Origin of the sequence: Mycolicibacterium sp. lyk4-40-TYG-92 (assembly GCF_030209435.1) — a bacterium.
Taxonomy (GTDB): domain Bacteria; phylum Actinomycetota; class Actinomycetes; order Mycobacteriales; family Mycobacteriaceae; genus Mycobacterium.
The window spans coordinates 1-57,671 of record NZ_JARVRX010000008.1; the positions used below are offsets into that span (position 1 = coordinate 1).

The following is a 57,671-nucleotide window of genomic DNA, read 5'->3' on the forward strand; positions in this document are numbered from 1 at the left end:
TGAGGAACGTGTCCCACTGCTGCACCGTCAGCGTCCGATCCTGGCCGTCGACCAGGCTCAGCTCGTTGTCGAGACCCGCATGGGACGTACCCGCCCCGAAAAACAGCGACGCCAGCGCCGCTACCAGTGCTACCAGCACCCGACTGAATGCCTTCATATTCTCCCTAGCTCAGTAGGCGGTGCCAGCAAGCTGACCGCGCGACCGTCGCAAGAACTCCATGTACGCCCTCAGGCGAACTTCACATGTCGCTCTTACCTTTTGCTCATCGTTGACACGAGGAAGATATCGGCGTACGCACCTTCCGGCAATGCGAACGGCGTAAAGACCGCGCAGATATTCCCGATCCGGAAAAGTTTGCTGGGAACTACCTGCTCATCGAGATCGACCACACCGGCCGGTTGGGCCGAAACACGCCGGAAACATGCGCTCAACGGGGCCGCTGACCGGCGCAATCAGGAGTTAACCTCATTCGCGACCAGCCGTTGTGAGAACAGCGTGCTCAGCGATGGTGCGGCGGAACGTTTTCCCGTAGCCAGCGATCTCGGTCACCATCCCCGGACCCAGTGGGCTCGTTACATTCATCCCGGGTAACGTCCGGCAAAACGTCGCCGAACACCTTGTTAACTAGGTCGCGCGACGGCTGTGTACCGCTCATCACAAGACTCCTTCAGTGTGATCAAGATCACACCTTTGCCAGGATGAGGGGTTCACGTGGGACGAACTCATGACGCCTCCGTTCGGCCGACGAGCCCCGTGGAGCTCAGCTATCAGATGTCGAGGCTCGACAGCTGCGCGATGATGTACGCCGCCAACGGCCCCAGCGTCGCCATACCGTCGCGCACCGACGCACGTGAGCCGGCGATGTTGACCACCAGCGTGCTTCCCGAGACCCCGGCCAGGCCGCGCGAGAGCCCCGCGTCCGAAATACCGGCCGCCAGGCCCGACGAACGCAGCGCCTCGGCGATGCCGAGCAATTCCCGGTCGAGCATGGTCCGGGTGGCTTCCGGCGTGACATCGCGCGGGCTGACGCCGGTGCCACCGACGGAGATGACCAGATCGACACCACCGATCACCGCGGTGTTGAGGGCGTTGCGAATCTCGATCTCATCGGCCGGGACCACGACGACGCCGTCGACGAGGAAGCCGGCCTCACCGAGCAGTTCGGTGACCAACGGACCGCTGTGGTCCTCTTCGCCGTGCGCCGTGCGGTCATCCACGACCACGACGAGTGCGCGCCCGGCCAATTCCCCTGCCTGTTCCATGCCTGTCACCGTATATCCCGCCTCTGACATCGAACTCGGCCCCGCTCCCATCACTGCTGCGCCTTTCCGAGAGTCACCTGAACGGTCTGCGGTTTGCCCGCGGTGTCCAGATAGGTCAACGTGACCTTGTCGCCAGGGGCCTTCGACCGCACCGCCGCGACCAGCGCGTCGGCGCTACTGATCACCCGGTCGTCCACCTTGGTCACCACCACACCGCTGGGCAGGCCGGCCGTCTGGGCCGCGCCACCGTTGGTGACGTCGACGATCTTGGCGCCGTCGACGGCCTTGTCGTTGCCGACCTGCACGCCGAGCGACGCATGGCTCGCGATGCCGTTCTTGATCAGCTCGTCGGCGATGCGCTTGGCCTGGTCCACCGGAATGGCGAAGCCCAGGCCGATCGAACCGCTCTGCGACTGACCGGAATCCCCGCCGAGCGTCGCGATCGCCGAGTTGATGCCGACGAGTTCACCGCTCATGTTGACCAGCGCGCCACCGGAGTTGCCGGGGTTGATCGCGGCGTCGGTCTGGATGGCGTCGAGCACGGTGTTCTGGTTCTTGGCGTCACCACCGGCGGCGACGGGGCGATTCAGCGAGCTGATGATGCCCTCGGTCACGGTGCCCTGCAGACCCAGCGGCGAACCCACCGCCACCACCTGCTGGCCCACCACCAGGTTGGACGACGAGCCCAGCGAGATGGGCGTCAGACCCGAGACGCCCTTGGCCCGCACGACTGCGATGTCACTGCTCGGATCGGTCCCGACGATCTGGAACGTCGTGGTGTTACCGGTGTTGAACGTGACCTTGGTCTGCACCGGCGGCGCCCCCGGCGGCGGGGCATCCTTGGCGCCCGCCACCACGTGGTTGTTGGTGAGGATGAGCCCGTCCGCGGACAGGATGATGCCCGAGCCTTCTTCAGAGGCCCGGCCCATGTCGGTCTCGAGCTTCACGACGCTGGGCACCACCTTGGCGGCGACCTGCTCCACCGAACCGATCGGCGCATTACCCGCGTGCTGTCCGCGCGCCGAACCGCCCAACGAGGTCGTGGTGTTCGAGTAGTCGGGCTGGGCCAGCATCACGATGCCGCCGCCGATACCCGCCGACACCAGTGCCACCGCTGCCATTCCGGCGATCAAAGGCCCTGTGCGGGAACGGTTTTGCGGGCGCGGCGAGATGGATGGCCGACCGTTCTGCGACCCGTTGCGGTAGGGGTCGTGCGGCTGCGAACCGTACGGCTGGGTCGAGTACTGGCCCGTGACGTACGAGCCGGTCGGGTGTTGACCGGGCTGATGCTGGCCCGTCGGGTACTGACCGGTGGGGTAACTGCCCGTGGGGTACTGGCCGGTGGTCTGCTGCTGATGCGTGGCGTACCGCCAGTCGTATGACGACCCCGGCTGCGGCGACGCGCCGTAGCCGGGCGCGGACTGATAGGAATCAGGACGCCGACCGGACTCGGGCTGCTGCGAGTACCTCGGGTGATTCGTCATTACTGGTCGACACTCTTCCTGTATTTCCGATCCGTTGCCGGGACAACGAACGACATGACCTGACGGTGCCCACTCGGGCTGAGAATCCACTGAGACACCGCAGGCCGCACCCTAGACTTCCTCCCCCGTCCGGGCAGGTTCATTTTCCGTGGTCACGCCCGTTACGTCCAGCCCAGCGGGTCGGTGTGTTGCGGTCACACCGGAGGGTCGTCCCGGCAAAACGAGATGGATCGACGTGCCCGGCGGCGTCCCGCCCGGCACGGTGTCCTCAATCCGCAGTGCGCCACCATGTTTGAGCACCACCTGCTTGACGATGGCCAGTCCCAGACCGGAACCGGGCATCGCCCGCGCCGTCGTCGACCGGTAGAAACGCTCGAACACCAGCGCCCGTTCCTGCGGCGGGATGCCCGGCCCCCAGTCGGAGACCACCAGCTCCGCGTGCGTCGGATTGATGCGCCCGAGCCGGACCCGCACCACCGAACCGGCCGGACTCCACTTGGCGGCGTTGTCGAGCAGGTTCAGCACCGCCCGGGACAACCCCGCCCCGTCGCCGTACACCTGCCATCCGGCGATGTCGACGTCGAAGTCAATGTCGTTGCGGCGGCGGCGAACTCGTTCCAGGCTGCGGTCGACGACCTCGGCCATCTCGACGGGCTCGTGGACCGTCACCGCGGCGTCGTCGCGGGTCAGGTCGACCAGGTCGCCGACGAGGGTGGAGAGCTCCTCGATCTGGGCGATGACATCGGACTGCAGACCCGCCATCTCCTCCTCCGGGAACGGCGGCGCGCCGGGTGCCATGGCCGCCATCAGCAGTTCGACGTTGGTCCGCAGCGAGGTCAGCGGCGTGCGCAACTCATGACCGGCGTCCGACACCAGCCGGGCCTGCCGGTCTCTCGACTCGGCGAGCGCCCGCAACATCATGTTGAAAGCCTCTGTGAGCCTGGCCAATTCGTCATTGCCGTAGACCGGGATGGGCCGCAGGTCGTCGGTGCGGGCCACCCGTTCGGTGGCCTCGGTCAACCGGGCCACGGGTCTCAGCCCGGTCCGCGCGACGGTGCCACCGGCGATGGCGGCGACGGCCATCCCGATTCCACCCACGATGAGCAAAATGGTGCCGAGCCGTTTGAGCACCTGGCTGGTGGGCCAGAGATTCTTCGAGATCAGCAGCGAGTTACCCGACTGCAGGTGCACCGCCAGCACGCGCTGATAGTTGGTGGTACGCAACGACATCAGCAGCTTGCCGGCGATGACGTCCTTCTCGGGCGTGCCGAGCGGCAGCGTCTGCCCCTGCTGGTTGGCGGTGTAGATGGACTGGCCCGGGATCACGTACATCGCATTGACGTCCGAGTAGGCGGTGCCCTCGATCGCCTTGCCGGGGTCGACGGCCAGGGAACCGCTCTCGATGAGCAATTGCGCGCGGCTGTGCAACTGGTTGTCGATGTCGCCGTACAGCGCCTTCGACACCACCACGTACACCGCAACCGACATGAGGACGACGACCATCGCCACCATCGACATCGCGAGCAGCATGACGCGCCATTTCAGCGACACCGAGCTGGCGTCGTGTTGCACTGTGCCGTCCGGCGTCACCGGCATCTGCGGCACTTCCCGCATCTTCCGGTCCACGGTTGCGCGAAGCTTGTCGAGCATCAGGGTGGGGTCTCACGCAGCACGTAACCCACGCCGCGCACGGTGTGGATCAGGCGCGGTTCTCCCTCCGCCTCGGTCTTGCGGCGCAGGTACCCGACGTAGACCTCAAGGGCATTGCCCGACGTCGGAAAATCGAAGCCCCACACCTCTTCGAGGATCCGACTGCGGCTCAGCACCCGGCGCGGGTTGTGGATGAGCATCTCGAGCAGCGAGAACTCGGTGCGGGTGAGGCTGATCGACCGCGAGCCGCGGGTGACCTCGCGGGTCACCGGGTCGAGGCTCAGGTCGGAGAAGGTCAGTGCCGCCGACTCGGCGCCGTCGGCGGGACCGGTACGGCGGAGCAGGGCCCGCATCCGGGCCAGAAGTTCCTCGAGCGCGAACGGCTTCGGGAGATAGTCGTCGGCACCCGCGTCGAGGCCGGCGACCCGCTCATCGATCGAGTCGCGGGCCGTCAGCATCAGCACCGGCAGGTCGTCCCCGCTGCTGCGCAGCTGCCGGCAGACCCCACGGCCGTCCAACCGCGGCATCATGTCGTCGAGCACGACAGCGTCGGGCCGGTCGCTGGAGATGCGCTCCAGCGCCTCGACACCGTCTTGCGCCAGTTCGACCGAGTACCCGTTGAAAGTCAGTGACCGACGCAGTGATTCACGTACAGCGCGGTCATCGTCGACTACAAGGATTCGCACAGGCACAGTCTCACCCCACCATCTGAGAGCGGACTGAGAAGACGCGCCACGCGGGCGCGAGAAAAACCGTCAGTCGGTTCAGGCGCGGCGGTCGAGGTCGATCAGACCCAGACGCGCGGCCTTGAGCAGGCGACGCGGCACCTTGTGCGCCTGACCTGCGACGTTCACGCTGACCAGGCCGGTGGCCTCGGCCTTCCACTGCGCGCGACGGCTACGGGTGTTCGAGCGCGACATCCTGCGCTTGGGCACAGCCATGATGTGCACCTCTCTGACTAAACGGAATTGCTTGCGGTCGGCCGCGTCGCGAAACAAATAGGGCCAACGGCCTCTCCATTGCTTCTCGCGTGCGCAGCGATTGCACCTCAGGATAGCCGTCGACCTGCGTAGGCTCCAAAACGTCGCCCCCACCGGGCAACACGCAACCCCCAGCCCCCTTGACTCGGTACCGCTAGTACCGACTAACCTCCCTACCGGTTGGTTGAATGACGGGAGTGTGTGTGACATCACCAGCAGTCCGGATCGGTAACTGCTCGGGGTTCTACGGAGACCGGCTGGCGGCGATGCACGAGATGCTCGCCGGGGGTGAGCTGGACTACCTCACCGGCGACTACCTCGCCGAGCTGACCATGCTGATCCTCGCGCGGGACCGAGCAAAGAACCCTGACCTCGGGTACGCCAAGACGTTCCTGCGCCAACTGGAGCAATCCCTCGGCCTGGCCCTGGACAAGGGCGTGAAGATCGTCGCCAACGCCGGCGGCCTCAATCCGGCCGGCCTGGCAGCAGCGGTACGCGCCCTGGCCGAAAAGCTCGGGCTGACGGTGAACGTGGCGCACGTCGAGGGTGACGACCTCGTGGCGCGCGCCGGCGAGCTCGGCTTCGGCACCCCACTGTCGGCCAATGCCTACCTCGGCGCCTGGGGCATCGTGGACTGCCTGAAGTCCGGGGCAGACGTCGTCGTCACCGGCCGGGTCACCGACGCCTCGGTGATCGTCGGGCCGGCCGCCGCACACTTCGGCTGGGCGCGCACCGACTACGACGCGCTGGCAGGCGCCATTGCGGCGGGCCACGTCATCGAGTGCGGCACTCAGGCCACGGGCGGCAATTTCAGCTTCTTCACCGAGATTCCCGACCTGATCCGCCCTGGGTTCCCGCTGGCGGAGATCTCCGCGGACGGCTCGTCGGTGATCACCAAGCACGCCGGCACCGGGGGACGGGTCAGCGTCGACACCGTCACCGCACAGCTGTTGTACGAGATCACCGGGGCGCGCTACGCCAATCCCGACGCCACCCTGCGGGTCGACTCGCTGGAGCTGACCGCCGACGGCGAGGACCGCGTCCGCATCTCCGGCGTGTGCGGCGAGGCGCCGCCGCCCACGTTGAAGGTGTCGCTCAACAGCATCGGCGGCTTCCGCAATGCGGCGTCGTTCATCCTCACCGGCCTCGACATCGAGGCGAAGGCGGATCTGTTGCAGCGCCAGCTGGAGGCGAGCATCACGCAGCGCCCCGCCGAATTGCAGTGGACGCTGGCCCGGACCGATCATCCCGACGCCGACACCGAGGAGCGGGCCAGCGCGCTGCTGCACTGCGTCGTGCGCGACCCCGACCCGGCCAAGGTCGGCCGCCAATTCTCCGCGGCAGCAGTCGAACTCGCGCTCGCCAGCTACCCGGGATTCACCACCACCGCTCCCCCGGGCGACGGCCAGGTGTACGGCCTGTTCAAGCCCGGCTACGTCGACGCGGCCCTGGTGCCCCACGTCGCAGTGCGCGCAGACGGATCCCGGGTCGACATCGCGCCGTCCGCAGAGACAGTCGCACTGGGACCGGTGGACGACCCGGCGCTGCCTGACCCGCCGCCCGCCGGGCCGACCCGTCGAGCGCCGCTGGGCACCATCGCCGGGGCCCGCAGCGGCGACAAGGGTGGATCCGCCAATGTCGGCGTCTGGGTCCGGACCGACGACCAATGGCGTTGGCTGGCACACACATTGACGGTCGAGACGCTTCGCGAGCTGCTGCCCGAAGCCGCCGACCTGCCCGTGACGCGACACCTGCTGCCCAACCTGCGCGCCATCAACTTCGTCATCGAGGGCATCCTCGGCGAAGGCGTCGCGTACCAGGCCCGATTCGATCCCCAGGCCAAGGGCCTCGGGGAATGGCTACGAACCCGTCATCTCGACATCCCGGAGGAACTGTTTTCGTGAGCATATGGACCACGCCCGAACGTGACGCACTGCGAAAGACCGTGCGCGCGTTCGCCGAACGCGAGATCCTCCCCCACGTCGACGAGTGGGAGCGCAGCGGCGAGCTGCCCCGTTCGCTGCACGAGGCAGCCGGTGCGGCCGGCCTGTTGGGCGCCCAGGCGCCCGAGTCCGTCGGCGGTGGGGGCGGCGACGGCGCTGACGCCGTGATCGTCTGCGAGGAACTGCATTACGCCGGCGTGCCCGGCGGCGTCTTCGCGTCGCTGTTCACCTGCGGCATCTCCACACCGCACATGATCGCCTCCGGCGACCAGCGGCTGATCGACACGTACGTGCGACCGACGTTGCAGGGCAAGATGATCGGCTCATTGGCCATCACCGAACCCGGCGGCGGCTCCGACGTCGGGCACCTGACCACCCGCGCCGACCGTGACGGCGACGACTTCATCATCAACGGCGCCAAGACCTACATCACCTCAGGTGTGCGCGCCGACTATGTGGTGACCGCTGTGCGCACCGGAGGCCCTGGCGCAGCCGGTGTTTCGCTGATCGTCGTGGACAAGGACACCCCCGGCTTCACGGTCAGCCGCAAGCTGGAGAAGATGGGCTGGCGCTCGTCGGACACCGCGGAACTGTCCTACGTCGACGTCCGCGTGCCGGCAGCCAACCTGGTCGGACCCGAGAACTCCGGCTTCCTGCAGATCGCCGGCGCCTTCGTCTCCGAGCGGGTCGGCCTTGCCGCGCAGGCATATGCGAGCGCGCAGCGCTGCCTGGACCTGACCGTGCAGTGGTGCCGGGACCGGGAGACGTTCGGCCGGCCGCTGATCACCCGCCAGTCGGTGCAGAACACCCTCGCCGAGATGGCACGGCGCATCGACGTCGCCCGGGTCTACACGCATCACCTGGTCGAGCGCGAATTGGCCGGTGAGACGAACCTGATCGCCGAGGTCTGTTTCGCGAAGAACACCGCCGTCGAGGCCGGCGAGTGGGTGGCCAACGCCGGGGTCCAGTTGTTCGGCGGCATGGGCTACATGGCCGAGTCGGAGATCGAACGGCAGTACCGCGACATGCGCATCATCGGTATCGGTGGCGGTACCACTGAGATTCTCACCTCGCTGGCCGCCAAGACGTTGGGATTCCAGTCATGACACAGGCAAGCAACGGAGCGGATTGCGCATCATGACCCAGCTGAAGTCCACACTCAATTCCGCATCGACCGGATACACCGATGCCGCTGCGGCGATGACGGCCAAGCTCACCGAGCTGGATGCCGAGCATGCCAAGGCGCTGGCCGGCGGCGGCGCGAAATACGTTGACCGGCACCACGCCCGCGGCAAGCTGACGGCACGCGAGCGCATCGAGCAGCTCGTCGATCCGGACTCGCCGTTCCTGGAGCTGAGTCCACTGGCCGCGTGGGGCAGCGACTTCGTCGTCGGTGCCAGCCTCGTCACCGGCATCGGTGTCGTCGAGGGCGTCGAGTGCCTCATCGTGGCGAACGACCCGACAGTCAAGGGCGGCACGAGTAACCCGTGGACGCTCAAGAAGATCCTGCGCGCCAACCAGATTGCCCGCGAGAACCGGCTGCCGGTGATCTCGATGGTCGAGTCGGGCGGCGCGGATCTGCCCACGCAGAAGGAAATCTTCATTCCGGGTGGCGCGATGTTCCGCGATCTGACCCGGCTGTCGGCGGAGGGCATTCCGACCATCGCGTTGGTGTTCGGCAACTCGACCGCCGGCGGCGCCTACATCCCCGGCATGTCCGACCACGTGGTGATGATCAAGGAGCGCTCCAAGGTGTTCCTGGCCGGACCGCCACTGGTCAAGATGGCCACCGGCGAAGAGTCTGACGACGAATCCCTTGGTGGCGCCGAAATGCACTCCCGGACCTCGGGTCTCGGCGACTACTTCGCACAGGACGAGCTCGACGCCATCCGCATCGGGCGGCGCATCGTGGCCCGGCTGAACTGGCGCAAGCAGGGTCCGACGCCGGCACCGGTGGTGCCGCCGCTGTATCCCGAAGAGGAACTGCTCGGCATCGTCGGCGCCGATCTGCGCATCCCGTTCGATCCGCGCGACGTCATCGCACGCATCGTCGACGGCTCGGACTTCGACGAGTTCAAACCGCTGTACGGCTCGTCTCTGGTCACCGGTTGGGCCAACCTCTGGGGCTACCCGGTCGGCATCCTGGCCAACGCGCGCGGCGTCTTGTTCAGCGAGGAATCGCAGAAGGCCACCCAGTTCATCCAGCTGGCCAACCGGTCCGACACGCCATTGTTGTTCCTGCACAACACGACCGGCTACATGGTCGGCAAGGCGTACGAGGAAGGCGGGATGATCAAGCACGGCTCGATGATGATCAACGCCGTCTCCAATTCGAAGGTCCCGCACATCTCGCTGCTCATCGGCGCCTCCTACGGCGCCGGCCACTACGGCATGTGCGGCCGGGCCTACGACCCGCGGTTCCTGTTCGCCTGGCCCAGCGCGAAATCCGCGGTGATGGGCGGAGCGCAGCTGGCCGGTGTGCTCTCGATCGTCAGCCGCGCAGCGACCGAAGCCCGGGGCGGCCAGGTCGACGAAGCCGCGGACGCAGCGCTGCGTGCCGCCGTCGAAGCGCAGATCGACGCCGAATCACTGCCGGCGTTCCTGTCCGGCCGGCTCTACGACGACGGCATAATCGACCCCCGCGACACCCGCACCGTACTGGGAATGTGCTTGTCCGCCATTGCCAATGCCCCGATCGAGGGGACGTCGAACTTCGGCGTCTTCCGGATGTGAGTAGCCCGCCGATGAGCGCTTGCGCGAAGAGCAGAGGACACAGTTCATGATTCGTAAAATCCTCGTCGCCAACCGCGGGGAAATCGCCCGCCGGGTGTTCGCCACCTGCCGCCGGCTCGGCATCGGCACCGTCGCGGTGTACACCGACCCCGACGCGGCCGCGCCGCACGTCGCCGAGGCCGACGACCGGGTGCGGCTCGAAGGTCGCACCGGTTATCTCGACGCCGCCCAGCTGATCGCGGCGGCCAAGGCGTCCGGTGCCGACGCGATCCACCCTGGCTACGGATTCCTCTCGGAGAACCCGGATTTCGCGGCCGCCGTGCAGGATGCCGGGCTGACATGGATCGGCCCGCCGGTGGCCGCCGTGCAGGCCATGGGCTCCAAGATCGAGGCCAAGAAGCTGATGTCGGCAGCCGGCGTTCCGGTGCTGACCGAGCTGGACCCCGACACCGTCACCGCCGACCAGCTACCGGTGCTGATCAAAGCGTCCGCCGGCGGCGGTGGTCGCGGTATGCGGGTGGTTCGCGAATTGTCCGCGCTGCCGGCCGAAGTCGCGGCGGCGCAGCGCGAGGCGCAGTCCGCCTTCGGTGATCCGACGGTGTTCTGCGAGCGCTATCTGGCCAGCGGCCACCACATCGAGGTGCAGGTGATGGCCGATGCGCACGGCACGGTGTGGGCCGTCGGCGAGCGCGAGTGCTCCATTCAGCGGCGGCACCAGAAGGTCATCGAGGAAGCGCCGTCCCCGCTCGTGGAGCGGACGCCCGGCATGCGCGCCAAGCTGTTCGAGGCCGCCAGGCTGGCAGCCACCGCGATCGGCTACACCGGCGCCGGCACCGTCGAGTTCATGTCGGACGCGGGCGGCGACTTCTTCTTCCTGGAGATGAACACCCGCCTGCAGGTCGAGCATCCGGTCACCGAGGAGACCACCGGACTCGACCTGGTCGAGCTGCAGCTGGACGTGGCCGACGGTGGCGCACTCGCCGCGGAACCGCCCGCAACGCAGGGACATTCGATCGAGGCCCGGCTCTACGCCGAGGACCCGGCCAAGGACTGGCAGCCGCAGGCCGGCACGGTGCACCGATTCGAGGTGCCGGGCGTGCGAGCCGAATTCAGCCTGCTGGGCCGTGCCGGAACGCGCGTCGACTCCGGCATCGTCGACGGTTCGGTGGTCTCGGTGTTCTACGACCCGATGCTGGCCAAGGTCATCTCGTTCGCGCCGACCCGCGACCGGGCCGCGGCGATCCTCGCCGACGCGCTGTCCCGCGCGCGCATCCACGGCCTGCGCACCAACCGCGACCTGTTGGTGAATGTGTTGCGGCACCCGGCTTTCCTGGCCGGTGTCACCGATACCGCGTTCTTCGACACGCACGGTCTGGCCGACCTGGCGGCACCGGCCGACACCGACGTCACGCTGGCCGCCATCGCCGCGGCCCTGGCCGATGCGGCGCACAACCGCGCCACGGCAACGGTTTTCGCTGCCGCACCGAGCGGCTGGCGGAACCTCGCGTCGGGCTACCAGAGCCGTGCGTACACCGACGCGGCCGGAGCCGAGCAGCGGGTGCGGTACCGGTACACCCGCGACGGCGTCGAGCTGCCCGACCGCGACGACGTCACCGTCGTCACCGCTGATCCCGCTCGAGTGGTGTTGGCTCTGGGCGGCGTTGAGCGGTCTTTCGACGTCGCCCGATACGGCGCCGACGTTTTCGTCGACTCGCCTGCCGGCGCCGTGCACCTCGTGGCCCAGCCTCGATTCCCCGACCCGGACGCGGCAGTCGCCCAGGGCTCGCTGCTGGCGCCGATGCCCGGACTGGTGGTCCGGGTCGGCGCGGCCGTGGGTGATTCGGTCACCGCCGGCCAGCCGCTCATCTGGCTGGAAGCCATGAAGATGGAACACACCATCGCCGCACCGGATTCCGGTGTGCTCGCCGAACTCAACGTGCAACCGGGCCAACAGGTCGATGTCGGTGCCGTGCTTGCCCGTGTAGAAACCCCAGAAGGAGAATGACCGTGTCTTTCATCGAATCCGACGAGCGCAAGGCGCTGCGGGAGGCCGTCGTCGCGATGGCCTCGAAGTTCGGCCAGGACTACTTCCTCGAGAAGGCCCGCGCCGGCCAGCACACCGACGAATTGTGGGCCGAGGCAGGCAAACACGGCTTCCTGGGCGTGAACATGCCCGAGGAGTACGGCGGCGGTGGCGCCGGCATGTACGAGCTGAGCCTGGTCATGGAAGAGATGGCCGCCAATGGCTGTCCGTTGTTGATGATGGTCGTCTCGTCGGCCATCAACGGCACCATCATCTCGAAGTACGGCACCGAGGAACAGAAGAAGCGCTGGGTCCCGGGTCTTGCGGACGGCTCGCTCACCATGGCTTTCGCGATCACCGAGCCCGATGCCGGCTCCAACAGCCACCGCATCACCACGACGGCCCGCCGCGACGGCGGCGACTGGATCCTGTCCGGCCAGAAGGTCTTCATCTCGGGCATCGACCAGGCCGACGCCGTGCTGGTCGTCGGCCGCACCGAGGACCACAAGACCGGCAACCTCAAGCCGGCACTGTTCGTGGTGCCCACCGATGCGCCGGGCCTGAGCTGGACCAAGATCGAGATGGAGATCATCAGCCCCGAGAGCCAGTTCCAGGTGTTCCTGGACGAGGTGCGGCTGCCCGCCGATGCACTCGTCGGCTCCGAGGACGCCGCGATCGCGCAGCTGTTCGCGGGCCTGAACCCGGAGCGGATCATCGGTGCGGCCATGGCCGTCGGCACCGGCCGGCTCGCGATCCGCACCGCGACCGAGTATGTCAAGACCCGTCAGGTCTGGAAGGTGCCGATCGGTTCGCACCAGGGCATCTCGCACCCGCTGGCGCAGATCCACATCGAGCTCGAGCTGGCCAAGCTGATGATGCAGAAGGCCGCCACCCTCTACGACGCCGGTGACGACTTCGGTGCCGCCGAAGCCGCCAACATGGCCAAGTACGCCGCCGGTGAGGCCTCGGTGCGCGCGGTCGATCAGGCCGTGCAGTCGCTCGGCGGCAACGGCCTGACCAAGGAGTACGGCATCGCCGCCGCGGTCACGGCCTCGCGACTCGCCCGCATCGCTCCGGTCAGCCGTGAGATGGTGCTTAACTTCGTGGCGCAGACCTCGCTGGGTCTGCCGCGCTCGTACTGACAGGAAAGTCTCATGACCGCACTGGTCCACTACTCCGTCGAAAACGGTGTCGCCCGGCTGACGCTGGACTCACCGCACAACCGCAATGCGATGTCGACCGCGCTGGTGGAGCAGTTGCGGCAGGGCCTCACCGATGCCGCCGACGATCCGGGCGTGCGGGTCGTGGTGCTCGGACACACCGGCGGCACCTTCTGCGCCGGGGCTGACCTGAGCGAGGCAGCCGGGCGCGACCCCGGCGACCTGGCCACGGCCCGCGCGCTGGAGGCGGCCCGGCTGCTGCGGTCGATCCTGGAGCTGCCCGTTCCGGTGATCGCCGCGATCGACGGCCACGTCCGCGCCGGCGGCATGGGGTTGATCGGCGCCTGCGATCTGGTGGTCGCGGGCGCCGCCAGCACCTTCGCCCTCACCGAGGCCAGGATCGGTGTGGCGCCCTCGATCATCTCGCTGACGCTGCTGCCGAAGATGACGGCCCGTGCGGCCGGTCGCTACTTCGTGACGGGCGAGAAGTTCGGCGCCGAGGAAGCCGAGCGGATCGGCCTGGTGACCGTCGCGACCGATGACGTACCAGCGACCGTGGCGAAGCTGACGGATGAGATCACCAAGGGTTCACCGCAGGGTCTGGCCACGTCCAAGGCGCTGACCACGGCGTCGATCCTGGCTGACTTCGACCGCGACGCCGAGAAACTGGCCAAGCAGTCGGCGGAGTTGTTCGTTTCCGACGAGGCCCGCGAAGGCATGCTGGCCTTCCTCCAGAAGCGGCAACCGAACTGGAATAAGTGATCCACATCCCGTAACGGATGGGACGTCGATGCGGCCACAGTTTGCCTCAACAGCCTTGCAAGTCGCTGTGATCGTCGTAGGCTCGAGTTGATGAGCATGCCAGGTTCGCGCGCACAGATGCGCGTCGTCGATACCGACCGGATTCAGGTCGCTCACCTCCTCAGCGATGCTGCCGCGCAGGGACGGCTGCCGATGTCCGAGTACGAGGACCGATTGAACCGGGCCTACTCGGCGCAGACGTACGCCGAACTGTCGAAGCTGAGCGACGACCTGCCATACATCACCACCGCGCCCTGGGACACGGGCGGCGAATGCCATCCCGCACCCTCGACGCTGCTGCTGGCGATCATGAGCGGATTCGAGCGCCGGGGCCGCTGGAACGTCCCGCAGCGGCTGACGTCGTTCTCGCTCTTCGGCGGCGGCGTCATCGATCTGCGGTACGCCGACTTCACGTCACCGGACGTCGAGATCCACTCCTACTCGATCTTCGGCGGCCAGACCATCCTGCTGCCGCCGGAGGTCAACGTCGACGTGCACGGCGTCGGCGTCATGGGCGCGTTCGACCACCTCGGACAGCAGGGCACCCCCGGCGCCCCGCGTGTCACCATCCGCGGCTTCTCGCTGTGGGGCCGCGTCGGCATCAAGTCCAAGAAGCGCAAGCCCCCGCCCGCTGACTAGCCCCCTTCCCGCGAGCTAGCCCCTTTCCGAGCGAGCAGCCCCTTTCCCCGCGAGCGGCCGTGTCTGTACGGGACACGCCGCATGTCGCGTGCACTTTCAGGCCGCTCGCGGGCGACGAGCGACCCGAAACTCCACAGCGGGGGGGTACTCGGGCTCATAGCTCGTGCTTAAACTTGCCGTCCACCATGACGTCATGCCCACGCAGTCAGCGGAGTGGATGGCCACAGCACGGCTGTTGCGCCGCACCGGTTTCGGCGCCACCGGTCGCGCCGTCGACGCAGCCGTGGGGCAACCGGACTATCTGAGCGCAGGGCTCAACTCCGACCCGGAGTCCGATCCGGGTGCCAAAGCGACGCCTCTGCCCGAGTTCCCGGTACCCGGCCCGGTGGGCAAGAACGCGACTGTCGCCGCCCGCAAGGAGTACAACAGCGGGCTCCGAGACCAGATGCACGCGCTGTCGCAGTGGTGGCTGCAGCGCATGGTGTCGGTACAGCAGCCCGTCCACGAGAAACTGACCCTGCTGTGGCACAACCACTTTGCCACCTCGGCGGGCAAGGTGCGGGCGGCCGGGCTGATGGCCGCGCAGAACCAGAAACTACGGGCCGGTGCCGTCGGCGACTTCCGGTCCCTCGCGTACTCGATGCTCACCGATCCGGCCATGCTGCGCTGGCTGGATGGCCAACAGAACACTGCGAAGGCCGCCAACGAGAACTTGTCCCGCGAATTCATGGAGCTGTTCGCACTCGGCCACGGGAACGGCTACACCGAATCCGACGTGCGCGAAGGGGCCAGGGCACTGACCGGATGGGTGATCAGAGACGGGCAGTCCAGCCTGGCCCACAAACGGCACGACGCCGGGGACAAGACCGTGTTGGGTGTGACGGGCGCGTTGGACGCCGCCGGATTCTGCGACGCCGTCCTGGCACGACCTGAGTCTCCACAGTATGTGGCGCAACGACTCTGGCAGCAGCTCGCCTCCGACAACCCGCCGTCGGCGCCGGCGTTGTCTCGACTGGTCGGCGCGTACGGCGTCGGCCGCGACTTGAAGGCGCTGACAGTGGCCATCCTGACCGATCCGGAGTTCCTCGCCCAGCCTGCGTCATTGGTGAACACTCCGGTCGAGTGGACGGTCGGGCTGGTGCGCGCCCTCAAGGTGCCGGTAGCGCAGAATTCCCAGCTGATCGACCAGACCCTGAAAACGCTTGGCCAGCAGCCCTTCTACCCGCCCGACGTCGGTGGCTGGCCCCGTGGCCGGGCCTGGCTGTCCACCGCCGGCGCCGGAGTCCGGCTGCATGCGGCGACGGTACTGGCCCGCACGGGCGACGTCTCCGCCGTGTCCGACGCGGCACCGGCGGATCGGATCGACGCGGCCGGTTACCTGCTCGGCATCGGGTCATGGTCGGACCAAAGTGCAGCCGCGCTGCGCCCGCTGGTCAACCGCCCGCCCGAGCTGGTGGCCGCTGCGGCGAACACGCCCGAAAACCTGACGTCGTAGGGGTGCACATGGTCGAGATGAATCGGCGCAGGTTTCTGTTCGCCAGCACGGGACTGACCGCGGCGGGACTGCTGGCCGGTGCGACATTCGGATTGCCCGACCTGCTGCAGGCCGCGCGCGATCGTCCGCTCGCACAGGGTTCGGGCATCCTGGTGCTCGTCACGATGTACGGCGGCAACGACGGCATCAACACCCTGATTCCGTACGCAGACCCGGCCTACCACCAATCCCGGCCCGAATTGGCTTACGCCGCATCCGATGTCCTGCATCTGGACTCCGCGCTCGGGTTGAACCCCGGAATGCCAGGGCTCGCCAGACTCTGGCAACAGCGGCAATTGGCGGTGATCCGAGGAGTCGGCTACCCCAAACCCGACCACAGCCATTTCCGATCGATGGACATCTGGCAGACCGCTTCGCCCGACGAGCCGGTGCGTACCGGCTGGATCGGGCGGTGGCTCGACGCAACCGGAGACGACCCGCTGCGTGCGGTGAACATCGGCGCGGTCCTGCCACCCCTTGCGGTCGGCGAAAAACTCACCGCTGCAGCACTCTCGGTAACGGGTGACCACACACTCAAGTCGTTCGCCAACACCGTCGACGCCCTGGGCGCACCGGACACCCAGGACACTGCGGCCATGGCCCTGGTGCGCCAGTCGTATCGGGCCGTACAGACAACCGACGCTGCGCTGCAGCCCGCCATACAGCAGGCCTCACACAAGGGCAGGTCGCCGACCGCAAAGAACAAGTCGGACGACGCTCTTGCCGACCAACTCGCGGTGGTGGCGCGGTGCATCAAGGCCGGCGTGCCGACGCGGGTGTACAGCGTGAGCTTGGGCGGATTCGACACTCATGCCGACGAACGCGGCACCCAGCAGCGGCAGGTCAGCCGGCTCGACACCGCGGTAACCGGTTTCCTCGACCAGATCGCGGGCGACCCGCACGGAAGAAACGTTGTGCTGATGGCATATTCAGAGTTCGGTCGCCGAGTGCGTGCCAACGCATCGCAGGGTACGGACCACGGCACGGCCGGCCCGATGTTCATTGCCGGTGCACCGGTCAAGGGTGGTTTCTATGGCGACGAGCCGTCACTGACCGATCTGGACAACGGAGATCTCAAGGTCACCACCGACTTTCGCGATGTCTATCACGAGGTACTCACGCGGACACTCGGGACCGATCCGGGCCCAATCGTGGGCCCGGGCCGCAAGGACGTCGGCTTCCTCGCGTGATCAGGCCGGGGCGGCACGGGTGTTCGACAGCCGCGAGTCAGCGACGCCGACGCCGCGAGCGCAGGTAGTCACCCACGACTGCGGCACCCAGCCCATCCAGTTCTGGCACGACCACACGCCCTTCGACGCGCCGGGCCACCTGGTCGATGAACCGCGCCAGGCCGGGATCACTGCCCAACCGGAAGATGGTGATCTGCGCACCCAGCCGGGCCACCTCGTCGAAGCTGCGCACCGTGAAGGCGATGGTGCGCGGGTGCGGCGGGTAGTCGAAGAACGTCTCGGTCCCGTTGCGGTACTGCTCGAGGTGCGCCGTCGGTTCACCGTCGGTGACGACGAGGACGACCGGCTGCGCATTGGGATGCCGCCGCAGGTGCCGGCCGGCGAGCAACAGCGCGTGGTGCAGGTTGGTGCCCTGCTCGTAGACGCCTTCCAGCCCCGTCAGTTCGGCCGCCGAGACGGTGCGGGCATGCCGGCCAAAAGCGATGATCTGCAACGCATCTGACCGGAACCGGGTACTCACGAGGTGATTGAGCGCCAGGGCGGTGCGCTTCATCGGCAGCCACCGGTTCTCCATGACCATCGAGAACGACGTGTCCACCAAAAGCGCCACCACGGCTTGGGTGCGGGTCTCGGTTTCCGAGATCTCGACGTCCTCGACCGTGACTCGAAGGGGCGGGTAGCGGCCCTCCGCCGAAACACCCGCTTGCCGCAGAACCGCGTTGGTCAAGGTGCGGGTGACGTTCCAGGGCTCGGTGTCGCCGAACTGCCACGGCCGGGTGGCTCCGGTCAGTTCCCCGGCGGCGCCGGCACGACGGGTGTCCCGCTCGCCGTGTCGACCGGAAAGCTGTTGTGCCACATCGCGGAGTGCTGCCTGGCCCAGCTGACGCATGGCCTTGGGCGACAACCGCCACTGCCCGTCGGACCCGCGATCCAGGAAGCCCTGGTTCATCAGGGTCCGTTCCAGTTCCGCCAGGGCGCGGGCGTCGACGGCGGCCTCGTCGCCCAGTTGCCGGGCGAGCATATCCAGATCGACGTCGTCCATCTGGGCGCCGGCGTAGCTCTGCGAAAGCTGTTCCGCCAGCTGCTCCAACTCGGCGATGTCCTCCATCGCCTGAGCAGCCTCCCCCATGCCCAACGGATTGTTTCCGGTGAAACTCCGCTCCCCGGTCCAATCCTCACCCGGGCGGGCGGCCTGAAGGTTGGCATCGAGTCGACCGAGCGCGTTCATCAGCGACGGCGACCCGAAGGCCTGCTGCGCCAACGCATCCAACTCGGCGCGTTGATCGGGTGACAGGCTGTTGCGGAACCGCTGGGCGGCAGCGGCACGCTTGGCCAGGGAGTCCAGGAGCTCGTCGACGTTCTGCGGATTCTCCGGGAAGAACTGGCCGTGCTTGGCCATGAAATCCTGGAAATCCTGTTGCGTGTCTTCGCCGTTGGCGTGCTTCTCGAGCAGATTGTTCAGGTCGTCGAGCATGTCGCCCACGGCCTGACGATCCTCGTCGGTGGCGTTCTGCAGCGCATCCTTCATGCCGGCGAATCGTTGGTCCAGCATCTCCCGGCCCAGCAGATCCTTGATCTGCTCGTATTTTTGCCGGGCTTCCGCTGAGCGCCAGTCGTATTCGGAGAGCTCCTGCACGGCCTTGGCCGGTGACGGCGACAACGACTCCAGCTGCAGTTCACCGAACCGCGCGTCGTCATCGAGCGCGCGGGCGAGTTCCTTGCGTTCGGCGAGCACGGCCTCGTCGAGCAGCTTCTTGATCTCCTGCAGGGTGCCGTCAAGGTTGTTGCGCGACAGCAACTCCCGCCGACGCCGGTTGGCCTCGGCGGCCAGCCGGTCGGCGCCGCGCATATTCTGGGTCCCGCGACGGAGCAGCTCGGACAGCGCGCGCCGGGGCGACGCGCCCTCCATGACATCCTGCCCGATCTGCTCCAGTGCCTCCCGGAGGTCGACGGGAGGCGCCAGCGGGTCGGGCCCGCCGCTGTAGCGCGAATACCGCGAGAGATGTTTAGCCATATACTGTTTCGCCGTCGTCAGAGGTCTTGTCGATGCGCTTGGCCAGGTACAGCGCTTCCAGCGCCAGCTCGACGGCCGCCGCCCGCTCGCCGTCGGACTGCGCGCCCAGCCGGTCGGCGATCGCGTCGATCACCGGCAGGTCCGGCAGCGCGGCCAGGACGTCCTTGGCCGACACGCGCTCCCCCGTCGTGACCGGTGAATCCCCTTCCACCGCAGCGACCAGCGAGCCCACGTCGATGCCGCCGAGCAGGCGCTGCGCGGTGTCCGCGGTGGCCCGCCGCAGCAGATGCTCCAGGACGGCCTGCTCGCGGCCTTCCTCACCGGACTCGAATTCCAGCTTGCCGCGCAGCACGCCGATGATCGTCTGCAGATCGACCACTCGAGCAACCGGATCCTGTTCACCCAGAATCGCGGAGCGGTGCTGGGCTGCCGCGCCGACCGTTTCCGCCGCGGCGATGGCGAATCGGGCCGAGACACCCGAGCGCTGATCGATCGACTGCGACTCGCGCAGGTACCGGGCGAATCGGGCCAGGATCTGCAGCAGGTACTCGGGGACCTCGGCAGCGAGATGCGCTTCCTGCCTGATGACGCCGACCTCCGCGTCGAGCTCCAACGGGTAATGGGTGCGGATCTCGGCGCCGAAGCGGTCCTTCAGCGGCGTGATGATGCGGCCACGGTTGGTGTAGTCCTCGGGGTTCGCACTGGCCACGACGAGCACGTCGAGCGGCAGGCGCAACGTGTAGCCGCGGACCTGGATGTCGCGCTCCTCCATCACGTTGAGCATCGCGACCTGGATGCGCTCGGCGAGATCGGGCAGCTCGTTGATCGCGACGATGCCACGGTGCGCCCGCGGGATGAGGCCGTAGGCGATGGTTTCCGGGTCGCCCAGACTCCGCCCCTCGGCCACCTTGATGGGGTCGATGTCGCCGACCAGGTCGGCGACGCTGGTGTCGGGCGTCGCCAGCTTCTCGAAGTAGCGCTCGCTGCGGTGCTGCCACGTGATCGGCAGGTCGTCGCCGGAGTCCGCAGCCCGGCGGATCGACTCGGGTGTGATCGGCGAGTAGGGGTGCTCGCCCAGCTCCGAGCCGGCGATGACGGGCGTCCACTCGTCCAGCAGACCGACCAGACCGCGCAGCAGGCGGGTCTTACCCTGGCCGCGCTCGCCGAGCAGCACGATGTCGTGCCCGGCGATCAGTGCGCGCTCCAGCTGCGGCAGCACGGTGTCCTCGAAGCCGAAGATCCCGGGCCAGACGTCCTTGCCGTCAGCCAGCGCTGCCAGCAGGTTCTCTCGAATCTCGGTCTTGATGCCCCGCTCGCGGTGGCCCGTTGCTTTCAACGCGCCGACGGTCTTGGGCAGACCGGCCGGCAGGTCGGCTGGAAGGTCGTTAGGTGATGTCACGACCTCCACGCTACGACGGTGCACGGTGAGCGGCAGCACCTTGGGCTCCGGCGCCTTACCCAGTACCCTCGGTATCGTGAACTCGCTCGACTGGACTCAGCGCCCCACCGACCTCGAGTTCGGCCCCGCCGCGTGGCAGAGCCGACTGCTCGGCGGGTTGACCGCGGTGTTCGTCCGACCGGTAATTGCCCTGCTCACGCTCATCGGCATGGTCGTCAACCGGTTCCATCCGGAACTGGTGCAGCGAGGCCGCTACGACATCATCGACGGGCCGTTCCGCGCGTTCCGCGCCCTGCCCGGCACCACGGTGACACCGATCGCACTGGACGACTGCGCCGCCGAATGGATCGTCGCGCCGCGTGCACAGGGTTCCGATCGCGTGATCATCTACTTCCATGGTTCGGCGCTGATCACCCTCGGCCTGAACTCCCATCGGCGCTGGGCCAGCAAGCTGTCTGCCGCGACCGGCGCCCGGGTCCTGAACGTGGGCTATCGACTGGCACCGCAGGCCCTCATCGAAGACGCCATCGCCGACGGCGTATGCGCCTACCGGATGGTGCTCGCCGCCGGCGTCGACGCAAAGAAGATCGTGTTCGCGGGTGACTCCGCCGGCGGGCTGATCGCGACCGGCACCGCGCTCGCCGTACGGGATGCGGGCCTGCAGGTACCCGCCGGCCAGATCCTGCTGTCGCCGCTGACGTCGTCCGACATGAATCTGAAGTACAACGCGATGCTCGAACACCGCGACGTGCTGTTCCCGTTCATGGCGGTGAAATACCTCTACGACGTCTTCGCGACCAAGAACGGCACCCACCCGGTGCCGGAGATGCCCACCGAAGCGGACCTGCACGGCCTGGGACCGACGCTCCTGCAGGTCGGCAACAACGAGATGCTGCGCAACGATTCGTTCGCGCTCGCCGACGCGTTGCGCGCTGCCGGGGCGCTCGCCTGGGTTCAGGTGTGGGACAAGGCGATGCACATGTTCCAGCTGAGCTTCGACGTCAACCCGGATGCCCGCAAGGCCGTCGACGAGATCGTGGACTTCTTCGAATTCGCCACCACGCAGCAGCCCGGCGAAGTCGCGTCCTAACGGCCGGCCGACCACTCCGTGCGCAGGAAGGTCAGCAACCTGCGCGCGGCCGGAGTGCCTGCGGTCGGCGCCCAGGCCAGCGCGATCTGCCGCTGATAGCTGTTGGGCGTCAACGGGATTTCCCGGACCTTGCGCGAGGTGTGCTCGTCGTGCGGTAGCAACGCGATACCCATACCGCGGCCGACCAGCTCGCGGATGGTCGAGAACTCGGTGATCTCGACGGGCACGTGCGGCGTGAAACCCGAATCACGGCACCAGCTTTCAGTTGCCTGGCGCAGGTGATAACTGGCCGGATTGGCGATGAACGTCTCGCCTCGCAGCTCATCCAGACGGAGACGACGACGGGCCGCGAGCGGATGGGTCGCCGGTACCACGGCCCGGATCGGTTGTCCGCCGATCACCACATGCTCGACACCGTCCGGCGGAGGGATCACCACTGCGACGTCGAGTGTCCCGGCCTTCAGATCCGCGGCGAGCTGACTGCCGTGCGCCTGTTTGATCTGCAGCCGGATTCCCGGTGCGCGCCGGTGGAATTCGGTGACGAGGTTCGGCACCACGCCGGCCCCCATCGTCAGTGGGAAGCCGAACCGGACCGTGCCGTGCTCCGGGTCGGCTTCCCCGGCGATCGTCTCGACCGTCGCTTCGAGTTCTCGCAACGGACGCCGCACCTGCTCGGCCAGCTGCACCGCGACCGGCGTCAGACGCACCGTCCGCCCCTCCTGGGTGAGCAGCCGAACGCCGAGCGCCTTCTCCAACGCATGGATCCGCCGGCTCATCGACGACTGCGGAATCCCCAGGCTGTCTGCCGCACGGGTCATGTGCCCGCCCTGGGAGTCGAGCTCTTCGAGCGCCCGAAGCTGCGGGGCCAGCAGACTCATCCATTGATCCATATACGGATGGTAATCGCCAGAACATTCATTGGACGGATTGAATGCGCAGGGGTGATGCTGGATTCATCGAGACAAGGAGCAACCATGAATACCGTTGAACCTGAAGTCGCCGACGTCGTCCTCATCGGTGGCGGCATCATGTCGGCCACCCTCGGCGCCATGATCAGCACGTTGGAGCCGCAGTGGCGCATCGTGTTGGTGGAGCGGGCATCCGACATCGCCACCGAGAGCAGCGGGCCGTGGAACAACGCCGGTACCGGCCACTCCGGCTACTGCGAGCTCAACTACATGCCAGACCCCGCGGACGGCAAGGCGCCCGCTGAAATCGCCGCACAATTCCAGGTGTCCCGCCGCTGGTGGGCACATCTGGTCGAACGGGGCCTGCTGGACCCGGCAACATTCGTCCACGGCACCCCGCACATGGACGTGGTGTTCGGCGACCACGATGCAGCCTACCTGCGGCGACGGTTCCAAACCCTCAGTGCCGATCCGCTTTTCGCCGGCCTCGAGTTCAGCGACGATCCCGCGAAAGTCGCCGAATGGGCGCCGCTGGTGATGGCCGGCCGCGATCCGGCGCAACCGATTGCGGCCACCCGGCACCCCGGCGGTACGGATGTCGATTTCGGGGCGCTCACCCACGGACTGACCCACATCATCACCTCTAACGGCGGCGAGGTGCGGCTCGGTCATGAGGTGCGCCGACTGCACCAGGACTCGGACGGCAGCTGGCTGGTCGGCGGCCGACGTACGGACTCGCACAACAGGTTTCAGCTGAGGGCCCGGCATGTGTTCGTCGGCGCCGGCGGATTCGCGCTACGGCTGCTGCAGCGCGCGCACATTCCCGAAGTCCGGGGCTACGGTGTCCTGCCCGTCGGCGCAGCGTTTCTGCGGTGTGCGCGGCCCGATGTCGTCGCCCGGCACGACGCCAAGGTGTACGGCCAGGCCGCTATAGGAGCACCGCCGATGTCGGTGCCGCACTTGGACAAACGCGTTGTCGACGGCGAGGGCTACCTGATGTTCGGTCCGTATGCGACGTTCAGCACCAAGCTGCTCAAAGGCGGCAAGCTGACCGACTTCTTCACCACGCTGAGGTGGCACAACCTGCACGTACTGGCGGCCGCGGCCGCGCAGAGCCTGTCCCTGGTGCGGTATCTGATCGGCGAGTTGCTCACGCCATTCAGCGGGAAGATCAAACAGCTGCAACGGTTCTACCCGGAGGCCGACCCCAGCGACTGGCAACTGATACCGGCCGGACAGCGGGCCCAGCTGGTCACCCCCGACGCCGAACGTATCGGCGCGTTGCGCTCAGGAACCGAGCTCGTCGCGTCGGCAGACGGCACCATCGCAGGACTGCTGGGTGCGTCGCCGGGCGCCTCGACCGCTGTGCCGATCATGCTCGACCTCCTGCAGCGGTGTTTCCCCGAGCGCTGGGCCACGTCCTGGCAGGCGCGCATGGACGACGCCCTGGGCGCGCGCGACACTACCGCGCTGCTGAGCCTCTAAAGGCCAATGGCCAGGTCTGCCCGGGCCATCTCCGCGCAGACCTGGCCATTCAGCCGGCAAGACCTAGTGGGCGAAGTGCCGCGCCCCGGTCAGGTACAGCGTGATGCCCGCCGCGGCGGCGGCCGCAGTCACTTCGTCGTCACGCACCGAACCACCCGGGTGCACAACGGCTTTCACGCCGGCGTTGGTCAGGGTCTCCAGACCGTCCGGGAACGGGAAAAAGGCATCGGAGGCAGCGACGGCGCCGCGAACCCGGTCACCGCCCCGTTCCACCGCGAGCCGCGCCGCGTCGACGCGGTTCACCTGGCCCATACCAACGCCGACAGTTGCCCCGTTGGTGGCGACCACGATGGCGTTCGACTTCACCGCGCGGCACGCGCGCCACGCAAACACCAAGTCGGCCAACGTCTCCGGGTCGGCCGGGCTGCCGGTCGCGAGGGTCCAGTTGGCCGGGTCGTCGCCCGCGGCGTCGAGCGCGTCGCGCTGCTGCACCAGCAGACCGCCACTGACCTGGCGGAACTCGGTGCCGCCGGGCTGCGGCTCCGACGCCACGAGGATGCGAATGTTCTTCTTACGGCTCAGGATTTCGACGGCACCCGGCTCGAACGCGGGAGCGACGATCACCTCGGTGAAGATGTCCGCGACGGTCTCGGCCATCTCCTCGGTGACGGCCGTGTTGGCCGCGATGACGCCACCGAACGCGCTCAGCGGGTCGCACTCATGTGCCTTGCGGTGCGCGTCGGCAACCGAGATCGACGACACCGCAATGCCACACGGGTTGGCGTGCTTGATGATCGCCACGCAGATCTCCTCGTGGTCGAACGCCGCCCGCCACGCCGCGTCGGCGTCGGTGAAGTTGTTGTAGGACATCTCTTTTCCGTGCAGCTGCTCGGCCTGCGCAAGCCCCGGCCAGCCGGCATCGTCGCTGTAGAGCGCGGCCTTCTGGTGCGGGTTCTCGCCGTAGCGCAGCACATCACTGCGACGCCAGGTCGCACCCAGCCATGCGGGCATGCCGGCAGCGGACGCCTCGTCGTCGCCGGGTACCAGCACCGACCCCATCCAGGAGGCGACAGCGACGTCGTACTCGGCGGTGTGCCGGAAAGCCAACGACGCCAACTTCTTCCGCTCTTCGAGCGTGAACCCACCGGCGTTGACGGCGGCCAGCACGCCGTCGTACCCCAGCGGGTCCACGACAACGGCGACGCTCGGGTGGTTCTTGGCCGCGGCGCGGACCATCGACGGGCCGCCGATGTCGATCTGCTCGACGCACTCGTCCTCGGAGGCGCCCGACGCCACAGTCTGGGTGAACGGATACAGGTTCACCACAACGAGTTCGAACGCCTCGACGCCGAGCTCATCGAGCGCGGCGAGGTGCTCGGCCTTGCGGGTGTCGGCCAGCAGGCCGGCGTGCACGCGCGGGTGCAGCGTCTTGACCCGGCCGTCCAGCACCTCCGGGAAGCCGGTGACCTCTTCGACGGGAGTCACCGGAATTCCCTCGGCAGCAATGGTTTTCGCTGTCGAACCCGTCGACACCAGGGTCACGCCGGCCGCGTGCAGCCCGCGGGCCAGCTCAGCCAGGCCGGTCTTGTCGTACACGCTGATCAGCGCGCGCCGAATCGGTCGTCGCGTCATCCTATTGCTCCTCACCTTCGCGGCACCCGATGGCCGCCTTTCGCCCACTCCACGTCACACCGCGGAGGGCCACCGCGGCGATCACATCTACCAACAGCCGTCGTTCGACGACCTTGATCCGCTCGTGCAGCGACGATTCGTCGTCGCCGTCGAGCACCGCCACAGGCTCCTGCGCCAGGATGGGCCCGGTGTCGGTGCCGGCATCCACCAGGTGCACCGTGCTGCCGGTGACCCGCACGCCGTACGCGAGGGCTTCAGACACCGCATGTGCCCCGGGGAACGACGGCAGCAGCGCCGGGTGGGTGTTCAGCACCCGACCCTGGAAGCGTGCGAGAAAGGCGGGGCCGAGGATCTTCATGAACCCCGCCGACACCACCAGGTCCGGCTCGTGGGCGACGACGGCTTCGGTCAGCGCGACGTCCCACGCGGCCCGATCGGCGTGGTCGCGCACCTGGGTCGTGAACGTCGCCACGCCTGCGCCCGAGCCGACCTCCAGCGCCCGGCATTCGCGATCCGTACCGACTGCCACGACGCGGGCCGGGTAGTCGCCGACCGCTGCGGCCAGCACAGATTCGAGCAGCGAGCCGGTCCCGGACGCCAGAACGACGAGCCGCGCCGGCGCAGTCGGGGGCACGTGAACCGGTTGCTGCACGGGAGCAGCCTAGTGGCCGTCGTCGTCGACGACGAAATGCGCCTCGGGGTCCTCGTCGGGGTCGAAGGCCACGTGTTCACCGATGCGATCGGTGGTACCGGATTGATACGCCTCCGCAGGTGCCGGGGTCATGTCCGGTTCCGGACGTGCCGGCCGGCGCGGTTCGGCAGGTTTGGCCGCGGGCGCTGGATCGGGTTCGGACTTCGGCTCAACGACATGCTCGAATGCCGGGCCGCCGGTGAAATGCGAGTCGTCGTCCGCGTCGGACGCGGCAGCCGACACGTCACCGATCAGCTTCTCGGTCACGGGCTCGTCGTCGTCGACGACGTCTGCCGCGTCATCCCCATACGGTTCTTCGTCCACAGGCGTCGCCGGAACGACGGGTGCCGGCCGGGCCGGGCGACGCGTCAGACCGCCGGCCATGGCCACAGTGAGACCGCCGATCGAGACGAACCACAGGAAAACCGCAGGTCCGAAGGTCGTCTGATCGACGCCGAGTTCACCGAAGTTGCCGAGGCGACCGCTGCCGGCGACCGCGAGCATCACCATCAGCACCGCAGCCAGTAGCGATGCGACCGCCAACTTGGCGAAGGCGATCGGCCACGGGGACGGGCGCCGGGAGCACTGCTGCCCCACCGCCACCGCCGAGGCCGCCGCGATGATCAGCAGCGCCACCCATACCGGCCCCAGCGGGGGTGACGGCACCGCGGCCAGCACCGGCACGGCGGGCACGTCGCCGCCGAGCACCGTGAAAGAGCTGAAGGTGGCCAACCCCACGTGCACGCTCGAGCCGACGGCCACCGCGGCGGCGCCCACCATGACGTTCGGGATGTACAGCGCAGACAGCACGGTCAGGCTGAGCTGACCGAATACCGAATCGGTGATGCCGAACAGGTCGTGCATGGTCGACCAGTGCACGACCATCGAGCCGACCGCGACCAGCCCCGACAGCCCGAGGAGCGCCAGCATGCCGGCGACGGCCCCACGGAAAGCCTCCGGGAGCCAGTACGGCAAGTGCGCGTCGGTCAGCAACCGTCCCTGCAGGCGCGAACCGACGCCGATGGCCGCGCCAACGGCGTGCACAGCCAGGACGCAGCCGAACGCCTGGAGCGCACTCGGGGTCTGCAACTCGGTGAGCACAGACGATGCATCGTGGATCACCGCGATCGCGATCGCCGCGATCAGCAAAGGTCCGCCGAGCGCCGACGCGACGATCCACCGGACCACGAACCAGGACGCGCCCGGCCGCGTCGCCGTCGCCGTGGTGCGGGCGGTGCCCCAGACCATCGCCAGCAGCGGGGCCAGGGGCATCACACCGAGTTCGGCGCCGCCGATCGAGACAGGGACACCGTGCACGCCCAGCCACATGCTGGCCATGGCGCCGAACGCCCCGGTCAGGTCACTGTTGGCGATGACCAGCTGGATCAGCACCAGCGCAGCGATGATCGCCAGAGCGATGCCCGACGGGCCGAACGCAACCCGAAGCAGGTCGCGCGCCTGGCGCGTACCGACTGGTCGGTTATCCACTAGCTGGGTCACTCCTCGCGAGGTCGTCACCCGCGTGCCGCGAGTGCCCTAGCGATTATGACGAAGCCGGGCCCGATTACTGCGGAGCCGGGGGTTGCTGGAAGGTCGTCGTCGGCTCCGAGCCGGAGCCGTTGGCGCCCGGAGCGCTGGGCGCCGAGGTGAACGACGACGATCCGGCACCGGACTCCGAGGCCGAAGGCGCCTGGCCGGACGACTGCTGCGGGGCCGACGACTGGCCTGCCGACTGCTGTGGCTGGCCGAACGCCGGGAATCCGGTCGGCGGGGTCGGCGGACCCGAGTCGGCGCCGTGCTGCGGCGCGCCCTGCGCACCGGTGTAGCCGCCGATGGGACCGTTCTGGGACTGCGGCTGGTAGCCACCCTGCTGACCGAAGTGCTGACCGGTCTGCTGGCCGTACTGCTGCTGCGGCTGCTGGCCGTAGTACTGCGCCTGCGGGTTGTAGCCCTGCGTCGGTCCGCCGTAGTTGTACGGATCGGCCTGCGGGCGCGGAGCCGGCGGCTGGATGACGCCGGCGTCCAGCAGCAGCGCAGCGACGGCACTACCGGCCTGCAGCACCGACAGCACGAGCACGACGTAGAGGCCCCACTCGATCTCGATACCCTTGGGCGCCTGCACGATCTCGTTGATCACCAGCAGCAGGGCCAGCACCGCGAGGATGGCGACCCACGACTTGAAGCTCTTCTGCTTGGGCAGCAGGCTCACGCCCGCGAGCAGCGCGGCCAGCACGGCGACGACGATCGGCGCCTGGGTCAGGATGCTGCCGGTGCCCGCATCCAGGCCACCCGCGCCCAACTGGGGTGCGAAGTTGAAGCCGAAGATGAGCAGGCCGAGCGCCGCGACCGCGGTGGTCAGGTACTCCGGCAGTTTGCTCGGGCCGGCCGGCGCGGCGGGCGCAGCCGGGATCTGCTCGGGCAGCCGGTTGAACTGCTGCGTCGGCCCGCCGTACTGGTTGCCGTACTGGCTGGGCTGCTGGGCGGGCGGGTAGCCGGAGTTACCGGGCTGGTAGGTCATGACCTCTCCTGTACTGCTCGACTCGACCAACCACGCTAGCGCACTTCGCTGAGGGTGCCCTGCATCAGTTGAACCCGGAGTGCACCGTCCTGACCGGCCGCGACGGCCCTGAGCAAACTCGCCGACGCGTCACGCCGGGACGCGGATCGGCCCCTCCGCGGCGTCCTGTTCCGCCTCCTCGATTTCCCGCACCAACGGCAGCACCTTGGCGCCGAAGTACTCGACTTCCTCCTGGAAATGCAGGAAGCCGCCGAGGATCAGATCGACGCCCCGTTTGCGGTAGGCAGCAATCCGTTCTGCGATCTGTTCCGGGGTTCCGATCAACTTGGTACGAAAACCGTCGTTGTACTGCACGAGGTCGTCGAAGCTCGAATCCGCCCACATGCCCTTCTTGTCGCCGGTGGAGTTGCCGGCCTGCTGCACGGCCTGGCGGAATCCTTCGACGGCCGGCCGGTTGGCCTTCGCCACGATCTCGCGGAGGACTTCTTTCGCCTCCTTCTCCGTGTCGCGCGCGATGATGAAGCCGTTGAGGCCGAACCGGACTTCCCGGGCAACCTGGCGGGCGTGGTCGCGGACATCGACGATCTGCTCGGTTACACCGTCGAAGTCCTTGCCATTGGAGAAGTACCAGTCGGCGTAGTAGCCACCGTTTCGTCGCGCCGCGCTCGAGTTGCCGCCCTGGAACAGTTCGGGGTTGGGGCGCTCGGCCGTGTTGAGCGGCTTGGGCTTGAGCGTGAAGTCATGGATGCGGTAGAAGTCGCCGCGGAAGTCGACGTCATCCTCGGTCCAGATCTTGCGCAGCACCTGGAGGAATTCGGCGCTGCGGCGGTAACGCTCGTCGTGCTCCAGCCACGGCTCTCCCAGGTGCGTGAATTCGTCCTTGAACCAACCGGATACGACGTTGACGGCGAAGCGGCCATTGGAGAGGTGGTCGGCCGTGGCGCCCAGTTTGGCCAGCACGGCCGGCTGCCACAGGCCCGGGTGAACGGCCGCAATGACTTTCAGTCGTTCGGTCGCCAGCAGCAGGGCGAGGCTGAAACTCGTTGACTCATGCTGATATTCGGCGCCGTAGCTGGCCTCGTACCGCACCTGACTGAGCGCGTATTCGAAGCCGTTGTTCTCCGCGGTCTGCGCGAGCTTCTTGTTGTACTCGTAGTTCCAGTCGGTGCGCTGTTCGATGTCGCTGGTCACGAGTCCGCCGCTGACGTTGGGCACCCAGTAGGCGAACTTGACGTGGTCGGCGATGCGTTCGGTCGTCATGGGCCAATGTCAACAAGCGAGGTGTCCCACCGTCGCGGGTAACGTTCGCGATGAAGTTATCTCCGATTTGGTTCACAGGCGTGTCAGTGCCGTCACTGCGCCATAAACCGGCAGGTAAGCCGCCATGTTCGGCTTTCTTGCCACCTCCTCTTGCGCCCCGATACTGAAACACGTTCTAATCACGGTATGGACTACGGGCTCGTACTTTTCACCAGCGACCGCGGCATCAAGCCCGCCGCCGCCGCCAAATTGGCCGACGACCACGGCTTCACCACCTTCTACGTGCCCGAACACACGCACATTCCGATCAAGCGCCAGGCTGCGCACCCCACCACCGGTGACGAGACGCTGCCCGATGACCGCTACATGCGGACGCTGGATCCGTGGGTGGCGCTCGGCTCGGCCGCATCGGTCACGTCGCGGGTGCGGTTGTCGACCGCGGTCGCGCTGCCCGTCGAGCACGATCCCATCACGTTGGCGAAATCCATTGCCACACTTGACCACTTGTCGGGCGGCCGCGTATCTGTCGGTGTCGGATTCGGTTGGAACACAGACGAACTCCAGGACCACAACGTGCCGCCGGCCAGACGTCGCACCATGCTCCGGGAGTACCTGGAGGCGATGCGCGCGCTGTGGACCCAGGAAGAAGCCGAGTACGACGGCGAATTCGTGAAGTTCGGGCCGTCGTGGGCGTGGCCGAAGCCGGTCCAGTCGCACGTGCCGATCCTCGTCGGCGCCGCCGGCACCGAGAAGAACTTCAAGTGGATCGCCAAGTCGGCCGACGGCTGGATCACCACGCCGCGCGACTTCGACATCGACGAGCCGGTCAAGCTGCTGCAGGACACCTGGGCCGCGGCGGGCCGTTCGGGTGCACCGACCATCGTCGCGCTGGACTTCAAGCCGGACGCCGACAAGCTGGCGCGCTGGAAGAAACTCGGGGTGACCGAGGTGTTGTTCGGACTCCCCGACAGCGACGAGGCCACCGTGTCGGCGTACGTCGAGAAGCTGGCCAAGAAGCTGAGCGACTTCGGGATCTGAGGTTCGCTCGGCGTTTTGGCGTCGGCAGCCCCTCATCACACTCGATCTGCGCCGGTCAAGGTTCCTTGACCGGCGCAGTTCGCTGTTATTTTCCGTCGGGTTCCGCCTGCCAGCCGCCATAGACTGAAGTCATGGGGCGGGGTGTTGACGGGTGGGGCCGTTGTCGATCCTGAAGATTCGCGGCACCAATCCACTGACTTTGGTCGATGGCGGTCGCGATCTGAAACGCAAGGCTGAAGGTCTCGACGAGTTGATCGGCAAGCAGGTCCATGCCGTCCAGGAACTTGAGCAGGAGTGGAAAGGCAAGGCGGCCAACGCCGCCCGCGGGCAGGCCTACCGGAATATCGAGCGACAGCACCGCTTTCACGAAATCACCATCTCCCTATGGAAGCGCTACGGCGCCGCGCTGTACCAAATCGGGAACTCAGACACCAAGAATCTCGGATCGTATTGACATGCTGCGTCCGAAAGTGCTTATTGCGCTGCTAGCCCTAACATTGCCGCTAACCGCCTGCCCGCAGTCCAAGGACAATTCATCTACTTCGACGGTACCGCGCGACGTTGATTTTCCAGACCTCAGTACATTCACCGCAGCTGATTCCAGTAGGTATTCAAAACAGAGCAACATCAACTCGGTATTCGGCTTCTTGACACCCCTAGGTCTACGTTGCAGCCTTACCACGGGCCGCGAGTCACAACCTGACGGCATCAGTTGCGTCGGGCCAGTTCCGGGCCGTGGGCACCAGTGGTCGCTTCGTGTCGAACGCGGCAGTGGCGCAAAGATGTCCATTGACCTAAACAAGAGCGGGCCTGGAATTTTCACGCCTCCGGAGCCACCATCACCAACATTGGCTCGCCACCAAGCACTACAGATCAACCAGGGCGACATCGCTTGTGGGATCCTTGATGCCGAAACCCCGGCCTGTCACGTCGGCGGTCACGGGTTCGTTGTGAACCTCGACAATGTTGTCCTTTTCTAGGGGGTCCACTGGCAGTGCGATCAGTCACCAACCATTGTCGTCAAAGAATGCTGATTGCCATAGCAATTCTCGTAGCCGCCATCGGCTGCACTCCAAGCACGCCCAAACCATCAAGCAGTACGGCACCCGGCACACCTCGAAGTGTCAGTTTTCCAGACTTCAGCAGTTACGTCGCTGCAGATCCGCGTAGCTACTACTCAGAGGGCCCGGATTCCGACACGAAGTACCGATTTACGACGCCGAGCGGGCAGCGGTGCCGTATCCGAATCACCAAATCTTACAGTTCATCGATCGGCTGCGCGGGTCCGATTCCTGGTCGGGACGGCGAGTGGAACATGGGTTTCGACACTGGTTATGCCGTTGGAGGCCAGTCCACTTCGCCAGCCTATCCCGACGAGCCTGCACAACCGACTGCACCAACCTTGCCTTTGCATCACGTCCTGCGATTCGACAATGGCGAAGTGCAATGCGGCATTACCGACAACGGCACCGCCGCCTGCCTCGCCAACCATGGTGGCTTCCTGGCAGGCATGGGCAAGCTGACGTTGTTCTAAGCCGACAGCTCAGGCCAGCACAGCCCGATTGCCCTCCTCGGTCGATGTGACGACGATCTCCGCGCCCAGCGGCTCGCCATCGCACAGCACCGCCATCAGATCGGCGTCTGTCGTCGTCGCCAAGAACCGGCTGCCATCTGCGTCGAGGCGCCCGATGATGATGCCGGTGTTAGGAGTCCAGTCGTATCGGACGGTGTAGGTCTCGATGGTCGCGGGCCCGTTCGCATGTTCAACCACCGTAACGGTGGGCCATGACGCGACCTCTGCGCACAGTTGGGCGCTGTTGTCGGCGACCCAGCCCGCCGGCTCGGTCGAATAGATGCCGACCGAGAACTTGCTGGCAATGCCGCCATTGGCGCCCACCAACGCGAATTCGCCTGGATTCTCCCGCATTCGGGTAACAGCCTCAGCGATGCCGTGCAGGGAATAGTTGTTCCCCGGGCCGCCGAAATACGGCAGGCCGCCGGTCAGCGTCAGGCCTCGCGGGTCGTCAGCGTCCAAACCGACGCCGTCGCAGATGTTGAACACCGGGAACGGGAAGCAGCTGTACAGGTCGAGCGCCGAGACGTCGTCGATCCCAATTCCGGCCACCCGCAACGCTTCTCGCACGGCCAGCACCGATGCCGGGCTGGCACCGACGTCGGGACGATCGAGGAGCTTCTGCTCTTTTATGTCCGCATGACCGCGCAAGAAGACCCACTTGGACTCAGGCACACCGAGTTTGCGCGCGGACTCCACCGACATGAGCACCGCGGCCGCACCCATGTTCACCTGGTCGCGAGCCACCATCAACCGCGGGTAGGGGTCGCAGATCATCCGGTTTTTGTCGGTGACCGTGACCAACTCGTCGACGGTGCGCTCCACCGGCGCGGACGAATACGGGTTCTTGGCAGCGACTTTCGACATCGCGGCAAACAGCTCCCCCATCGCCCGACGGTAGTCCTCAACGGAAAGCCCGAGCCGTGCCCGACGGGCGTTCTCCAGCAGGCCGTACTGCACCGGCGCACCGATCAGCCCGTGCCTAACTGTGTACTCGTCGAAGATGCCGTCGTATCCGTAGCCGCGGTCTTCGAGCTGGCCGTCGATGGTCTCCGAGTGATCGGGCTTGTCGTCCCGCCCCTTGAAGTACCGGATGCTGGATGTGTTTTCCGACCCCATGATCATCACGACGTCGGCGCGACCGACCACGATTTCGCCGGCGAATTCTGTGATCAGGTGCTGAGGGCTCTGCCCGCCGATGACTTCCAGTACGGCGCGCGCCGGGTCAGCACCGATGCGCTGCGCCACGGAGCGTGGGTAGTTGTTCGACTTGCCCAGCGGCGCCGGCACGTGGCCGGAGATCTCGAACTGTCGGGTGCCCGCGATGGTGTCGATCGCCGCAGCAACTGCGGTGGCGCCGGCCCCGGTGTCCTGCAGCGCCGCCTGCGCGGCTGCAGCGGCGAGGTCGACCGAGGACATCCCGCGATAGTCAGGGTCTTCGAGGCGCTCGGTGAACTGACCAACACCGACGATCACCGGCGTACGCGGATCGACACCCATTACAAACCTCCAGACAACTGTTAATTCGATAGGCTAACCGATTGCGATGGCTCCGCAACATTGCGGGTAGCTGCACATTTGCGTCGGGAGACACCTGCCAAGCGAAGTACGGTTGAGTAATGACTGGACCAAACCTGCGCGTCGACACCGCTGAACTGGAGTCAGCAGCCCGCAAGTTGTCCAGCTTGAGCAGCGACCTGACAAATAGCGCAGTCGTCCACGGGCTTCCAGCCGCTGAGAGTCAAGCCAGCGGTACCGCCGCAGCAGCCGTAACCGCCGCGGCAGATCACGTGGCCGGAGTCTGCGCAGGTGACCTCAAGGCATTTGGCGACAAATTAGCGCAAGCGGCCAAGTCCTACTCCGCGACGGACTCCGATGGCGGACAGCGTGTGCTGACGACGATGCACACGGACCGATAGCGGGCAGCCACACATGGTGGAGATGCCGACGCGCACCAAAGTCGAGAGCTGGAAATCAAACCACTTGGCGAGTGCGGCTGACGCATGGACCCGACAAGCTCACACGATCGAGGACATCTACGGCAGCGCCCAGCAGGCAGTTACCGAACCCACGTGGCACGGTAGTGCCGCCGACAGCGCCCATGACTGGATGTTCAGTGACATCGTCCGCGTGCGGACCGCTATGGAAGTGCTCCGCAAGGCTGCCGGCATTGCCAAGAATGGCGTGGAACTACTGGCCGGCTTGAAGCGCAGTGGACCCTTGACCATCATTTCGAGCCGCGGTAGGCGGCTACCGTTCATGGCCCTGGCAGCCGCCGCGTATCTTCCGTTGGCCCTGTGCACTTCCTGTGTTGCGACAGCCCAGCCGAAGAAGGACTTCCCGGATCTTTCCGCTTTCGCGACCGTGGATTGGCAGCAGTTTGACTCTGGCGGCAGCCCCGCAAGAGGATACTTAGTCCGCTTCAGCACGCCAGACGGCACAACACGCTGCAGCATCCTCAACGGTCTGACCGCATCATGCGTCGGAAACATCGCCGGGATACCCGACCCGGCTCCTGACTACTCCCGAGACAAAGACACCTTCGGCGGCAACGACAGTGGCAGCTGCGCGGGCGTTCTGTTCGGCGGCGATTCACAGTACTCATTCCGCAGGAACGGCGGAGGATGCCCACCTTTTACCGACGCCAAGACGCTCCAAGCCGGTCAGAAGCTGGTCAAGTATCAGATAACGTGCGCCGTCGGTGACGGCAACCTCACCGCCTGCATCAACACCGCCACCAATCACGGCTTCGTTCTCCAGCCCTCGGGCAGCTGGACCTTCTAAACCACGTCAATCCAGACGTACAACTATCTAGACGTACATCTAATCCGACGTACAATACCGTCATGAATTGGCCCATCAGACCCATGTCACTGGTGGTCGGCGGCGTCGTCCCGCCTGAGAACGTGGTGGGCCGCGTCCGTGAGCAGCAGGAAATCCTGGCCAGCCTGCCCGACGGTGGCGCAGCCCTCGTCGGCGACCGCAGGCACGGCAAGACGTCGCTGGCCCGCCTCGTCGCGCACACCGCGCGGCTGCAGGGCCTCACCGTCGTCTCCGTCAGCGCCGAGCGGCAGACCTACGCCGAGTTCGTCACCGCCCTCGCCGCCGAACTCGGCCGCGTCGACAACGCCCTGCGCCAGGAGGTCGACCGCTGGAAGGTCGCGGTCGGCACCGGGCCGTTCAAGTTCGAGCGGGTCCGCGCCGATGCCGCCCTCGACGACCTGCTGCAGCGCGCCGTCGCCCGCACCAAGAACGGCCCGCTGGTGTTGTTCATCGACGAAGTCACCGTCCTGGCCCGCAATCTCGAACGCGAAAAGCCCGGCGGCGGAGACGCATTCCTACATCTGCTGCGCCGGTTCCGTCAGGACAACTCGGGCCGCCTGGCGACTGTTCTGTCCGGTTCCATTGGCTTCCATCATGTTTCGGAGGACGCGCTCAGCTCGGTCAACGATATCCGTAAAGTCACCGTCGGCCCGATCCGTCACGACCACGCCACCTATCTGGCCGAGTGCCTGCTGCTCGGGGTGAACGTCCCCACCACGGACCGGCACCAGGTCGCGGAATCCATTGCGGCGGCGGCAGAGAACGTGCCGTACTACATCCAGCATCTGGTCGCGGGCGCGGCACGGGAAGGTTCGGTCAAGCCGGACCGCATCGCGGAACTGCTCGCCGCTGCCATCACCGATCCGCACGACCCATGGGATCTCCGGCACTACCGTGACCGGCTGCGCAACTACTACGGCGACGACGCCTCCGCCATCGCCGGACTGCTCGACATCTACGCCCATGCCCCAACTCCGTTGAGCGTCAATGCAACACTGCAGTTCCTGAAGACCGAGGGCTCACCCATCACCGACCGCGACCAGCTGGTGTCGTTCATCGAGCGTCTCGAACAGGACCACTACCTGCGCCGCGTCGGCGACGACGACTGCTTCGCCTCCGGCCTCGTGCAATCGGCGTGGCGGGCCATGAGGCGGTAGGCCATGATCCACCCCGCCTTCTCCCCCGCCACCGTCGACGCCACAGAACTCGACGCCCGCACCATCGGCCGCGCGCCGCTACTGAAACGGCTGACGGACCGCATCGTCAGCTCGGCACAGGACGGTTCGCGTCCGCACACCTTGCTTGTCGCGCCTCGCGGCGCCGGCAAGACGCACACCCTTCAGGTCGCGCTCCATCGCGCCCTGAAACAGCGCAAGACCGCCAAAGCCACACTGCTGCTGGCACTTCCAGAGGACGCGCTCGCCATCGGCAGCTACGCGGATCTGCTCGTCGAACTACTGCGCACGCAAGGCCCGGACGTCCACGATCGAGCGCGGGAGCTGCGCGGCGACGCGCTGGAGCTGGAACGGGAAATCCTCGACCTCGCCGCGGGCCGGATGGTGCTGGTCGCGATCGAGAACGCCGACCGAATCTTCGACGCCATCGGCGAAGCCGGACAGGGCAGCTTCCGCGCCTGGGTCGAAACGTCCACCGCCGTCCTGGTTTTCGCGACAGCCCCGGCGCTGTTTCCCGCCGTCTCCTCCCGCACCCATCCGTGGTACGGGTCGTTCATCATCGAGGAACTCCCCGACCTCACCGACACTGACGTCGTCGAACTTCTCGCACAGCGCGCCAGCGATCGCGAATTGGCTTCGTACGTCCAGACTTCTGAGGGCCTGACCCGCATCGACGACGTCGCCCAGCTCGTCGGCTGGTCACCGCGAGTCTGGCAGATCATCGCGGACACCGCGGACCGGACCACGCTGGAAAAGGTCACGCACGCCGCCGACACCGCACTGGACCAGCTCACGCCCCACTACCAGCAGCTCCTCTGGCAGCTGCCTGCCGGCGAGCAACGCCTGATCGTCGAACTCGCCCGCGCCGACGGTGCCAGGACCGTCACCGACCTTGCTGCCGCCGTGGGGATTTCGAATCAGTCGGCGTCGGCGGCGCTTGGGCGCCTCACGACAGGAGGCTGGGTCCACCCCGGAAAAGCGGATTCCGGCGACCGTCGCGCCACCTGGTACGACGTCAGCGACCCGCTGCTCCGCAACTACCTGCACTATCGCGAGCGCCGCCAACGCTGACGCTCGACTCCTTGACGAAGCTGTCACTTAGTGACACAGTTGGACTGTCACTAAGTGACAGGAGGGCGGGCGATGAGCGACAAGCAAGACCAGGCACGGATTGCGGTGTCACGCATTGCCTGTGCCCTGTTCTGGGAACGGGGCGTCGCCGGAACCAGCGGTGACGACATCGCTGCGGCGGCGGGCCTCTCGACCCGCACCATCTGGCGCTATTTCCGTAGCAAGGAAAGTTGCGTCGAACCCCTGCTCGCCAAGTCGGCCGACCGGTTCCTGGCGAGCGCCCGGCGCTGGCCGCACGAACTGTCGTTGTCGGAACACCTTGCGGCAGATGCCATTGCGCATCCGCTGTCACAGCAGGACATCGAGGACGAGCTCAGCGCGATCCGTCTCGCGACCATGACGGAATCCGACCCCGCCCTGCGCACTGCGTACCTGATGGTCCACGACCGCATGGAGCGGGGACTCATCTCGGTCATCGCCGACCGATTGGGCTTACCCGACGACGATCTCACCGTCCGCCTGTGCGCGGCAGCAGTCACGGGCGCCTTCCGCGTCGTCGACGAAGACGTGAGTAAGGCAATCGTGATCGACGGCAAGAGAGTCAGCCAGGAAGAGGCGCTCGCGCTCATGGACCGGGCGATCCGCGAAGCCACCAATGGCAGGCTGGGCGGCCCCGTCAAACCCTGAAAATTCCATATCTCTCACGGGCCGGCGCCGCCGGACCGGCGAACAAGCTTGTCCAAGAAAGGATTTCACATGGCGCTACCCGAACTCATCTCGGTCGAAGACCTTTTCAGTGCACCCGAGCGCACAGCAGCGACGATCTCGCCGGACGGGACCCGGATCGCGTACCTGGCACCGTGGAAGAACCGCCTGAACGTGTGGGTACAGGACGTCGACGACGACGCGACCGCACGGTGCGTCACGGCCGACGAAACGCGCAGTGTGTACATCTACCGGTGGACCGACGATCCACGATGGATGCTCTACATGCAGGACACCGGCGGTGACGAGAACTGGCACGTGTACCGCATCGACCTGGAGAACCCGGACACGCCCGCGGTGGACCTGACCCCGTTTCCCGGGACGCGAGCCAGTTTCGAACTGCCCAAGCGGTTGCCGGGAAAGGCCATCGTCCAGATCAACAAACGCAACCCCGAACTGTTCGACGTCTACGAACTCGACATCGCCACAGGCGAACTCACGCTCCGCGCGGAGAATCCCGGCAACGTCGTCAACTGGCTGAGCGGTCCGAGCGGTGACCTGTTCACCAATACGCTGACTGCGCAAGGCGACGTCGAGATCTCGCATTGGGACCCGGCAACGAGCACCCTGCGTCCGGTCAGGGTCTACGACGGCTGCGACTACCCGGTCGGCATCTTCCCGGTCACCGTCACGCCGGATGGCAGAGGCATCTGGCTCCCGTCGTACGAGAACAGCGACCGGTCTCGACTGGTCCGGGTCGACGTGGCCGACGGCACCGAGACCGAGGTCGACAGCCACCCGACATTCGACCTGGGCAATCAGATGGTCCTTCCGTCACCGTTCATCCTCAGCGCGCGGACCGGAGAGCTGATCGGCGTCCGCTATTACGGCGAACGCCAGGTCATCCACCCGCTGGACCCGAATTTCGCTGCGGTGCTGGAGAATCTGGTCAAGCTCTCGGATGGCGACCTCGCCACCGTGTCATCCGACGACCGTGAACAACGGTGGGTGGTCAGCTTCACCCATGACCGCGATCCGTGGGCCACCTATCTCTACGACCACTCGACTGGCGAAAGCCGGCTGCTGTTCCGGCCCTACGCACGTCTGGACCCCGACGCGCTTGCTCCGATGACGCCCGTGACCATCACGTCGCGCGACGGTCTGGACCTGCATGCGTATCTGACGCTGCCGGTCGGGATCAAACCCCTTGATCTGCCGCTGGTTCTGCTGGTCCACGGCGGTCCGTGGGCGCGCGACTGCTGGGGCTTCCAACCCGATGTGCAGCTGCTGGCCAATCGCGGATACGCGGTGTTGCAGGTGAACTTTCGCGGCTCGACGGGCTACGGCAAGGCCTTCACCAAGGCCGCGATCGGGGAGTTCGCGGGCAAGATGCACGACGACCTGATCGACGCCGTGGACTGGGCCGTCAAGCAGGGCTACGTCGACAGGGACAAAGTGGCGATCTACGGCGGCTCGTACGGTGGTTACGCCGCGCTGGTCGGCGTGACATTCACCCCGGACGTATTCGCGGCGGCCATCGACTACGTCGGAATCTCAAGTCTCGCAAACTTCATGCGCACCCTGCCGAACGTGGCCCGGCCCTTCCTCGCCACCAACTGGCACACGTATGTGGGCGATCCCAATGACCCCGCGCAGGAGGCCGACATGCTGGCCCGCTCGCCCATCACCAAGGTGGATCAGATCCGCACACCACTTCTGGTTATCCAGGGCGCTAACGATTCTCGCGTCGTGCAAGCAGAATCCGACAACCTCGTCGAGGCTCTGCGCGCTCGCGGAGTCGAGGTCGAGTACATGGTCAAGGCCGACGAAGGACACGGATTCCTCAACCCCGACAACCAGATCGACATGAACCACGCCGTCGAGCGCTTCCTCGCCCAGCACCTCGGCGGCCGCGTCTGACTGCACATTCGGCGCAAAACGCAACAGGCCCCCACCGGGAGGTGGGGGCCTGTTGTGCAGAGAAAGTTACAGCGACTGCAGGATCTCGCGAGCCAGCGCAGCGGTGGCCGACGGGGTCTTGCCGACCTTGACGCCGGCAGCCTCGAGGGCTTCCTGCTTGGCAGCGGCGGTGCCCGACGAGCCCGACACGATGGCGCCGGCGTGGCCCATGGTCTTGCCCTCCGGAGCGGTGAAGCCCGCGACGTAGCCGACGACCGGCTTGGTGACGTTGGCCTTGATGTAGTCGGCAGCGCGCTCTTCGGCGTCGCCACCGATCTCGCCGATCATCACGATGACCTTGGTCTCCGGGTCCTTCTCGAACGCCTCGATGGCGTCGATGTGGGTGGTACCGATGACCGGGTCGCCGCCGATGCCGATGGCGGTCGAGAAGCCGAAGTCGCGCAGTTCGTACATCATCTGGTAGGTCAGGGTGCCGGACTTGGAGACCAGACCGATCGGGCCCTTGCCGGTGATGTTGTTCGGCGTGATGCCGACCAGCGCCTCACCGGGGGTGATGATGCCCGGGCAGTTGGGGCCGATGATGCGGGTCTTCTGACCCTTCTCGACGTTGTAGGCCCACGCGTACGCGCTGTCCTGCACCGGGATGCCCTCGGTGATGACGACCAGCAGCGGGATCTCGGCGTCGATGGCCTCGATGATGGCGTCCTTCGAGAAGGCCGGCGGCACAAAGGCGATCGACACGTCGGCGCCGGTCTCCTTCATGGCCTCGGCCACCGTGGCGAACACGGGAAGCTCGATGTCGTTGCCGTCCTTGTCGACATGCGAGACCTTGGTGCCGGCCTTGCGCGCGTTGACGCCGCCGACGACCTGGGTGCCGGCCTTCAGCATCAGCTTGGTGTGCTTGGTGCCCTCACCGCCGGTGATGCCCTGGACGATGACCTTGGAATCCTTGTTCAGGAAGATAGACATAAGTTGTTGGCTCCCTTACTTGTTCGCCAGCTCGGCGGCTTTGTCGGCACCGGAGTCCATGGTCTCGGCCTGGATCACCAGCGGGTGGTTGGCCTCGGCCAGGATGCGGCGGCCCTCTTCGACGTTGTTGCCGTCGAGACGGACGACCAGTGGCTTGTTGGCCTCGTCGCCCAGCATTTCCAGAGCCTTGACGATGCCGTTGGCGACGGCGTCACACGCGGTGATGCCACCGAAGACGTTGACGAAGACGCTCTTGACCTGGCTGTCGCCGAGGATGACGTCCAGACCGGCGGCCATGACCTCGGCCGAGGCGCCACCACCGATGTCCAGGAAGTTGGCGGGCTTCACGCCGCCGTGGTTCTCGCCCGCGTACGCGACGACGTCGAGGGTCGACATGACCAGACCGGCACCGTTACCGATGATGCCGACCGAGCCGTCGAGCTTGACGTAGTTGAGGTCGTGCTGCTTGGCCTTGAGCTCGAGCGGGTCGGTGGCTTCCTTGTCCTCGAACTCGGCGTGGCCGGGCTGACGGAAGTCGGCGTTCGCGTCCAGGGTGACCTTGCCGTCGAGGGCCAGGATCTGGTCGTCGGGGGTGCGAACCAGCGGGTTGACCTCGACCAGGGTGGCGTCTTCGGCGACGAAGACCTCCCACAGCTTCTGGATGGTCACGGCCGCGGCGTCGAGCACCTCGGCGGGCAGGTGGCCCTTCTCGGCGATCTCGCGGGCGAAGGCCAGGTCGACACCCTTGACGGCGTCGACGGGAACCTTGGCGAGACGCTCCGGCTTGGTGGCGGCGACCTCTTCGATTTCCATGCCACCCTCGACCGAGCACATGGCCAGGTAGGTGCGGTTGGCGCGATCGAGCAGGAAGGAGATGTAGTACTCCTCCGCGATGTCGCTGGCTTCAGCGACGAGCAGCTTCTTGACGATGTGGCCCTTGATGTCCAGACCGAGGATGTTCTGCGCGTGGGTGAGGGCGTCCTCCGGGGTGGCGGCATACTTCACGCCACCGGCCTTGCCACGGCCACCGACCTTGACCTGTGCCTTGATCATGACGGGCTTGCCGATCTCCTCGGCGATCGCTTTGGCGTCATCGGCGGACTCGGTGACCCGGCCCGGTGTAGTAGGGACGTTGTGCTTGGCGAACAGCTCTTTCGCCTGGTACTCGAAGAGATCCATGAGCTCTGAGAAATCCCGTTCTGTCTGCGTTGACGGTTGAATTCACTTCAGCATTGGGCCGCACTGGCTCGCTCGGCACTTTAGCCACGTACTAATGAGTAGCCAGCACCGCCTACTACCCATGTGGTACATCTCACCTGAGAGCTACGAGTGAGGCAAATCACAGTTCCCGGCCAATGACATCTATAGGTTGCCAATCGGTTCTGATTTTCAGTACCGTCATGGGCGGTCTCGGTAACGGTACGGTCACGGAGCAAAGGAATTTTCGGTTGGCTGAGCACGATTCGTCTGGCACTCCCCTCGGAGAGGCGACGGACGCCGGCATCACCGAGAACGCTACTCGCACCAGCATCAAGCTTTCCCGCGCCATGAGCCCTGCCGAAGTGACCGATATCATCCCGTTCAACGAGTTCGGCGATCTGCACGATCTGGACCTCTCCGAGTGCGCCTTCGACCGCGATTCCCGCGTCAACGCCGCCCCTGAGCTCGACGATCTGAACGACACCGACGACGAGACCCCCCTGATCCTGACTGTCCCGGCCGAATTCCGGCAGCCCGGGGGCGCTCAGCGCCTCTCCGCGAGCGCCTACCGCGACAGCCACACCGACACCAGCAACGGTCTCGACGACACCGACATCATCGATCTGCGCGCGAGCCGCGGCACCCACCGCAAGCCTGAGCCCGCGGGTGGCGTGAAGGGTCGCCTGGTCGCCGCCGCCATGGCCGTCGGCGCCACCGCCGCCGCCGGGTACTCCATGATGACCAGCGCCGACCAGCCGACCAGCACGAAGCTGGCGTCTGACCAGGTCGTCCGGGCAGATGGCTCCGCTGGATCATCGGATGGCATCCAGATCGTCAACGTCGAACCGGCCGCCGCGTCCGGCGCGGTGCACGCCCAGGAGCTCGCCAACGGCGCAGCGTTCGCACAGGAGCGCGCCGAGCGCGAAGCCCGGCTCGCCCGCCCGCTGTTCGTGATGCCCACCAAGGGTGTGTTCACCTCCGGCTTCGGTTACCGCTGGGGCGCGCTGCACGGCGGCATCGACATCGCCGGCCCGATCGGCACCCCGATCGTCGCCGTGTCCGACGGCGTCGTCGTCGCCGCAGGCCCGACCGCTGGTTACGGCGCGTGGGTCAAGGTCCGCCACTCGGACGGGACCGTCACGCTCTACGGCCACGTCAACACCTGGGTCGTATCGGTCGGCCAGCGCGTTTTCGCCGGCGACCAGATCGCGACCATCGGCAACCGCGGCAACTCGACCGGCCCGCACTGCCACTTCGAGGTGCTCCTGGGCGGCAGCTCGCGCATCGACCCCGTGCCGTGGCTGGCACAGCGTGGCCTGAGCCCGGGTAACTACGTCGGCTGATCCGTGACGGACGACAACACCGCCGACGGGCCGTTGTCCGACCCCACCCAGATCTTCGGGCAACCGTCTGACGACGAACCCAAGACCAGCTTGATCCGCCGCGCCCCGACCGGCGCGATCCCGATCGTGCAGCCCGCGGACGACAGCGCGCCGGCGACCAGCATCATCCGACGCACGCCGACGGGAGCCATCCCCGTCGCCGATGCTCCGCAGACCAGCATCATCGAGCCCGCGGCCACCGGTCTGATCCTGCCCGGGCTGGTCGAACCCGAAACGCCGGGAACCGCCAACATCGCGGCGCCGAGTAAGCCGAAGCCGCCGCCCGGCCCGTTCGCCGCGTCCGCCACCGCCACGGCCTGCATCTTGAGTGGCTGGGCCACCGCCGTCATTGCCACCTCACTGATCTCTGGGTGGTGGCGTACCGATCCCCTGTTCTGCGTCGCCATCGGCTTCCTCGCCGCGGTCGGCTGCGGCGCCACCATCGGCGGCCAGATCGCAGTGCTGCTACGCCACCGGACCGGACGCATGCTCGTGGTGGTCGGCGCCCTGGTGACCCTGGTGATCTTCGCCAGCTTGTTCGTCGCCGGGGCGAAACTGCCGCCGATCGTCTACGGCATCCCGGTGTTGCCCATCACGAGCATGGTGCTCGCGATGCTGCCGGTCACCGGGCGCTGGTGCACCAAGACCTGAGCTTGAATACCCTGTCTCCCAACGTATTCGGAGACCCTGGCGCAGATGACGGACTTGTCGCCACGACGGCTGCGCGGACCCACCCGAGTCAGAGCTTCTGGGCCAGCGCGTGGTCGTGGTCATCGGATCACCTGGCCGCTGCGCGGAGCGATGATTCGCAGCAGCGGCAGGGCGATGAGCAACGCGAGCCCGACCAGGAGGCTGCTGACCCATACCGGGCCGACGGCGCCCGCCTGAGTGTCCAAGGTCGCGGCGGCAACGACCGGGCCGCCGGCTGCGCCGATGTTCAGCGCCGCGGTGGCATACGCCCCGCCCATGGTGGGGGCGCCCGCCGCCTCGTAGAGCACCCTGGCGATCAGCGTGCTGCCCACGGCGAAGGACAATGCGCCCAGGACAAACACCAGCAGCAGCAGCGCAAGAGGGCGAGTAGCGAGGGCCGCCAACGCCAGCCAGCCGAGCAGTAGCGCTGGGCCGCCGACGCCGATCCCGATGCCGGGACGCCGATCCGAGAGCCGCCCCGCGACGGTGACACCCACGAACGACCCAAAGCCGAAGAGCACCAGGGCAACCGAGATCCATAGCTCCCCCAAGCCGGCAGTATCGGTCACGATCGGCCCCAGGAAGGTGAAGGTGGCGAAGGTTCCAGCATTTACCAAGGCCCCGAGCAGCATGACCAAGGCAAGTCTGATCGCCCCCAACTGGGCGATCTCGGTCCGCAAAGAGCAGCCGGCCGACGTGTCCTGACTGGCCGCACCGGCACGGGCCGGAACAGCCTTCATGATGCCGACGGCAGCGGGAAGGCACAGAAGCGCGATCGCCCAAAATGTTGCCCGCCAGTCGAGGAGGGCCCCGAGTAACGCGCCGCCCGGCACCCCGGCGATGGTGGCCACCGTGGTACCCGAAAGCAGCACTGCCAGCGCCCGCCCCTTTTGGTCGGCCGGCACGAGCGTGGCCGCCGCACTCAGCGCAACGGCCAGAAAGCCCGCGTTGGCCAGGGCAGCTATTACCCGGGTGACCAGCAGCATCACAAAACTTGTTGTAAGAGCGCCCACGACATGCGTGACGGCGAACAGCAGCACGAAGCCCAGCAGACTTACTCGGGACGGCCACCGGCGCGCAAGCGCCGCCATCAGCGGCGCGCCGACGACCATCCCGACGGCGAACGCCGAGATGAGGGTCCCCGCGGCTCCGACCGACACGCCGAAACTGACGGCGATATCCGGCAGCAGGCCGGCGAGCATGAACTCCGATGTACCCATGGCGAAGACCGCCAGGGCAAGCAGGTATAGCGAAAGAGGCATCAGAAACTCCGAGGTGAGAGAGAGCGAGAAGAAAACGTCTCGTCACCGCGGCCAGCGCCCGAGGGTGCGCAAATGCCCGTCCGGCATCGCTGCCAGGAACGGGTTACGAACTCAGTGGTTCAGGGGGCTGACGGCGTGACCGAAAGCCCCCACCTTGGATGCCTCAGGGCTCGACATGGCGCGAACGCTACTCAAATCACTCGTCGTCACGCAATCGGATTTCAGCAGCGAACCAGACCACGTCTCGCCGACAGTCGTCCTTGTCGACGGGCCCGAGTCAGAGCTTCTGCACCGGCGCGTGGTTGTGCATCAGTTTGACCCGGCCGGAGCTGCCGAAGTCGATGAGCGACATGGCCGATTCACCGACGCCACTGACCTCCTCGACGCGCCCCAGGCCGTACTTGTCGTGCGTAACGCGGTCACCCGGCGCGAGCACGACGAGCGGCTTGTTGCGGTTCGGGGCCGGCCGCGTCGGCGACGGACGGCCACCACCCAGACCACCACCTGATCCGCCCGAGCCGTAGCGGCTGGGCGCCGACAACGACGGCGGCGGCTCGACACGGCGCCAGTCGATCAACTCTTGCGGAATCTCTTGCAGGAAACGCGATTCCGGGTTGAGCATGGGCTGCCCCCACGACGACCGCACCTTGGCGCGGCTGAGGTACAACCGCTGGCGGGCCCGCGTGATACCGACGTAGGCCAGCCGGCGTTCCTCGGACAGCTCGGTGGGATCGCCGAGGGCGCGCATGTGCGGGAACATGCCGTCTTCCCAGCCGGTCACGAACACCACCGGGAACTCGAGGCCCTTTGCGGTGTGCAGCGTCATCATGGTGACGACGCCGTCGCCGCCTTCGGGGATTTCGTCGGCGTCGGCCACCAACGAGACCCGTTCCAGGAAAGCGGCCAACGCTCCGGTGTCGGGGACGTCCTCGTCGAGTTCCTCTTCCTGTAATGCCTGCGCGTTGGCCAGGTCGGTGCTGAATTCGTGTGCGACACTGACTAATTCGTTCAGGTTGTCCAGCCGCGCCTGGTCCTGCGGATCGCTGGACGCTTCCAGTTCCCGACGGTAGCCCGTGCGGTCCAGCACCGTCTCGACCAGGTCGCCCAATTCGCCGTCGAGCCCGCCGCGCAGGCTGTCCATGAGCTCGACGAAGCTGGCGATCGCTTTCTCCGAGCGGGAGTTCAGCATCGGCACCCGGCCCTCGGCGGCGGCCTGCAGCGCGTCACTGAAGCTGGCGCCGGTGTTCTCGGCGTACACCGCGACACAGGCTTCAGCGCGGTCGCCGATGCCCCGGCGCGGGGTGTTGAGGATGCGCCGCAGGCTCACCGCGTCGCCCGGGTTGTCCAGCACCCGCAGGTACGCGACGATGTCGCGAATCTCTTTGCGCTCGTAAAAGCGCATGCCCCCAACGACTTTGTACGGGATCCCGGCCCGGATGAAGATGTCTTCCACCGACCGGGACGAATTGTTGGTGCGGTAGAACACCGCGATGTCGCCGTAGCTGAACTTGGTGTCGATCCCGCTGCCCCTGGTGGTCAGCGTGTCGATCTCCTCGGCGATGAACCGCGCCTCGTCGTGCTCGTTGTCGGCGACGTAGCCGACGATCAGCTCGCCCTCGCCCGCATCGGTCCACAGCTTCTTGTCGCGGCGGCCGGCGTTGCGGCTGATGACCCCGTTGGCGGCCGACAGGATGTTCTGCGTGGAGCGGTAATTCTGTTCCAGCAGAATGGTTTTCGCGTTCGGGAAGTCGCGCTCGAAATCCTCGATGTTGCGGATGGTCGCGCCGCGGAACGCGTAGATGGACTGGTCGGCGTCACCCACGACGCACAGTTCGGCCGGCGGGACGTCGTCCGCGCCTTCGGGCGCGTGATGCCCGGCGAGCTCGCGCACCAGCACGTACTGGGCGTGGTTGGTGTCCTGGTACTCGTCGACCAGGATGTGCCGGAAGCGCCGCCGGTAGTACTGCGCGATCTGCGGGAAGCTCTGCAGCACAGCGACGGTCTCGCCGATCAGGTCGTCGAAGTCCATGGCGTTCGCGGCCCGCAGCCGGCGCTGGTATTCGCCGTAGACCTCGGCGACGATCTTCGGGAGGTCCTCGTCGGCCTCCGACGCCTCCGAGGCGGCCTGCAGCGGGTCGATCAGTTCGTTCTTCAGGTTCGAGATCGCCGTCGCCAGCATGCGCGGCGAGTACCGCTTGACGTCGAGGTTCAGATCCTTGCCGACCATCATCAGCAGCCGGCGCGAATCGTCCGCGTCGTAGATGGAGAAGTTGGAGTTCAGCCCCGGCAGCAGCGAGGCCTGGTTCCGGAGGATGCGGACGCACGTGGAGTGGAACGTCGACACCCACATGGACTTGGCGCGCGGGCCGATCAACTGGACCACGCGCTCCCGCATCTCGGCGGCGGCCTTGTTGGTGAACGTGATGGCCAGGATCTGGCCGACGCCGACGTCGCGGTTGGCCAGCAGGTAGGCGATGCGCCGGGTCAGCACCGCCGTCTTGCCCGAGCCCGCGCCGGCCACGATCAGCAGCGGCGAACCCTCGTGCAGCACAGCTGCACGCTGCTGCGGGTTGAGGCCGTCCAGGAGCTGATCGATGTCGGGGGCTGTACTCGTCATATCAGCTCAAACTTACCGCCGGGGTGTGACAACCCACGCATTTGCCCGGCCGCTTCACACACCTCTTTGCGCTGGCACCGGCCGGGATGGCACACTCGGAACGTGCTCAATGCGCAGCAGCGATTTTTCTACGGGTACCGGACGCCGGTACCCGGGGTTTAGCTGCTTCCCTTCAGCCCCGTGGTCCGCATCCGGATCCGGGGCTCGTTTGTTGTGTGAGGCCTGAATTCGGATGACACCAGAATCACCCAACAGCGAGGAAACCATGTCGACCGAAACCGAACTCCCCAACATCGACGAGCTCCGCCTGGAGATCGACGAGCTCGACGCCACCATCCTGGCGGCCGTCGCCCGTCGCACCGAGGTCTCCAAGATGATCGGCAAGGCCCGGATGGCCTCCGGCGGCACCCGGCTGGTGCACAGCCGCGAGATGAAGGTCATCGAGCGCTACAGCGAGCTGGGACCCGAGGGCAAAGACCTCGCCATGCTGCTGCTGCGTCTGGGCCGCGGTCGCCTCGGCCACTGACGCCAGCGGCTACGGGGTCACGGCGTCAGGGCGATGTACTTGGTGTCGAGGTACTCCTCGATGCCTTCGGTGCCGCCCTCGCGGCCGAATCCTGACGACTTCACCCCGCCGAACGGCGCCGCCGGATCCGAGATGACGCCCCGGTTGACACCGACCATGCCGGACTCCAGCGCCTCGGACACCCGCAGCGCCCGGTCCAGCGACTGCGTGTAGATGTAAGCGGCCAGCCCGTACTCGGTGTCGTTCGCCGCGGCGATCGCCTCGTCCTCGGTATCGAAACCCGTCACCGGTGCGACGGGCCCGAACACCTCTTCTCTGAGGATGCGGGCGTCGGCGGGCACATCCGCCAGGACCGTGGCGGGATAGAAGTACCCCGGACCACCCGGGGCCGTGCCGCCGACGGCCACGGTCGCGCCGCGCGACACCGCGTCGGACACGAGGTCGGTGACGGTGCCGACGTGATTGGCGTTGATCAGCGGCCCGAGCGTCGCGTTCTCGTCCAGGCCGTTGCCGAGCGTGAACTCGCTCATCCGCTGCACCAGTTTCGTGGTGAACTCCTCGCGCACCGAGTTGGCGACGTGGAAGCGGTTGGCCGCCGTGCACGCCTCGCCGCCGTTGCGCATCTTGGCGAGGATCGCACCGTCGACCGCGGCATCGATGTCGGCGTCGTCGAACACCACGAACGGCGCATTGCCGCCGAGTTCCATCGACATCCGCAGCAGCTTCTCGCCTCCCTGCTGCACCAGCGCCCGGCCGACGCCCGTCGACCCGGTGAACGTCAGCTTGCGCAGCCGGCCGTCGTTCATGAGCGCGGCGGTCAACTCGCCCGGACTGGTGGTCGGCAGCACGGACAGCACGCCCTTGGGCAGGCCGGCGTCGGCCATCAGTTTGGCCAGCAGCAGCATGGTCAGCGGGGTTTCCGCGGCGGGCTTGACCAGCATGGTGCAGCCGGCTGCCAGCGCCGGGCCGATCTTGCGGGTACCCATGGCCAGCGGGAAGTTCCACGGCGTCACCGCGTAGCAGGGGCCGACGGGCGACTTGGTGACGAGGATGCGCCCGGTCCCGGCCGGGCTCGGGGTGTAGCGGCCGCCGATGCGCACGGCCTCTTCGGCGAACCAGCGGAAGAACTCGGCGCCGTATTTGACCTCGCCGCGACTCTCGGCGAGCACCTTGCCCATCTCGAGCGTCATCAGCGTGGCGACGTCCTCGGCGCGGGCGGTGATGGTGTCGAACACCGACCGCAGAATCTCGCCACGCTCGCGCGCCGGGGTTGCCGCCCACTCCTTCTCGACGGCCGCCGCGGCATCGAGTGCGGCGATGCCGTCCTGCGGCGTGGCGTCGGCGACGCGGGCGATGACGTCCTCGGTGGCCGGGTTGAGCACTTCGAACGTGGATTGACCGGCGCGCTCCTCACCGCCGATCCAGAGGCCAGTTGGGACAGACGACAGCAGCGCGGCGATGTCCATACACCCATCATGTACGGCGGCGTTTCCTACGTCACACTAGGGTTTGAAGCATGGCTGATCACACTCCCGCTGCCGACATCTCGACCACCACAGCCTGGAAGGCGCTCACCGCGCACCATGCCGCGGTCGAGGCGACGACGCTGCGCGACTTGTTCGCCGACGACCCGGACCGCGGCCGGGAGCTGACGCTGACCGTCGGTGACCTGTACATCGACTACAGCAAGCACCGCGTGACCAGAGAAACCCTTGCGCTGCTGCTCGATCTGGCCCGGGCGGCCGGGCTGGAAGAGCGGCGCGACGCCATGTTCGCCGGTCAGCACATCAACACCTCCGAGGACCGGGCTGTGCTGCACACGGCACTGCGGTTGCCCCGCGGCGCCGCGCTGGTGGTCGACGGCCAGGACGTGGTCGCCGACGTGCACTCGGTGCTCGACGAAATGGGCACCTTCACCGACCGGCTGCGCAGCGGCGAGTGGACCGGGGCCACCGGCGAGCGCATCACGACCGTCGTCAACATCGGTATCGGCGGCTCCGATCTGGGCCCGGTGATGGTCGATCAGGCCCTGCGCCACTACGCCGACGCGGGCATCTCGGCCCGGTTCGTGTCGAACGTCGACCCGGCCGACCTGGTGGCCAAACTCGACGGACTCGAGCCTGCCACAACGCTTTTCATCGTCGCCTCCAAGACGTTCTCCACCCTGGAGACGTTGACGAACGCCACTGCCGCCCGGCGGTGGCTCGTCGCCGCGCTGGGTGAGGACGCCGTCGCCAAGCACTTCGTCGCGGTGTCCACCAACGCAAAGCTGGTGTCCGAGTTCGGAATCGACACCGCGAACATGTTCGGCTTCTGGGACTGGGTCGGCGGCCGCTACTCGGTGGACAGCGCCATCGGGCTCTCGGTGATGGCCGTCATCGGCAAGGAACGGTTCGGCGAATTCCTCGCCGGCTTCCACCTGGTCGACGAGCACTTCCGCACCGCACCGCTGGAAGCGAATGCGCCTGTCCTGCTTGGCCTGATCGGGCTGTGGTACTCGGATTTCTTTGGCGCACAAGCGCGTGCGGTGCTCCCCTACTCGAACGACCTCGCCCGGTTCGCGGCCTACCTGCAGCAGCTGACCATGGAGTCCAATGGCAAGTCGGTCCGTGCCGACGGTACCCCGGTGAGCACCGACACCGGCGAAATCTTCTGGGGTGAGCCGGGAACCAACGGCCAGCACGCCTTCTACCAGCTGCTGCACCAGGGCACCCGGCTGGTACCGGCCGACTTCATCGGCTTCAGCGAGCCCACCGACGACCTGCCCACCGCCGACGGCACCGGCAGCATGCACGACCTGCTGATGAGCAACTTCTTCGCCCAGACGCAGGTGCTCGCCTTCGGCAAGACCGCCGAGGAAATTGCCGCCGAAGGCACCCCGGCCGACGTCGTCCCCCACAAGGTGATGCCCGGAAACCGGCCCACCACTTCGATTCTGGCGACCAAGCTGACGCCGTCGGTGGTCGGCCAGCTCATCGCGCTGTACGAGCACCAGGTCTTCACCGAGGGCGTCATCTGGGGCATCGACTCGTTCGATCAGTGGGGTGTGGAGCTCGGCAAGACGCAGGCCAAGGCCCTGCTGCCGGTCATCACGTCCGACGCCTCACCTGCCCCGCAGTCCGACAGCTCGACCGACGCCCTGGTGCGCCGCTACCGGGCCGAGCGCGGCCGCACCGCTTAACCCGCGAGCAGACGTAAAACTGCCGATTTCCAACGAAATTGGACAGTTTTGCGTCTGCTCGCAGAGGAACTCACGCGAAGTACTTGGTGAAGCGCGGCGGGACGAGTTTCATCACCTCGACCAGCGGCCACCACGGCCAGCCGGGGACGACGGCGCGGCCCTTCTCCTTCTCGATGGCGTCGACCATGGCCTTCACGCCGGTCTCGTTGTCGACCATGAGCATGGTCGAGTTGGATTTGGCGGTCATCTCGGACTCGATGTAGCCGGGCTCCAGGACGGTGACCTTGATGGGGCCGGATGCGTACTCGGCGCGCAATGACTCCCCGAGCGACGTCACGCCGGCCTTGCTCGCAGCGTAGGCGGCCTTGTATCCGGGCACGCCGACGTTGCCCAGCACCGAGGACACCAGGACCAGGTGGCCCCGGCCCGCGGCCTTGAACATCTCCAACGCCGTTTCGATCTGCACCAGTGCGGCAACGAGATTGGTCTCGATGGTGGCCTTGTTGGCCCACAGCTTGCCGCCACCAAGCGGGTAACCCTTGCCGATGCCGGCGTTGACTATGACGCAGTCGATGCCGCCGAGCTGGTCGGACAGCTCCTCGAACACCTTGGGCACCTGGTCGTGGTCGTTGACGTCCAGCGCCGCGATGGCCACGGTCACCCCGGGGTACTGTGCCGTCAGTTCGGCCTTCAGCTCTTCGAGGTTGTCCAGCCGGCGGGCGCACAGTGCCAGGTCGCGGCCTTTGGCGGCGAACTGCCGGGCCATGCCGGCGCCCAGGCCCGAGCTCGCGCCGGTGATGAGGATTTTCTGCCGAGTCATGCCTGCAGCGTAACGAACTCGACACCTGTCAAGAAAGGCCGGATGATGCAGGATCGAGGGATGAAGCTCGCCCCTCTGTTGGTCGCCGTACTTGGCATGACGGCGGTGCCCCTCGCCCACGCCGACGACGATGCGCTCTTCCGGTTGGTCGACACCGCGGCCCAGCGGCTGCAGACCGCCGATCCCGTGGCGGCAGTCAAGTGGATCACCGGCGGTTCGATCGAGGATCCCGTGCGCGTCGGCCAGGTGCTGAAGGCAGTCGGCGCCCAGGCCACAGCGTCGGGCGCCGACCCGGTGTTCGTCCAAAAGGTGTTCACCGACCAGATTCACGCCACCGAGGGCATCGAGTACCTGCGGTTCAGCCAGTGGAAGTTCGATCCGGCCGCGGCGCCGACCACTGCCCCCGACCTGTCCGAATCACGCACGGCGATAGACGGTTTCAATCGCACCATGGTCGCCGAGCTGGCGGCACAACAAGGCGTCCTGCACGGCCCGGGCTGCGCTGCCGCGGTCGACGCGGCCCGCACGCGGGTAACCACGAGTCGGCAACTCGATCCGCTGTACCAGCAGGCACTGGTGACCGCGACCAGCAGCTACTGCGGCTGAATCACTTGAGCAGCTTGGACATTCGCCGGTCGGCCAGAATCTTGCCGCCGGTCTGGCACGTCGGGCAGTACTGAAAAGACTTGTCGGCAAAGGACACTTCACGGACGGTGTCGCCGCAGACCGGGCACGGTAGCCCGGTGCGGGCGTGGACGCGGAGCCCAGAGCGCTTCTCCCCCTTGAGAGTTGCCGCCCCCTGTCCGACACTGCGGGTCACCGCATCGGTGAGCACCGAGATCATCGCCTCGTGCAGCGCGCCGAGTTGCTCGGCCGTCAGCTTGCCCGCGGTCGCGAACGGCGAAAGCTTGGCCACATGCAGGATTTCGTCGCTGTAGGCGTTTCCGATCCCGGCGATCACCCGCTGGTCGGTGATGACGTTCTTGATCCGGCCGGTGTTGCCGGCCAGCACCGCCCCCAGTTCTGCCGGCCCGAGCGACAGCGCGTCCGGCCCCAGCGAGGCGATCTGCGGCACGGCCAGTGGATCTTTCACGAGCCACACCGCCAGCCGCTTCTGGGTTCCCGCCTCGGTGAGGTCGAAACCCGGTGCCTCGCCCGGCTTTCCGAGATGCACCCGCAGCGCGATCGGCCCCTTGCCCGGATTCAGCGGTGCGGCCGCCAGCTTCTCCGACCAGCGCAGCCACCCCGCCCGTGACAGGTGGGTGATCAGGTGCAGGTCGCCGACCTGCAGCCCGAGGTACTTGCCCCAGCGGTTGGCGCCCGTCACCTCCTGGCCGTACAGCGCCGTCGGCGGCGGGTCGAAGGTCTTGAGCACGGACAGAGCGGAGACGTCGACGCGTCCCACCGGCAGTCCGACCGCATGGCGACGCAGGTGATCGGCGAGCGCCTCGACCTCGGGAAGTTCCGGCATGGGTTCAGGCTAGCGACTGGACGTACCGCATGCTGTACACATGGCAGACCGCTCGGCGCCCGCCCCGGCCACCAATCCGCTACGACGCATGCTGGTCATGAACGCCGTACCGCGCCGCTGGCCATTCGCGCTGCGGGCGTCGGTCTGCATGATGGTGCCGATTCTCGCCGGGTGGGCGGCCGGAGACATGTCCGCCGGGCTGGTCGCGACCATCGGTGGTTTCACCTCGCTGTACGGCAGCGGCCGGCCATATCTCAACCGCGCGATGTATCTCGGCGCGATCGCCGTCACGTTCGCGGTGGTCGTCGCGCTGGGCGATTGGGCGGCCGCAACCCCATGGTCGGCCGTGCTGGTGGTGACCGTCATCGCGATGGTCGTCGTCCTGATCTGCCAGGCCCTGTCGGTCGGTCCGCCCGGCGCCTACATGCCGGTGCTGGCCTGCGCGGCTGCGGTCGGGATCGCCACCCAGCACCTGAGCCCGTGGCGGCTGGGTGCGCTGGTGCTGGCCGGCGGCGCGTTCTCCTGGGTGGTGCACATGGCGGGGGTGCTGGTCCGCCCGCGCGCGCCGGAACGCGCCGCGGTCGCCCGTGCTGCCGAAGCAGTGGCCGGCTACATCGAAACCGGGTCACCCGACGCGCGGCACCGCGCTGCACAACTCCTGCACGAAGCGTGGATCACCCTCGTCACGTTCCAGCCCGTACGGCCCAAGCCCGACGACACTCTCTATCGACTGCGGGTGACGAACCGCCGCCTGCACGTGTTGTTCGCCGAAGCCATGGCTGCCGCCGACCGCGGCCATCCGATGTCCGTCGACGGTGCCGCGCGGGCCCGAGAGCTGGGCACGGTGCCCGACGACATCGGCGGCAGCTTCGAGGGCCTGATTCCGCTGGGCAGGCCGTCCGTCGCGACCCTGCTGCGCCGGGCGGTCATGCCGGGGGCTCCCCCGCTGACCGCAGCACTACGCACCGCGGTCGCCGTCGCAATCGCCGGCACCGTCACCGTCGGTCTGAACATCGACCACGCGTACTGGGCCATGGCGGCGGCGGTGCTGATGCTGCATCAAGGTTTCGATTGGCGGCGCACCGTACAACGCGGCATCGAACGCACCCTCGGCACCTGGCTCGGCCTGGCGCTGGCGGGCGGCGTCCTGTTCGCCGCGCCGGGTGGACCCTGGCTCGCGGTGATCGTCGGCGCGCTGCAGTTCCTCATCGAGATGTTCGTGGTGCGCAACTACACCGTCGCGGTCATCTTCATCACGCCCGCGGCATTGACGATCGCCTCGGGCGGACACCACATCACCGACGTGCCGGCCATGCTGCTCGCTCGGGGCATCGACACCGTGATCGGTTGCGCGGTAGCACTTCTCGTGCTGTGGCTGACGCGGCGCGGTCATCCCGCCGCGCGCCCCGCCGAGTCGATCGCGGCCACGCTCGACGCCGTCGCGGTCGTGATCGACCATCTGGCCGCGGGGGCGGTCACCACTGATCAGGCCCGCAACGACCGCCGCGACCTACAGCTACGCGCGATGGCCATGCTTCCGGTGTACGACACTGCTGTCGGCGGATCGCCCCGGAGCCGGGTTGCGGCAGAACGGCTTTGGCCGGCGATCGTCGCCAGCGAGCAACTGGCCTACCGGACCCTCGCCGCGAGCTGGGCCACGGAACGGGCCGAGGCGCCATTCACCCCCGGCGAGGCCGAGCGACTGACCGCGACGATCGCTGATCTCGCCGCCGCGGTCCGCACCGGTCGCCCCGCTGCGGACATCGCCGAGCTACCGACCTTCGGAGCCAACGAATTACGCGCGATCCGGGCGTCGCTGGCCTGATCCCTACTTCTCGATGGCGCGCTGCACCAGACCCAGCGCCCAGCCGACGATCGACAGCAGGATCGCCGCCCAGATCGCGGTGAACCAGAACTGGTCGATGCCCAGGCCCCAGTGCGTGGTGTTCTCGGTGATCCACGAGGTGATCCACAGCATCCAGGCGTTGATGACGACGTGGATGAGACCGAGCGTGAGGATGTACAGCGGAATGGCGAACAGCTGCACGATCGGCTTGATGATGGCGTTGACCAGCCCGAAGACGAACGCGACGACCAGGATGATGCCGACCCGCTCGAGCTGGGAGGCGCCCACCGGGAAGACGAAGTAGATCCCCGGCACCATGCGCGTGACCAACCACAACGCCAGGCCGGTCAGGCCGGCTCGCAGCAGCAACGATTTCATGCTGTCGATTCTGCCCGCAGCAGATAGGTATCCATGATCCAGCCATGGCGCGTCCGGGCCTCGGCGCGCTCCCGGGCGATGCGGTCCCCGACCTCGCCCACGGTGCCGGCGATGAGCAGCTCATCCGGCGTACCGAGGTAGGCGCCCCACCAAATCCGGGTCTGCGGTGCGCATTCCAGGAAAGAGCATTCACCGTCGAGCATCACCACAGCGGCACCGGCGAGTCCGTGCTCACGTAGCTGACGGCCCGTCGTGATCAGCACCGGCTCGCCAATGTCGTTGAGTGGGATTCGATGCCGGGCCGTGAGTGCCTGGATGGCGGTGATGCCGGGGATGACGTCGAACTCGAACTCGACGTGTTCGGCGACACGGTCGAGGATGCGCAGGGTGCTGTCGTAGAGCGACGGATCGCCCCACGCAAGAAAAGACCCGGTCGCGCCGTCCGGTAGCTCGGTCTCGATGGCCTCGGCCCACAGCCGGGCCCGCGCGGCATGCCATTCGGCTACGGCCTCGTGGTAATCACCATCTTTGGCACGCTTGGGATCCGGCAGCGCCACGAACCGGTAGCCGGGGTTCTCGATGAACCGCTCGCAGATCAGCCGGCGCAGCGCGACGAGGTCGTCTTTC

Annotated in this window: 48 protein-coding genes and 1 pseudogene (1 of these 49 running past the window's edge); 25 read left to right on the top strand and 24 right to left on the bottom strand. The window is 66.9% G+C overall.

The genetic code is table 11. The annotated features are described in order from the left end of the window. The 6 genes and pseudogenes from QRN63_RS14040 to rpmF all read right to left on the bottom strand — a co-directional run. Positions 1-157: pseudogene (locus tag QRN63_RS14040) on the bottom strand (MspA family porin); the annotation flags it as partial. A 611-nt stretch (positions 158-768) separates the two neighbouring features. Next, complete coding sequence (locus QRN63_RS14045) at positions 769-1,293, bottom strand: MogA/MoaB family molybdenum cofactor biosynthesis protein (protein WP_133763292.1); 525 nt, start codon at positions 1,291-1,293, stop codon at positions 769-771. 20 nt (positions 1,294-1,313) lie between these two features. Beyond that, positions 1,314-2,747: a S1C family serine protease gene (locus QRN63_RS14050; protein WP_285031378.1), complete on the bottom strand. Its 1,434-nt coding sequence runs from the start codon at positions 2,745-2,747 to the stop codon at positions 1,314-1,316. 111 nt (positions 2,748-2,858) lie between these two features. Next, positions 2,859-4,343: a HAMP domain-containing sensor histidine kinase gene (locus QRN63_RS14055; protein ID WP_267316620.1), complete on the bottom strand. Its 1,485-nt coding sequence runs from the start codon at positions 4,341-4,343 to the stop codon at positions 2,859-2,861. Between the two features lie 53 nt (positions 4,344-4,396). Next, positions 4,397-5,083, bottom strand: coding sequence for a response regulator transcription factor (locus QRN63_RS14060; protein WP_020099048.1), 687 nt, complete (start codon positions 5,081-5,083; stop codon positions 4,397-4,399). A 78-nt stretch (positions 5,084-5,161) separates the two neighbouring features. Next, positions 5,162-5,338, bottom strand: a complete 177-nt coding sequence (gene rpmF, locus QRN63_RS14065; RefSeq protein ID WP_029104679.1) for a 50S ribosomal protein L32 — start codon at positions 5,336-5,338, stop codon at positions 5,162-5,164. A 227-nt stretch (positions 5,339-5,565) separates the two neighbouring features. On the opposite strand from rpmF, the gene QRN63_RS14070 reads away from it, so the two are divergent. The 9 genes from QRN63_RS14070 (at position 5,566) to QRN63_RS14110 (ending at position 17,400) form a co-directional block, all read left to right on the top strand. Further along, positions 5,566-7,281 (top strand): acyclic terpene utilization AtuA family protein, encoded by a 1,716-nt coding sequence (locus QRN63_RS14070; RefSeq protein WP_285031379.1) that lies wholly within the window; start codon positions 5,566-5,568, stop codon positions 7,279-7,281. Next, complete coding sequence (locus tag QRN63_RS14075) at positions 7,278-8,426, top strand: acyl-CoA dehydrogenase family protein (protein WP_061005709.1); 1,149 nt, start codon at positions 7,278-7,280, stop codon at positions 8,424-8,426. Before QRN63_RS14070 ends, QRN63_RS14075 begins: the two co-directional genes overlap by 4 nt. Positions 8,427-8,457: 31 nt before the next feature. Further along, the gene (locus QRN63_RS14080) at positions 8,458-10,053 is read left to right on the top strand and encodes an acyl-CoA carboxylase subunit beta (protein WP_285031380.1); all 1,596 of its coding nucleotides are present in this window, start codon (positions 8,458-8,460) and stop codon (positions 10,051-10,053) included. A 46-nt stretch (positions 10,054-10,099) separates the two neighbouring features. Next, positions 10,100-12,058 (top strand): ATP-binding protein, encoded by a 1,959-nt coding sequence (locus tag QRN63_RS14085; protein ID WP_285031381.1) that lies wholly within the window; start codon positions 10,100-10,102, stop codon positions 12,056-12,058. After that, complete coding sequence (locus tag QRN63_RS14090; protein ID WP_212812961.1) at positions 12,055-13,218, top strand: acyl-CoA dehydrogenase family protein; 1,164 nt, start codon at positions 12,055-12,057, stop codon at positions 13,216-13,218. The genes QRN63_RS14085 and QRN63_RS14090 overlap by 4 nt, the downstream gene beginning before the upstream one ends. 12 nt (positions 13,219-13,230) lie before the next feature. Further along, on the top strand, positions 13,231-13,998 hold the full coding sequence (locus tag QRN63_RS14095; RefSeq protein ID WP_285031382.1) for an enoyl-CoA hydratase family protein: 768 nt from the start codon (positions 13,231-13,233) through the stop codon (positions 13,996-13,998). Between the two features lie 90 nt (positions 13,999-14,088). Then, positions 14,089-14,676 (top strand): DUF1707 SHOCT-like domain-containing protein, encoded by a 588-nt coding sequence (locus tag QRN63_RS14100; protein WP_267315645.1) that lies wholly within the window; start codon positions 14,089-14,091, stop codon positions 14,674-14,676. A 193-nt stretch (positions 14,677-14,869) separates the two neighbouring features. Beyond that, positions 14,870-16,171 carry a DUF1800 domain-containing protein gene (locus QRN63_RS14105; RefSeq protein WP_285031383.1) on the top strand — a complete coding sequence of 434 codons (1,302 nt, stop codon included), beginning with the start codon at positions 14,870-14,872 and terminating at the stop codon, positions 16,169-16,171. An 8-nt stretch (positions 16,172-16,179) separates the two neighbouring features. Beyond that, positions 16,180-17,400, top strand: a complete 1,221-nt coding sequence (locus QRN63_RS14110) for a DUF1501 domain-containing protein (RefSeq protein ID WP_285031384.1) — start codon at positions 16,180-16,182, stop codon at positions 17,398-17,400. Positions 17,401-17,437: 37 nt separating this feature from the next. Here QRN63_RS14110 and QRN63_RS14115 read toward each other — a convergent pair whose 3' ends face one another. Further along, positions 17,438-19,414: a vWA domain-containing protein gene (locus tag QRN63_RS14115; RefSeq protein WP_285031385.1), complete on the bottom strand. Its 1,977-nt coding sequence runs from the start codon at positions 19,412-19,414 to the stop codon at positions 17,438-17,440. After that, a complete protein-coding gene (locus tag QRN63_RS14120; RefSeq protein ID WP_410505998.1) occupies positions 19,407-20,813 on the bottom strand; it encodes a sigma 54-interacting transcriptional regulator in 1,407 nt (468 codons plus the stop codon). The genes QRN63_RS14115 and QRN63_RS14120 overlap by 8 nt, the downstream gene beginning before the upstream one ends. Before the next feature lie 76 nt (positions 20,814-20,889). Between QRN63_RS14120 and QRN63_RS14125 the strand changes: the two genes are divergently transcribed. Continuing rightward, complete coding sequence (locus QRN63_RS14125; protein ID WP_285031386.1) at positions 20,890-21,903, top strand: alpha/beta hydrolase; 1,014 nt, start codon at positions 20,890-20,892, stop codon at positions 21,901-21,903. Here the strand turns inward: QRN63_RS14125 and QRN63_RS14130 are convergent. Then, positions 21,900-22,793: a LysR family transcriptional regulator gene (locus tag QRN63_RS14130; RefSeq protein WP_285031387.1), complete on the bottom strand. Its 894-nt coding sequence runs from the start codon at positions 22,791-22,793 to the stop codon at positions 21,900-21,902. The two genes, QRN63_RS14125 and QRN63_RS14130, sit on opposite strands and share 4 nt — an antisense overlap. Positions 22,794-22,877: 84 nt before the next feature. On the opposite strand from QRN63_RS14130, the gene QRN63_RS14135 reads away from it, so the two are divergent. Beyond that, a complete protein-coding gene (locus QRN63_RS14135) occupies positions 22,878-24,296 on the top strand; it encodes a malate:quinone oxidoreductase (protein ID WP_285031388.1) in 1,419 nt (472 codons plus the stop codon). 63 nt (positions 24,297-24,359) lie between these two features. On the opposite strand, the gene purH is transcribed toward QRN63_RS14135, so the two are convergent. The 5 genes from purH to sfnG all read right to left on the bottom strand — a co-directional run bounded on the left by purH (position 24,360) and on the right by sfnG (position 30,397). Further along, on the bottom strand, positions 24,360-25,928 hold the full coding sequence (gene purH, locus QRN63_RS14140; protein ID WP_285031389.1) for a bifunctional phosphoribosylaminoimidazolecarboxamide formyltransferase/IMP cyclohydrolase: 1,569 nt from the start codon (positions 25,926-25,928) through the stop codon (positions 24,360-24,362). Position 25,929: 1 nt separating this feature from the next. Continuing rightward, positions 25,930-26,580 carry a phosphoribosylglycinamide formyltransferase gene (gene purN, locus QRN63_RS14145; RefSeq protein ID WP_285031390.1) on the bottom strand — a complete coding sequence of 217 codons (651 nt, stop codon included), beginning with the start codon at positions 26,578-26,580 and terminating at the stop codon, positions 25,930-25,932. A 9-nt stretch (positions 26,581-26,589) separates the two neighbouring features. Continuing rightward, positions 26,590-28,107, bottom strand: coding sequence for a cell division protein PerM (locus QRN63_RS14150; protein WP_285031391.1), 1,518 nt, complete (start codon positions 28,105-28,107; stop codon positions 26,590-26,592). A gap of 76 nt (positions 28,108-28,183) precedes the next feature. Continuing rightward, entirely contained in the window at positions 28,184-29,137 is a 954-nt protein-coding gene (locus QRN63_RS14155; protein WP_285031392.1) for a DUF5336 domain-containing protein, read from the bottom strand. A 129-nt stretch (positions 29,138-29,266) separates the two neighbouring features. Beyond that, on the bottom strand, positions 29,267-30,397 hold the full coding sequence (gene sfnG, locus QRN63_RS14160; protein WP_285031393.1) for a dimethylsulfone monooxygenase SfnG: 1,131 nt from the start codon (positions 30,395-30,397) through the stop codon (positions 29,267-29,269). Positions 30,398-30,583: 186 nt separating this feature from the next. On the opposite strand from sfnG, the gene QRN63_RS14165 reads away from it, so the two are divergent. From QRN63_RS14165 to QRN63_RS14175, 3 genes are all read left to right on the top strand, one after another. After that, complete coding sequence (locus QRN63_RS14165; RefSeq protein WP_285031394.1) at positions 30,584-31,435, top strand: LLM class F420-dependent oxidoreductase; 852 nt, start codon at positions 30,584-30,586, stop codon at positions 31,433-31,435. A 160-nt stretch (positions 31,436-31,595) separates the two neighbouring features. Further along, the gene (locus tag QRN63_RS14170) at positions 31,596-31,889 is read left to right on the top strand and encodes a hypothetical protein (RefSeq protein ID WP_285031395.1); all 294 of its coding nucleotides are present in this window, start codon (positions 31,596-31,598) and stop codon (positions 31,887-31,889) included. Between the two features lie 861 nt (positions 31,890-32,750). Continuing rightward, positions 32,751-32,969: a hypothetical protein gene (locus tag QRN63_RS14175; protein ID WP_285031396.1), complete on the top strand. Its 219-nt coding sequence runs from the start codon at positions 32,751-32,753 to the stop codon at positions 32,967-32,969. 9 nt (positions 32,970-32,978) lie between these two features. On the opposite strand, the gene QRN63_RS14180 is transcribed toward QRN63_RS14175, so the two are convergent. Beyond that, positions 32,979-34,508 (bottom strand): acetyl-CoA acetyltransferase, encoded by a 1,530-nt coding sequence (locus QRN63_RS14180; RefSeq protein WP_285031397.1) that lies wholly within the window; start codon positions 34,506-34,508, stop codon positions 32,979-32,981. A gap of 432 nt (positions 34,509-34,940) precedes the next feature. Between QRN63_RS14180 and QRN63_RS14185 the strand changes: the two genes are divergently transcribed. The 5 genes from QRN63_RS14185 (at position 34,941) to QRN63_RS14205 (ending at position 40,702) form a co-directional block, all read left to right on the top strand. Further along, positions 34,941-35,792 (top strand): WXG100 family type VII secretion target, encoded by an 852-nt coding sequence (locus QRN63_RS14185; RefSeq protein WP_285031398.1) that lies wholly within the window; start codon positions 34,941-34,943, stop codon positions 35,790-35,792. An 83-nt stretch (positions 35,793-35,875) separates the two neighbouring features. After that, complete coding sequence (locus QRN63_RS14190; RefSeq protein WP_267316621.1) at positions 35,876-36,988, top strand: ATP-binding protein; 1,113 nt, start codon at positions 35,876-35,878, stop codon at positions 36,986-36,988. 3 nt (positions 36,989-36,991) lie between these two features. After that, positions 36,992-38,077, top strand: coding sequence for a MarR family transcriptional regulator (locus QRN63_RS14195; RefSeq protein ID WP_285031399.1), 1,086 nt, complete (start codon positions 36,992-36,994; stop codon positions 38,075-38,077). A 72-nt stretch (positions 38,078-38,149) separates the two neighbouring features. Then, complete coding sequence (locus QRN63_RS14200) at positions 38,150-38,764, top strand: TetR/AcrR family transcriptional regulator (protein WP_285031400.1); 615 nt, start codon at positions 38,150-38,152, stop codon at positions 38,762-38,764. A 69-nt stretch (positions 38,765-38,833) separates the two neighbouring features. Further along, a complete protein-coding gene (locus tag QRN63_RS14205; protein WP_285031401.1) occupies positions 38,834-40,702 on the top strand; it encodes a S9 family peptidase in 1,869 nt (622 codons plus the stop codon). A gap of 66 nt (positions 40,703-40,768) precedes the next feature. Here the strand turns inward: QRN63_RS14205 and sucD are convergent, their stop codons facing one another. Together sucD and sucC are read right to left on the bottom strand one after the other, a co-directional pair. After that, the gene (sucD, locus tag QRN63_RS14210; RefSeq protein WP_020099021.1) at positions 40,769-41,671 is read right to left on the bottom strand and encodes a succinate--CoA ligase subunit alpha; all 903 of its coding nucleotides are present in this window, start codon (positions 41,669-41,671) and stop codon (positions 40,769-40,771) included. A gap of 15 nt (positions 41,672-41,686) precedes the next feature. Next, entirely contained in the window at positions 41,687-42,850 is a 1,164-nt protein-coding gene (gene sucC / locus QRN63_RS14215; protein ID WP_267315664.1) for an ADP-forming succinate--CoA ligase subunit beta, read from the bottom strand. Between the two features lie 269 nt (positions 42,851-43,119). On the opposite strand from sucC, the gene QRN63_RS14220 reads away from it, so the two are divergent. Both QRN63_RS14220 and QRN63_RS14225 read left to right on the top strand, forming a co-directional pair. After that, the gene (locus QRN63_RS14220) at positions 43,120-44,214 is read left to right on the top strand and encodes a M23 family metallopeptidase (RefSeq protein ID WP_285031402.1); all 1,095 of its coding nucleotides are present in this window, start codon (positions 43,120-43,122) and stop codon (positions 44,212-44,214) included. Positions 44,215-44,217: 3 nt separating this feature from the next. After that, positions 44,218-44,904 (top strand): hypothetical protein, encoded by a 687-nt coding sequence (locus QRN63_RS14225; protein ID WP_502888133.1) that lies wholly within the window; start codon positions 44,218-44,220, stop codon positions 44,902-44,904. A 119-nt stretch (positions 44,905-45,023) separates the two neighbouring features. On the opposite strand, the gene QRN63_RS14230 is transcribed toward QRN63_RS14225, so the two are convergent. Together QRN63_RS14230 and pcrA are read right to left on the bottom strand one after the other, a co-directional pair. Continuing rightward, positions 45,024-46,205 (bottom strand): Cmx/CmrA family chloramphenicol efflux MFS transporter, encoded by a 1,182-nt coding sequence (locus QRN63_RS14230; protein WP_285031403.1) that lies wholly within the window; start codon positions 46,203-46,205, stop codon positions 45,024-45,026. A 277-nt stretch (positions 46,206-46,482) separates the two neighbouring features. Further along, complete coding sequence (gene pcrA / locus QRN63_RS14235; protein WP_285031404.1) at positions 46,483-48,822, bottom strand: DNA helicase PcrA; 2,340 nt, start codon at positions 48,820-48,822, stop codon at positions 46,483-46,485. 232 nt (positions 48,823-49,054) lie between these two features. Between pcrA and QRN63_RS14240 the strand changes: the two genes are divergently transcribed. Further along, positions 49,055-49,348 carry a chorismate mutase gene (locus QRN63_RS14240; protein WP_267315668.1) on the top strand — a complete coding sequence of 98 codons (294 nt, stop codon included), beginning with the start codon at positions 49,055-49,057 and terminating at the stop codon, positions 49,346-49,348. Positions 49,349-49,365: 17 nt separating this feature from the next. On the opposite strand, the gene QRN63_RS14245 is transcribed toward QRN63_RS14240, so the two are convergent. After that, on the bottom strand, positions 49,366-50,814 hold the full coding sequence (locus QRN63_RS14245; protein ID WP_285031405.1) for an NAD-dependent succinate-semialdehyde dehydrogenase: 1,449 nt from the start codon (positions 50,812-50,814) through the stop codon (positions 49,366-49,368). 50 nt (positions 50,815-50,864) lie between these two features. On the opposite strand from QRN63_RS14245, the gene pgi reads away from it, so the two are divergent. Continuing rightward, positions 50,865-52,529, top strand: a complete 1,665-nt coding sequence (pgi, locus tag QRN63_RS14250; protein ID WP_285031406.1) for a glucose-6-phosphate isomerase — start codon at positions 50,865-50,867, stop codon at positions 52,527-52,529. 70 nt (positions 52,530-52,599) lie between these two features. Here the strand turns inward: pgi and QRN63_RS14255 are convergent, their stop codons facing one another. Continuing rightward, complete coding sequence (locus QRN63_RS14255) at positions 52,600-53,349, bottom strand: SDR family oxidoreductase (protein ID WP_267315671.1); 750 nt, start codon at positions 53,347-53,349, stop codon at positions 52,600-52,602. Positions 53,350-53,409: 60 nt separating this feature from the next. Between QRN63_RS14255 and QRN63_RS14260 the strand changes: the two genes are divergently transcribed. Beyond that, positions 53,410-53,955: a chorismate mutase gene (locus QRN63_RS14260; protein ID WP_285031407.1), complete on the top strand. Its 546-nt coding sequence runs from the start codon at positions 53,410-53,412 to the stop codon at positions 53,953-53,955. 1 nt (position 53,956) lies between these two features. On the opposite strand, the gene QRN63_RS14265 is transcribed toward QRN63_RS14260, so the two are convergent. After that, the gene (locus tag QRN63_RS14265; RefSeq protein ID WP_285031408.1) at positions 53,957-54,820 is read right to left on the bottom strand and encodes an Fpg/Nei family DNA glycosylase; all 864 of its coding nucleotides are present in this window, start codon (positions 54,818-54,820) and stop codon (positions 53,957-53,959) included. 40 nt (positions 54,821-54,860) lie between these two features. On the opposite strand from QRN63_RS14265, the gene QRN63_RS14270 reads away from it, so the two are divergent. Further along, complete coding sequence (locus tag QRN63_RS14270) at positions 54,861-56,645, top strand: FUSC family protein (protein WP_285031409.1); 1,785 nt, start codon at positions 54,861-54,863, stop codon at positions 56,643-56,645. 3 nt (positions 56,646-56,648) lie between these two features. Here QRN63_RS14270 and QRN63_RS14275 read toward each other — a convergent pair whose 3' ends face one another. Together QRN63_RS14275 and cobF are read right to left on the bottom strand one after the other, a co-directional pair. Next, positions 56,649-57,044, bottom strand: a complete 396-nt coding sequence (locus QRN63_RS14275; protein ID WP_267315675.1) for a phage holin family protein — start codon at positions 57,042-57,044, stop codon at positions 56,649-56,651. Next, positions 57,041-57,671 carry the 3' portion of a precorrin-6A synthase (deacetylating) gene (gene cobF / locus QRN63_RS14280; protein WP_285031410.1) on the bottom strand. It continues 116 nt past the right edge of the window, so only the last 631 of its 747 coding nucleotides appear in the window; its start codon lies off the right edge, out of view; its stop codon occupies positions 57,041-57,043. Before cobF ends, QRN63_RS14275 begins: the two co-directional genes overlap by 4 nt.

Coding starts and splice junctions, on each gene's coding strand:
- QRN63_RS14045 (WP_133763292.1), bottom strand. CDS start 1,293: ATGTCAGAGGCGGGATATACGGTGACAGGCATGGAACAGGCAGGGGAA.
- QRN63_RS14050 (WP_285031378.1), bottom strand. CDS start 2,747: ATGACGAATCACCCGAGGTACTCGCAGCAGCCCGAGTCCGGTCGGCGT.
- QRN63_RS14055 (WP_267316620.1), bottom strand. CDS start 4,343: ATGCCGGTGACGCCGGACGGCACAGTGCAACACGACGCCAGCTCGGTG.
- rpmF (WP_029104679.1), bottom strand. CDS start 5,338: ATGGCTGTGCCCAAGCGCAGGATGTCGCGCTCGAACACCCGTAGCCGT.
- QRN63_RS14070 (WP_285031379.1), top strand. CDS start 5,566: ATGACGGGAGTGTGTGTGACATCACCAGCAGTCCGGATCGGTAACTGC.
- QRN63_RS14080 (WP_285031380.1), top strand. CDS start 8,458: ATGACCCAGCTGAAGTCCACACTCAATTCCGCATCGACCGGATACACC.
- QRN63_RS14085 (WP_285031381.1), top strand. CDS start 10,100: ATGATTCGTAAAATCCTCGTCGCCAACCGCGGGGAAATCGCCCGCCGG.
- QRN63_RS14090 (WP_212812961.1), top strand. CDS start 12,055: ATGACCGTGTCTTTCATCGAATCCGACGAGCGCAAGGCGCTGCGGGAG.
- QRN63_RS14095 (WP_285031382.1), top strand. CDS start 13,231: ATGACCGCACTGGTCCACTACTCCGTCGAAAACGGTGTCGCCCGGCTG.
- QRN63_RS14100 (WP_267315645.1), top strand. CDS start 14,089: ATGAGCATGCCAGGTTCGCGCGCACAGATGCGCGTCGTCGATACCGAC.
- QRN63_RS14105 (WP_285031383.1), top strand. CDS start 14,870: ATGCCCACGCAGTCAGCGGAGTGGATGGCCACAGCACGGCTGTTGCGC.
- QRN63_RS14110 (WP_285031384.1), top strand. CDS start 16,180: ATGGTCGAGATGAATCGGCGCAGGTTTCTGTTCGCCAGCACGGGACTG.
- QRN63_RS14115 (WP_285031385.1), bottom strand. CDS start 19,414: ATGGCTAAACATCTCTCGCGGTATTCGCGCTACAGCGGCGGGCCCGAC.
- QRN63_RS14130 (WP_285031387.1), bottom strand. CDS start 22,793: ATGGATCAATGGATGAGTCTGCTGGCCCCGCAGCTTCGGGCGCTCGAA.
- QRN63_RS14135 (WP_285031388.1), top strand. CDS start 22,878: ATGAATACCGTTGAACCTGAAGTCGCCGACGTCGTCCTCATCGGTGGC.
- purH (WP_285031389.1), bottom strand. CDS start 25,928: ATGACGCGACGACCGATTCGGCGCGCGCTGATCAGCGTGTACGACAAG.
- QRN63_RS14155 (WP_285031392.1), bottom strand. CDS start 29,137: ATGACCTACCAGCCCGGTAACTCCGGCTACCCGCCCGCCCAGCAGCCC.
- sfnG (WP_285031393.1), bottom strand. CDS start 30,397: ATGACGACCGAACGCATCGCCGACCACGTCAAGTTCGCCTACTGGGTG.
- QRN63_RS14165 (WP_285031394.1), top strand. CDS start 30,584: ATGGACTACGGGCTCGTACTTTTCACCAGCGACCGCGGCATCAAGCCC.
- QRN63_RS14175 (WP_285031396.1), top strand. CDS start 32,751: ATGGGTTTCGACACTGGTTATGCCGTTGGAGGCCAGTCCACTTCGCCA.
- QRN63_RS14180 (WP_285031397.1), bottom strand. CDS start 34,508: ATGGGTGTCGATCCGCGTACGCCGGTGATCGTCGGTGTTGGTCAGTTC.
- QRN63_RS14185 (WP_285031398.1), top strand. CDS start 34,941: ATGGTGGAGATGCCGACGCGCACCAAAGTCGAGAGCTGGAAATCAAAC.
- QRN63_RS14190 (WP_267316621.1), top strand. CDS start 35,876: ATGTCACTGGTGGTCGGCGGCGTCGTCCCGCCTGAGAACGTGGTGGGC.
- QRN63_RS14195 (WP_285031399.1), top strand. CDS start 36,992: ATGATCCACCCCGCCTTCTCCCCCGCCACCGTCGACGCCACAGAACTC.
- QRN63_RS14200 (WP_285031400.1), top strand. CDS start 38,150: ATGAGCGACAAGCAAGACCAGGCACGGATTGCGGTGTCACGCATTGCC.
- QRN63_RS14205 (WP_285031401.1), top strand. CDS start 38,834: ATGGCGCTACCCGAACTCATCTCGGTCGAAGACCTTTTCAGTGCACCC.
- sucD (WP_020099021.1), bottom strand. CDS start 41,671: ATGTCTATCTTCCTGAACAAGGATTCCAAGGTCATCGTCCAGGGCATC.
- sucC (WP_267315664.1), bottom strand. CDS start 42,850: ATGGATCTCTTCGAGTACCAGGCGAAAGAGCTGTTCGCCAAGCACAAC.
- QRN63_RS14230 (WP_285031403.1), bottom strand. CDS start 46,205: ATGCCTCTTTCGCTATACCTGCTTGCCCTGGCGGTCTTCGCCATGGGT.
- pcrA (WP_285031404.1), bottom strand. CDS start 48,822: ATGACGAGTACAGCCCCCGACATCGATCAGCTCCTGGACGGCCTCAAC.
- QRN63_RS14240 (WP_267315668.1), top strand. CDS start 49,055: ATGACACCAGAATCACCCAACAGCGAGGAAACCATGTCGACCGAAACC.
- QRN63_RS14245 (WP_285031405.1), bottom strand. CDS start 50,814: ATGGACATCGCCGCGCTGCTGTCGTCTGTCCCAACTGGCCTCTGGATC.
- pgi (WP_285031406.1), top strand. CDS start 50,865: ATGGCTGATCACACTCCCGCTGCCGACATCTCGACCACCACAGCCTGG.
- QRN63_RS14255 (WP_267315671.1), bottom strand. CDS start 53,349: ATGACTCGGCAGAAAATCCTCATCACCGGCGCGAGCTCGGGCCTGGGC.
- QRN63_RS14260 (WP_285031407.1), top strand. CDS start 53,410: ATGAAGCTCGCCCCTCTGTTGGTCGCCGTACTTGGCATGACGGCGGTG.
- QRN63_RS14265 (WP_285031408.1), bottom strand. CDS start 54,820: ATGCCGGAACTTCCCGAGGTCGAGGCGCTCGCCGATCACCTGCGTCGC.
- QRN63_RS14270 (WP_285031409.1), top strand. CDS start 54,861: ATGGCAGACCGCTCGGCGCCCGCCCCGGCCACCAATCCGCTACGACGC.
- QRN63_RS14275 (WP_267315675.1), bottom strand. CDS start 57,044: ATGAAATCGTTGCTGCTGCGAGCCGGCCTGACCGGCCTGGCGTTGTGG.